This is a genomic window from Shewanella saliphila (assembly GCF_014648295.1).
In the GTDB taxonomy this organism is placed as follows: domain Bacteria; phylum Pseudomonadota; class Gammaproteobacteria; order Enterobacterales; family Shewanellaceae; genus Shewanella; species Shewanella saliphila.
Window position 1 is genome coordinate 57,672 of sequence record NZ_BMQV01000010.1, and the last position, 45,674, is coordinate 103,345.

The 45,674-nt window shown below is 43.5% G+C and carries 33 protein-coding genes and 1 riboswitch (1 of these 34 only partly in view); of the genes, 20 read left to right on the forward strand and 13 right to left on the reverse strand.

Going from position 1 to position 45,674, the window contains the following annotated elements:
* From IEY48_RS07170 to IEY48_RS07190, 5 genes are all read left to right on the forward strand, one after another.
* Positions 1–473, forward strand: the final stretch of a protein-coding gene (locus IEY48_RS07170; RefSeq protein WP_188918722.1) for a lipocalin-like domain-containing protein. The gene continues 667 nt to the left of window position 1, outside the view; only the last 473 of its 1,140 coding nucleotides appear in the window; its start codon lies beyond the left edge, outside the window; its stop codon occupies positions 471–473.
* A 335-nt stretch (positions 474–808) separates the two neighbouring features.
* Positions 809–3,292: a nitrate reductase catalytic subunit NapA gene (napA, locus tag IEY48_RS07175; protein ID WP_188918724.1), complete on the forward strand. Its 2,484-nt coding sequence runs from the start codon at positions 809–811 to the stop codon at positions 3,290–3,292.
* A gap of 34 nt (positions 3,293–3,326) precedes the next feature.
* Positions 3,327–4,061 (forward strand): ferredoxin-type protein NapG, encoded by a 735-nt coding sequence (napG, locus tag IEY48_RS07180; protein WP_188918726.1) that lies wholly within the window; start codon positions 3,327–3,329, stop codon positions 4,059–4,061.
* The gene (napH, locus tag IEY48_RS07185; protein ID WP_188918728.1) at positions 4,058–4,972 is read left to right on the forward strand and encodes a quinol dehydrogenase ferredoxin subunit NapH; all 915 of its coding nucleotides are present in this window, start codon (positions 4,058–4,060) and stop codon (positions 4,970–4,972) included. The genes napG and napH overlap by 4 nt, the downstream gene beginning before the upstream one ends.
* Positions 4,969–5,394 carry a nitrate reductase cytochrome c-type subunit gene (locus IEY48_RS07190; RefSeq protein ID WP_188918747.1) on the forward strand — a complete coding sequence of 142 codons (426 nt, stop codon included), beginning with the start codon at positions 4,969–4,971 and terminating at the stop codon, positions 5,392–5,394. Before napH ends, IEY48_RS07190 begins: the two co-directional genes overlap by 4 nt.
* 96 nt (positions 5,395–5,490) lie before the next feature.
* Here the strand turns inward: IEY48_RS07190 and IEY48_RS07195 are convergent, their stop codons facing one another.
* Positions 5,491–5,643, reverse strand: a complete 153-nt coding sequence (locus tag IEY48_RS07195; protein WP_188918749.1) for a hypothetical protein — start codon at positions 5,641–5,643, stop codon at positions 5,491–5,493.
* A 94-nt stretch (positions 5,644–5,737) separates the two neighbouring features.
* On the opposite strand from IEY48_RS07195, the gene IEY48_RS07200 reads away from it, so the two are divergent.
* Positions 5,738–6,628 carry a LysR family transcriptional regulator gene (locus IEY48_RS07200; RefSeq protein ID WP_188918751.1) on the forward strand — a complete coding sequence of 297 codons (891 nt, stop codon included), beginning with the start codon at positions 5,738–5,740 and terminating at the stop codon, positions 6,626–6,628.
* A gap of 177 nt (positions 6,629–6,805) precedes the next feature.
* Here the strand turns inward: IEY48_RS07200 and fusA are convergent, their stop codons facing one another.
* The 3 genes from fusA to IEY48_RS07215 all read right to left on the reverse strand — a co-directional run bounded on the left by fusA (position 6,806) and on the right by IEY48_RS07215 (position 15,377).
* A complete protein-coding gene (gene fusA, locus IEY48_RS07205; RefSeq protein WP_188918753.1) occupies positions 6,806–8,899 on the reverse strand; it encodes an elongation factor G in 2,094 nt (697 codons plus the stop codon).
* 344 nt (positions 8,900–9,243) lie between these two features.
* Positions 9,244–10,695 (reverse strand): diguanylate cyclase domain-containing protein, encoded by a 1,452-nt coding sequence (locus IEY48_RS07210; RefSeq protein ID WP_229786353.1) that lies wholly within the window; start codon positions 10,693–10,695, stop codon positions 9,244–9,246.
* Positions 10,696–10,823: 128 nt separating this feature from the next.
* Entirely contained in the window at positions 10,824–15,377 is a 4,554-nt protein-coding gene (locus IEY48_RS07215) for an ATP-binding protein (protein WP_188918755.1), read from the reverse strand.
* Between the two features lie 128 nt (positions 15,378–15,505).
* Here IEY48_RS07215 and IEY48_RS07220 point away from each other — a divergent pair, with 128 nt between their 5' ends.
* The 11 genes from IEY48_RS07220 to IEY48_RS07270 all read left to right on the forward strand — a co-directional run bounded on the left by IEY48_RS07220 (position 15,506) and on the right by IEY48_RS07270 (position 27,165).
* The gene (locus IEY48_RS07220; RefSeq protein WP_188918757.1) at positions 15,506–16,426 is read left to right on the forward strand and encodes a LysR family transcriptional regulator; all 921 of its coding nucleotides are present in this window, start codon (positions 15,506–15,508) and stop codon (positions 16,424–16,426) included.
* 240 nt (positions 16,427–16,666) lie between these two features.
* The gene (locus IEY48_RS07225) at positions 16,667–17,851 is read left to right on the forward strand and encodes a PA0049 C-terminal domain-containing protein (protein ID WP_188918759.1); all 1,185 of its coding nucleotides are present in this window, start codon (positions 16,667–16,669) and stop codon (positions 17,849–17,851) included.
* A gap of 70 nt (positions 17,852–17,921) precedes the next feature.
* Positions 17,922–18,500, forward strand: coding sequence for a SprT family zinc-dependent metalloprotease (locus tag IEY48_RS07230; RefSeq protein ID WP_188918761.1), 579 nt, complete (start codon positions 17,922–17,924; stop codon positions 18,498–18,500).
* A gap of 208 nt (positions 18,501–18,708) precedes the next feature.
* Positions 18,709–19,410, forward strand: a complete 702-nt coding sequence (locus tag IEY48_RS07235) for an endonuclease (protein ID WP_188918764.1) — start codon at positions 18,709–18,711, stop codon at positions 19,408–19,410.
* A gap of 50 nt (positions 19,411–19,460) precedes the next feature.
* Complete coding sequence (rsmE, locus tag IEY48_RS07240; RefSeq protein ID WP_188918766.1) at positions 19,461–20,201, forward strand: 16S rRNA (uracil(1498)-N(3))-methyltransferase; 741 nt, start codon at positions 19,461–19,463, stop codon at positions 20,199–20,201.
* Positions 20,202–20,239: 38 nt separating this feature from the next.
* Positions 20,240–21,187: a glutathione synthase gene (gene gshB / locus IEY48_RS07245; RefSeq protein WP_188918768.1), complete on the forward strand. Its 948-nt coding sequence runs from the start codon at positions 20,240–20,242 to the stop codon at positions 21,185–21,187.
* Positions 21,188–21,293: 106 nt separating this feature from the next.
* A complete protein-coding gene (locus IEY48_RS07250; RefSeq protein ID WP_229786355.1) occupies positions 21,294–22,571 on the forward strand; it encodes an alkaline phosphatase in 1,278 nt (425 codons plus the stop codon).
* A gap of 70 nt (positions 22,572–22,641) precedes the next feature.
* The gene (locus IEY48_RS07255) at positions 22,642–23,679 is read left to right on the forward strand and encodes a methyltransferase (protein WP_188918772.1); all 1,038 of its coding nucleotides are present in this window, start codon (positions 22,642–22,644) and stop codon (positions 23,677–23,679) included.
* A gap of 138 nt (positions 23,680–23,817) precedes the next feature.
* Positions 23,818–25,485: a flagellar assembly protein A gene (locus tag IEY48_RS07260; protein WP_188918774.1), complete on the forward strand. Its 1,668-nt coding sequence runs from the start codon at positions 23,818–23,820 to the stop codon at positions 25,483–25,485.
* Positions 25,486–25,532: 47 nt separating this feature from the next.
* Positions 25,533–25,907 (forward strand): DUF4144 family protein, encoded by a 375-nt coding sequence (locus IEY48_RS07265; RefSeq protein ID WP_188918776.1) that lies wholly within the window; start codon positions 25,533–25,535, stop codon positions 25,905–25,907.
* A gap of 109 nt (positions 25,908–26,016) precedes the next feature.
* Complete coding sequence (locus IEY48_RS07270; protein ID WP_188918778.1) at positions 26,017–27,165, forward strand: site-2 protease family protein; 1,149 nt, start codon at positions 26,017–26,019, stop codon at positions 27,163–27,165.
* A gap of 70 nt (positions 27,166–27,235) precedes the next feature.
* Here the strand turns inward: IEY48_RS07270 and IEY48_RS07275 are convergent, their stop codons facing one another.
* The 3 genes from IEY48_RS07275 to IEY48_RS07285 all read right to left on the reverse strand — a co-directional run bounded on the left by IEY48_RS07275 (position 27,236) and on the right by IEY48_RS07285 (position 30,766).
* Positions 27,236–28,345 carry a succinylglutamate desuccinylase/aspartoacylase family protein gene (locus IEY48_RS07275; protein WP_188918781.1) on the reverse strand — a complete coding sequence of 370 codons (1,110 nt, stop codon included), beginning with the start codon at positions 28,343–28,345 and terminating at the stop codon, positions 27,236–27,238.
* A 3-nt stretch (positions 28,346–28,348) separates the two neighbouring features.
* Positions 28,349–29,728, reverse strand: coding sequence for a lysine-sensitive aspartokinase 3 (lysC, locus tag IEY48_RS07280; protein WP_188918783.1), 1,380 nt, complete (start codon positions 29,726–29,728; stop codon positions 28,349–28,351).
* Between the two features lie 134 nt (positions 29,729–29,862).
* A riboswitch (Lysine riboswitch) is annotated at positions 29,863–30,038 on the reverse strand.
* Between the two features lie 287 nt (positions 30,039–30,325).
* Positions 30,326–30,766: a DUF3293 domain-containing protein gene (locus tag IEY48_RS07285; RefSeq protein WP_188918785.1), complete on the reverse strand. Its 441-nt coding sequence runs from the start codon at positions 30,764–30,766 to the stop codon at positions 30,326–30,328.
* Between the two features lie 688 nt (positions 30,767–31,454).
* Here IEY48_RS07285 and arcA point away from each other — a divergent pair.
* Positions 31,455–32,171: a two-component system response regulator ArcA gene (gene arcA, locus IEY48_RS07290; RefSeq protein WP_188918787.1), complete on the forward strand. Its 717-nt coding sequence runs from the start codon at positions 31,455–31,457 to the stop codon at positions 32,169–32,171.
* A 76-nt stretch (positions 32,172–32,247) separates the two neighbouring features.
* Here arcA and IEY48_RS07295 read toward each other — a convergent pair whose 3' ends face one another.
* Positions 32,248–34,542, reverse strand: a complete 2,295-nt coding sequence (locus tag IEY48_RS07295; RefSeq protein WP_188918789.1) for a S9 family peptidase — start codon at positions 34,540–34,542, stop codon at positions 32,248–32,250.
* A gap of 166 nt (positions 34,543–34,708) precedes the next feature.
* On the opposite strand from IEY48_RS07295, the gene IEY48_RS07300 reads away from it, so the two are divergent.
* Positions 34,709–35,701 (forward strand): class 1 fructose-bisphosphatase, encoded by a 993-nt coding sequence (locus IEY48_RS07300; RefSeq protein ID WP_188918791.1) that lies wholly within the window; start codon positions 34,709–34,711, stop codon positions 35,699–35,701.
* 295 nt (positions 35,702–35,996) lie between these two features.
* On the forward strand, positions 35,997–37,184 hold the full coding sequence (locus IEY48_RS07305) for a tetratricopeptide repeat protein (RefSeq protein WP_188918793.1): 1,188 nt from the start codon (positions 35,997–35,999) through the stop codon (positions 37,182–37,184).
* Positions 37,185–37,246: 62 nt separating this feature from the next.
* Here IEY48_RS07305 and IEY48_RS07310 read toward each other — a convergent pair whose 3' ends face one another.
* The 5 genes from IEY48_RS07310 to IEY48_RS07330 all read right to left on the reverse strand — a co-directional run bounded on the left by IEY48_RS07310 (position 37,247) and on the right by IEY48_RS07330 (position 45,290).
* Positions 37,247–38,506 (reverse strand): dicarboxylate/amino acid:cation symporter, encoded by a 1,260-nt coding sequence (locus IEY48_RS07310; RefSeq protein ID WP_188918795.1) that lies wholly within the window; start codon positions 38,504–38,506, stop codon positions 37,247–37,249.
* A gap of 286 nt (positions 38,507–38,792) precedes the next feature.
* A complete protein-coding gene (locus IEY48_RS07315; RefSeq protein ID WP_188918797.1) occupies positions 38,793–39,749 on the reverse strand; it encodes a DUF7281 domain-containing protein in 957 nt (318 codons plus the stop codon).
* On the reverse strand, positions 39,737–40,957 hold the full coding sequence (locus IEY48_RS07320; protein ID WP_188918799.1) for a phosphoenolpyruvate carboxylase: 1,221 nt from the start codon (positions 40,955–40,957) through the stop codon (positions 39,737–39,739). Before IEY48_RS07320 ends, IEY48_RS07315 begins: the two co-directional genes overlap by 13 nt.
* Complete coding sequence (locus IEY48_RS07325; RefSeq protein WP_160054951.1) at positions 40,954–41,607, reverse strand: condensin complex protein MksE; 654 nt, start codon at positions 41,605–41,607, stop codon at positions 40,954–40,956. The genes IEY48_RS07320 and IEY48_RS07325 overlap by 4 nt, the downstream gene beginning before the upstream one ends.
* Entirely contained in the window at positions 41,607–45,290 is a 3,684-nt protein-coding gene (locus IEY48_RS07330) for an ATP-binding protein (RefSeq protein WP_188918801.1), read from the reverse strand. The genes IEY48_RS07325 and IEY48_RS07330 overlap by 1 nt, the downstream gene beginning before the upstream one ends.
* Positions 45,291–45,674: the final 384 nt, after the last annotated feature.

Here is a 45,674-nt window from a genome sequence, read left to right on the forward strand (position 1 = left end):
TGACAGGAGAGATAACTCGCCATGGCGTCACCGAAAAAGTCAGCGGTAAAGCCTGGTTAGATAGGGAGTGGAGCTCGCAATTTCTCACTAAAGCGCAACAAGGATGGGACTGGTTTTCACTTAGGTTAAATGACGGATCAACCTTAATGGCCTTTAGGTTGCGTGGCGACACAGAGCAAGATCATTTCTACAGTGCTAGACGTATGTATGCCGACGGTAGCGGCCGTAATATCAACAGTCGTGATAATCCAGGCGATATAGATATGCAGCCTACACAGTGGCAACAAACCGCGCTTGGTAAGCATCCCATTGCTTGGCGTATTAGTATAAACAGCGAAGCCATTGACCTGACAACCCAAGCCGTTAACCCCAATAGCGACATGCTAGTGTCCACCTCGTACTGGGAAGGCCCCATTAATATTCAAGGTAGCCATCAGGGCCAAGGCTATATGGAGTTAACGGGGTATCGTTAATTGTAAGGGCTACCTATAAAGAGATTTATATTTACGATTAAAATAAATCGGACAGCCAGATAACCTCAACTGCAACCTGCTGCAATTCTTCAATCGTCGATAAAACCCACACCCCATACGCACTAAGCTTTACAAGCCATGTCTAAAACAGGATTGCCCTAATTGTTAAAGTGAGATTTACATCACGCGAAAAAATGTGACCTTGAACAACTATTAACCACTATACCCATTCAGAGGTATACCCATAAAAATAGTAAGGTCTAGACTTATTTTCATCACGTCACCTCCAATGACTATCACGCACCAAGAACAACATTCTAAGAGTGAGGAACACCATGAGCATAAGCCGTCGCGAGTTTTTAAAAGCCAACGCCGCTGCCGCAGCAGCATCGGCTGTGGGTATCGCTATTCCAATTAATATGGTTCACGCCGCAGAAGGCAAAACAGACATTAAATGGGATAAAGCCCCATGTCGTTTTTGTGGTGTCGGCTGTAGCGTATTAGTTGGTACCAAAAATGGCAAAGTTGTTGCCACTAAAGGCGACCCAGAAAGCCCAGTCAATAAAGGCCTAAATTGTATTAAAGGGTACTTCTTATCAAAAATCATGTACGGCAAAGACCGTCTAACAACGCCATTGCTTAGAATGAAAGATGGTAAATACGACAAAGAAGGTGACTTTACTCCTGTCAGCTGGGATGTCGCATTCGACACCATGGCTGATAAATGGAAAGCCAGTATTGCCAAAAAAGGCCCAACTTCAGTAGGTATGTTCGGTTCAGGTCAATGGACAGTTTGGGAAGGTTACGCAGCATCAAAATTACATAAAGCAGGCTTTTTAACCAATAACATCGACCCTAACGCACGTCACTGTATGGCATCTGCGGTAGGTGGATTTATGCGTACCTTTGGTATTGATGAACCAATGGGTTGTTACGACGATATTGAAGCCGGTGACAACTTTGTGCTTTGGGGCGCTAACATGGCAGAAATGCACCCAATTTTATGGGCTCGCTTAACTGACCGTCGTTTAAGCCATAAAGACGCCAAAGTACATGTGTTATCAACCTATGAAAACCGCAGCTTCGACCTTGCTGATAACCCAATGATTTTTAAACCACAAACTGACCTTGTGATTTTAAACTTTATTGCTAACTACATTATTCAAAACAATGCGGTAAACAAAGACTTTGTTAGCAAACATACTAACTTTGCCCTTGGTGTAACAGATATTGGTTATGGTTTACGTCCGGAGCACCCATTAGAGAAGAAAGCGAAAAACTCTGGTAACGGTGGCTCTAAACCCATTAGTTTTGAAGAATATACCAAGTTTGTGAGCACTTATACGGCTGAATACGCCTCAGAAATGAGTGGTGTTCCGGTTGAAAACCTCATTACGCTAGCCAAAGTTTATGCCGACCCTAAGCAGAAAGTCATGAGCTTATGGACCATGGGTATTAACCAGCATACTCGTGGTGTGTGGGCAAACAACATGCTTTACAACATCCACCTATTAACCGGTAAAATTGCCACCCCAGGTAATAGTCCATTCTCGTTAACAGGTCAGCCATCAGCTTGTGGTACTGCACGTGAAGTCGGTACATTTGCTCACCGCTTACCTGCTGACATGGTCGTTAAAAATCCTAAGCACCGTGAACTTACCGAAAAACTTTGGCAATTGCCTGCAGGCACAATTCCACCTAAGCCGGGTTATCACGCCGTGCTGCAAAGCCGTATGTTAAAAGATGGCAAATTAAATTGTTACTGGACCATGTGTACCAACAACATGCAAGCCGGCCCAAATATTAACGATGAGATTTACCCTGGTTTCCGTAACCCAGAAAACTTTATTGTTGTGTCAGATCCATACCCAACCGTCAGTGCTATGGCTGCCGACCTAATTTTACCAACCGCAATGTGGGTTGAAAAAGAAGGGGCATACGGTAACGCTGAGCGTCGTACTCATATGTGGCATCAACAAGTTAAACCACCAGAAGGCGCTAAATCTGATTTATGGCAGCTAGTTGAGTTTTCAAAACGCTTTAAAGTGTCAGAAGTATGGCCAGCTGAGTTAATCGCCAAGCAACCAGATGTTGCTGATAAAACCTTATACGACGTGTTGTTTGCTAACGGTGAAGTCAACAAGTATCCGGCTGAACAATGTAAAGGCGCATACAACGACGAAAGCGAACACTTCGGTTTCTATCTGCAAAAAGGTTTATTCGAAGAATATGCCAAATTTGGTCGCGGCCACGCTCATGATTTAGATGCCTTCGACAATTACCATGAAAACCGTGGTAAACGCTGGCCTGTCATTAACGGTAAAGAAACCTTACGCCGCTTTGTTGAAGGTAGCGATCCTTATGTTAAAGCTGGCGAAGGCTTTAACTTCTACGGTAAACCTGATGGTCGAGCAGTTATTTTTGCCCTGCCTTACGAGCCAGCCGCAGAAGAACCAAACAAAGAATTCGACCTATGGATGTCAACAGGCCGTGTACTAGAACATTGGCACACTGGTTCAATGACTGCCCGCGTACCTGAGCTGCAACGCGCTTATTCTGATGCTCAAATCTTTATGCACCCAGAAGATGCAAAATCACGTGGCTTAAAACGTGGTGACGAAGTTGTTGTTGCCTCTCCACGTGGTGAAGTTAAAACACGTGTTGAAACTAAAGGCCGTAACAAGCCACCTCAAGGCGTAGTATTTATGCCGTTCTTTGATGCGCGCCAATTAGTCAACAAACTGATACTCGATGCAACTGACCCGCTGTCAAAAGAGACAGACTTCAAGAAGTGTCCAGTAAAAGTCATGAAGGCTTAATTAATAGTTAAGTGCATAAACGGAAAGTCATGTTATGAGCAAAGCCAATAGCAAATTAGGAAGTGTTAACGGTGTAAACCGTAGGCAGTTTCTGGCCACCACGGCAAAAGCCAGTTGTGTGATGGGTATGGCCGGATTGGGGTTAACAACTGTTGCCACTCAATCTAGCCAACTTGACCCATTTGCTATTCGCCCGCCTGGTGCATTGGCAGAAGACGATTTTCTCTCAGCGTGTGTTCGCTGCGGTTTGTGCGTAGAGGCTTGCCCCTACGACACCCTTAAACTGGCTCGCTGGTTTGACGGGGCGGCAACCGGCACACCTTATTTTACTGCGCGTAGCATTCCATGTGAAATGTGCGATGACATCCCTTGTGTCAAAGCTTGCCCTAGCGGTTCGCTTGAACACAAGTTAGACAACATCGACGACGCAAAAATGGGGATTGCGGTTCTCATTGATGAGAAAAATTGCCTTAATTATCGAGGTTTACGCTGTGATGTTTGTTATCGGGTTTGCCCATTAATAGATAAAGCCATCACATTAGAGCTGCAACGTAATGAAAAAAGCGGTCACCATGCAATGTTTTTACCCACTATCAACCCAGATGTATGTACGGGATGTGGCAAATGTGAGCATGCCTGCGTGACAGAACAAGCAGTGATAAAAGTATTACCAAGCCACATAGCACTGGGTAAGTCGGCCGCTCATGATACTTACCAACACACCGAAGAAACCACACTTGAGATGTTAAATAGGGGGCTGTCTTTATGAGCAATCAACATCGTTCAGCCTCTAAATCAACCACACGCTTTGGCCATGCCGCTGTGACAGAATTAGGATGGTGGCGTGCTCATCGTTTTCTTCTTCTGCGCAGATTGTCGCAACTTAGCGTGCTGAGCTTATTTGCCATTGGCCCTTTTTTAGGTTTATGGCTTTTTAAAGGCAATCTCTCAAGCAGTTTATTACTGGACACTATTCCATTAAGTGACCCATTAGCCACATTACAAGTGCTGATGAGCGGCCACTGGCCAGATCTAAGCTTATTACTCGGCGCCGTTATCGTAGTAGGGATCTATGCTCTACTGGGTGGCAGAGTATTTTGCAGCTGGGTATGTCCAGTTAATATCATCACAGATTTAGCCAGCTGGACGAGGCGTAGATTATCTCTACCTCGTACTAGTGAAATACCGCAAAATCTGCGCTACTACATGCTAGCATTTGTGTTGATATTACCTATCCTGACAGGTTTTACGGTTTGGGAATGGTTGAACCCAGTACCCATCGTCTATCGTGCACTATTATTTGGTGCAGGGAGTGGATTATGGATATTGGCAGTGATTTTTTTGCTCGACACCTTTGTGGTTGAACGAGCATGGTGTAGCCATTTATGCCCGACAGGTGCGTTATTTTCGCTGATAGGTAAAGTTAGCCCAGTAAAAATAGCTGCCGTAAGGGCTGATGCATGCGACAACTGTATGGACTGTTTTACTGTTTGCCCTGAGCGCCAGGTACTAAAACCTGTGCTTAAAAAAGGCAGTACTCAACCCTTTATATTAAACAGTGACTGCACGCTTTGTGGCCGTTGTATTGATGTTTGTGCACCGCGCGTATTCCAATATAAAAACCGATTTAATTCAAAATACTCGAACAGAATTCCTCTTAAGGTGGAGAACAAGTTATGAAAAAATTAATCACTTTAGCAGCCGTAATGCTAGCGATTAGCGCTTACTCAGGTCAACAAGCACATGCCAATCCAGATCCGGTAAAATTATCGTCTCTTGCAGGTGACTCGCAAGTAACAGATGTACGCCCTGCAGACGAAATGCCAGTTTACCCAAAACGTGGCACAGCGGTAGAACGTACTTTTGTACATCAACCACCGATTATTCCGCATAAAGCGACCTACTCAATCAGTACTGATAAAAATGGTTGTTTAAGCTGCCACAGTTGGGACAAGGCCAAGCGCATGAAAGCGACACCAGTTGATACATCGCACGTGATGGACGACAAGGGTACTGTAAAAGGTATGTATTACTTCTGCGATCAGTGCCATGTACCTCAAGCTGAAAATAAACAGCAACTGGTAGAAAACACCTTTAATTAGTCTGCTTCCCCCCCCCGATTAAGACCTTACCGCTTGCTTGCAAGCGGTTTTTTTATCTTTACGGTTTATTAAATAATACCCAATAAAAAACCCAGCTTATGCTGGGTTTATTGTTTGTTGCGCTTGTTGAGTTACCGGTGAACTCGATTCAGCAACACTTGCTGTGTTATTCGGTGCTTGGTTTTCTTGTTCCATTGGCATCGCTGCTTGCCACAATGCGCCTACCCATAAACTTGATGTTGTTTTCATGATGATTACTCCGTTTCTGTTAACAAGTTCAAAGTAATAGATTGTGGTTTATCAGTAAAATGAATAATTAGCCTTTACTCGATTCCAAAAACGCATGAACATACCAATCAAGAGCTTACGCTGTTTTCTCACTGTTGTAGAAACAGAAAACTTTACCAGAGCCGCGCAAAAGTGCTTTATGACTCAACCCACATTGAGCAAAATTATTCAGCGTATAGAAGACAATATTGGCGAGCAATTGCTGATCCGCAATAATCAAAGTGTCGAACTGACTCAAGCCGGTCGTATTTTTGCCCAAAGTGCGCAAGAGATATTAGGCCACTGGCATCGTCTACAAGAAGACATGAGTAATTTACGTGGGCTAAAGTCAGGTGAGCTGCGCCTCGGTGTATGCCCAATGATGAGCAGTCTTATTATTGGCCTACTGACACAATTTAGGCAAAAATACCCTGGTATCTCAGTACAAATGTACGAATACGGAGGTTTTGGCTGCGAAAAGGCGTTAATCAATAATAGCCTTGATATCGCGTTCACCGCACTGCCAACAACCCATAAGCATGAGTTAGCGAATCAACCATTAACTAAGTATCCATTACTGGCCTGCTTACCTGAAGGGCACCCATTGACGCATAAAACTCATATCACCTGGCAAGACTTTAAGGCATACCCATTTATTTTATATAACGAGGACTTCTCGTTAGCCAAATTGATTAATCGACTTAGCCGCAAAGCAGGGGTTCAGCTCAATATTGCCTTTCGAAGTGGTCAATGGGATTTCTTAGCGGCGATGGTTGAGGCCAATATGGGGGTAGCCATATTACCAGAGCCGATATGCCAGCGCTTAACCACCAGTAAACTGGTTTTCAAACCAATGAAGCCCGCCATGACATGGGATCTTGCACTAATATGGCGTCAAAACCTACCGCTAACGCCACCTGCTCAAGCATTGTTAACCCTCAGTAGCGCTGATAGTAATCGGCTGTAATACCAATGCATGACACCAATACGCATGATACTAATCCGCATTAGCATTGCGCCTTTTGCGAAAATGCCAGGATTTGGTACTAGCTTAGCAAACACTATCAGCGTAGCTTCAAACCGCTTATTTCAGGCATAAAAAAACCGCTGCCTAGGCAACGGTTTTTATTAGTGCAGTTAAGAATTACTTCTTAGCTTCTTCTGCTTTACGCTCTTTAACTTGAGCAATAACTTTTTCAGAAACACTATTAGGACATGGAGAGTAGTGAGCAAATTCCATAGAGAATTGGCCACGACCTGAAGTCATAGTACGTAGTGAACCGATGTAACCGAACATTTCTGATAACGGTACGTCAGCTTTAATACGAACACCAGTCACACCAGCCATTTGGTCTTTGATCATACCACGACGACGGTTTAAGTCACCGATAACATCACCAACGTTGTCATCTGGGCTGAATACGTCAACGTTCATGATAGGCTCAAGAAGTTGCGCACCGGCTTTAGGCATAGACTGACGGAATGCACCTTTAGCAGCAATTTCGAACGCGATAGCTGACGAGTCAACTGCGTGGAAAGCACCGTCAGTTAGTTCTAGCTCAACGTCTAACACAGGGAAACCAGCAACAGTACCGGTGTTCATCATGCTAGCGAAACCTTTCTCAACTGCAGGCCAGAATTCTTTAGGTACGTTACCACCAACAACTGATGATTTGAACGTGAAGCCAGTGTTTTGCTCACCAGGGCGGATAATATAGTCAATCTTACCAAACTGACCAGAACCACCAGACTGCTTCTTATGCGTGTAGCTATCTTCAGTAACTTTAGTGATAGTTTCACGGTAAGCAACTTGAGGTTCACCAACAATTAAGTCTACACCGTAAGTACGCTTAAGGATGTCTACTTTAATGTCTAAGTGAAGCTCACCCATACCCTTAAGGATGGTTTCGCCTGAATCTTCGTCAGTTTCTACACGGAAAGATGGATCTTCTGCAATCATTTTACCGATAGCGATACCCATTTTCTCACTGCCGCCTTTATCTTTTGGCGCTACAGCGATAGAGATTACTGGCTCTGGGAATACCATTGCTTCAAGAGTACAAGGATGTTTAACATCACATAAAGTGTGACCAGTTTGAACATTCTTCATACCAACGATAGCGATAATGTCACCAGCTTGTGCTGAATCTAATTCGTTACGCTCATCTGCTTGCATCTCAACCATACGGCCAACACGCTCAGTTTTACCAGTAGCAGAGTTAAGGATGGTGTCACCCTTCTTGATACGGCCTGAGTAGATACGTACGAATGTTAATGCACCAAAACGGTCATCCATAATCTTGAATGCTAATGCTTTTAATGGCGCATCAGGATCAACGATTGCGAATTCACCTGTTTCGTTACCTTCTTCGTCAGTTAATGGTTGTGGATCAACCTCAACTGGATCTGGTAGGTAATCAACAACTGCGTCTAATAATAACTGCATACCTTTGTTTTTGAATGCGCTACCACAGTATGTTGGGAAGAATGCCATTGTACGAGTACCGGCGCGGATACAACGCTTGATGTCTTCCATTGATGGCTCTGTACCATCCATGTAAGCTTCCATAATGTCATCGTCTTGCTCTACAGCAGTTTCGATTAACATTTCACGGTATTCTTCAACTAAGTCAACCATGTCCGCAGGAACATCTTCGATTTTGTAGTTTTCAGCTTGTCCAGTTTCGTCCCATACCCACGCTTTGCGAGTTAATAGATCAACAACACCTGTAAATTGGTCTTCGATACCAATTGGTAGAACCATAACCAGTGGGTTAGCCGCTAAAACGTCTTTAGTTTGCTTAACAACACGTAAGAAGTCAGCACCCATACGGTCTAACTTGTTTACGAAGATGATACGCGAAACTTCAGAATCGTTAGCATAACGCCAGTTAGTTTCAGACTGTGGCTCTACGCCGCCTGAACCACAGAATACACCGATACCGCCATCAAGTACTTTAAGAGAACGATAAACTTCAACTGTGAAGTCAACGTGGCCTGGGGTGTCGATAACGTTGAAACGGTGATCGTTCCAGAAACAGCTTACCGCTGCTGACTGGATGGTAATACCGCGCTCAGCTTCCTGTTCCATGAAGTCAGTGGTTGATTCACCATCATGTACTTCACCGATCTTATGGATCTTACCGGTTAGCTTAAGGATACGCTCGGTGGTCGTGGTTTTACCCGCGTCAACGTGAGCGAAGATACCAATGTTTCTGTATTTGGATAATTCGGTCATGATTCAACTTTAATGATTAGTTTAAGAAGTAGACGGAGCATGCGAAAAAAACCGACACACCGCACATCAGGTTATTAAGGCGCATATTGTAAATTGGAACCTTGCTGGGCGCAAATGGCAGTTGCAATATTTATTTGTTTTTATCATAAAAAACACAAAAAAAGTGCAGTTATTTTCTATAAAACAATAGATTAAAAAATAATAGTTTATTTTTTAATCTATTGAATTTTTATGCTTTAAAACAATAAAAATGACCATTTAGGCTAAAATCAGCTTAATTATCGCTAATCCCACTAAAATAATACTGTGATTTTGATAAAACTTCGTTGCGGTTAGTGCGCAAGTTAGGCACAACAATATCGATTACGACCTGTTTTTTTAGCTTGTAATAACGCCATGTCGGCACGTTCAAAACAAAGTTGAATTGCTTCGTTTTCTCCGAGCATGGCAATCCCGAAACTGCAAGTGACCTTAATATTGTTATCAAATGAAAAATCTCTAAGCTCTTGGGTTATTCGCTGACACAATTCTTTAGCTCCCTGAATCCCAACATGCTGGCAAACAATAACAAACTCTTCACCGCCCCAGCGCGCAACCACGTCACCGTCACGAACTGATGATTGCAAAATATCTGCAAACTGCACCAGTACTTGGTCACCTGCCGCATGGCCATAACGATCGTTAATGGCTTTAAAAAAATCGATATCGATCATCACCAAACAAATATTATTACAATCATGTTGCCTAGCATCAGCTAAAAAGGTTTGGTTAAAAAAATGACGGTTGTAAAGCTTGGTGAGTGGGTCATGCTGGGTTAAAAAATCCAGGTCAGTATTTTTTCTTTCTAATTCGAGCTGGAGTTGTTGCAGTGCTTTATTATGATCCGTGAGCTTTCTGTTGTACTTAGTCACATCAATAGTTCGGTAGAGTAAAAAGAAAATACATAAACTGAGTAACGCTAAAATTTGCAGCGCTAAACTGTAATCTATGTCTTCAACCACGGTAATGTTGTGCCATTTTTTATAAATCGCGATATGATCAGCATGAGTGATTTTTGCAAGTCCGGCATTAATTTGCTGGAGCAAGTCTTTTTTTGCATGGATGACCCCTACTCTGAGCTCATCTTCTGGCCCACCCCACCCGGCAATTTTTAGTGATGTCAGCCCATGCTGCTGAATATAGGCATTCACTGAAAACATAGACCCTACAAACACGTCAACGTCGCCATTAGCAACCTTTTCCAGTCCATCTCTTTCTGTCTTAGTTAGCACAGTATTGATATGAGGGTAAAACTGTTGAATGTATTCAACTAATCGATAATCCTTCGGGATGGCGAGCGTTCGCTGACCAATATGTTCAAATCCTTGTAAAAAAGGCTGAGTTTTAAGAGAGACTAATACATTAGGCGATTTAAAGAAGATATCACTAAATGACAGGTATTCGTCGCGTTTAGGGGTTTGATTTAATATAGGCGTCAGTTCACACTCACCTTGTTGTAGTAGCTCTAAACTCTGCCGCCAAGATGAAGTGGGCACCAACTCAAAACGTAAATTGGTATAGTCGGCTAGGAGATTGAGATAATCGGATGAAATGCCAATATGACGTCCGTCGATAATCGCCTCGTAAGGCAGCCAATCAGGGTCAACGCAATAACGGATCATCGGGTTACTTTGTGAGGTAGCCGAAATAGCGGCTTCTGCAAAAGCAAAAGCGGATGGCGTCACGCCAAGACCAATGCACATACATACGAATACGCGAAGTGTGCTGAGTAATATCATTCTCTTACGATTAAACAATGCTTACACCCAATTGTATTTGGACGAAAAGTGTACCTCGTAAAAAAGTGTAGTATATACCAACAAAAGTATGACAAAAAAATACCCGCCAATTGGCGGGTATTTTATTCAACAATCACGAGTGCGAGTTAAGCCTCAACAGGCGATATCACAAACAGTAAGTCACCTTGAGAGACTTGTTGACCATTGCTATTAAGAATTCGCTCAATGCGATACTTTTGGTCTTCAGGGTATAGCACACCGCTTTGACGGTTAAAGCCGGCTAGTGTGACCTGAGAAAACATCTTCATCGCTTCCATCAGCGCAAGCGTTTGCTCAACCGTTACGATGTCACCTTCTTTAACAAAGTCGGCTTCACCCGGTGCTGGAGAGGTATAGAAAATACCTGCGCCTTGCGCCAAGACTTTAAGCTCGTTACTTTCGCCAACACGTAAAGATTCAGTATCAACTGGCATAGCTTCTGCAGCAGCTTCCATTTCAGCAATCAATGCTGGAATGTCTAACTCAGCCATTAAACGTGGTAAGTAGTTAGTGTCATACACACCTTCGTTGAAAGTCGGATCTTTAAGGATCAACTTCAACAACGGTATGTTAGTCGCAATACCTTTAATCACTACGCTGTCTAAGTAAGCGTACATTTTAGCCACGACATCGGCACGGTCTTTACCACGAATGATGATTTGCGCGATTAAGCTGTCGTAATATGGCGATACTTCTTTACCAGCTTCAGCAATCGAGATAATTTCGACATCGTCACGTTGTGGTAAAACGCATTCTGTAATCTTACCTGGGTTAGGAATTAACTGAAGAATACCCTGGCTATCAAGAGCAGCTTTTTCGGCAGTAACACGCACTTCCATTGCATAACCTTGCTCAACCGGTTCGAGTTTCTCAATTGAACGGCCAGCGGCAATATCAAACTGTGCACTCACAATATCAATACCAGAAGTCGCTTCGGTTACAGGATGCTCAACCTGCAGACGTGTGTTCATTTCCATGAAGTACACTTCATTTGCGTCAAGGTTATAAATAAACTCAACGGTACCCGCGCCCATGTAATCAGTTGCATCACCTAAGGCACGGGTATATTCCATCACGCGTTGCTTCAGCTCTTCAGGTAACATTGTCGAACCAGACTCTTCAATCACTTTCTGGTTGTTACGCTGCACTGAACAATCACGAATACCTAGCACTTTGGTATTACCAAACTTATCACGCAATAACTGCACTTCAATGTGGCGTAAAGAGGTAACGTATTTCTCTAAATACAAGTCACCATTACCAAAAGCTGCCGCAGCTTCGGTTGCGGTTTTTTGGAATAAACCAATCATGTCTTCAGAGCGCTTAACAACCTGAATACCTTTACCGCCACCACCTTGTACCGCTTTAAGCAGTACTGGATAACCGATTTCAGAGGCCACGTTTACCGCTTGCTCTGCGTTGGTCAAAATACCGTGACTACCAGGCACTACTGGCACGTTGTGCGCCTGTGATGTGTGGATAGCGTTAGACTTGTTACCCATGGTTGTCATTGAGTGCACACTTGGGCCAACAAAGTTAACGCCGTTGTTCACACATAATGCAGCAAACTGCGGGCTTTCAGATAAGAAGCCAATACCTGGGTGTAATGCGTCTACATCTTCATACTCTGCCACTTTTAATACTGAGTAAGCATTAAGGTAACTTTCATCTGATGTGTTACCACCAATACAAACCAGTTTATCGTTTTCTTTCAGCATATCGGCTGGTACTGAGGTCATATCAGGATCTGACGCCACTAATACCACATTGATATTGTTATCGTGTGCTTTACGGATCAATTTAACTGCAGTACAACCACGCGCATGCACTAATACCTTGTCGATTGGCTTCATCAAAGCACGTGGATCGTCTTGCACAATCTCTTCTTCTACTTCTACCATTTCTGGCACAAGTGAAGATAATGCTTTGCTGATCACCTCTTCAATATTAACAGTAGGTAATGGCATTAACGGATCAATTCCAGATAGCTGTGTATCTAGTGTTTCGCAGAATGGGTTATGCACCAATGCCGTCATCGCACCCGGTACTTTAGATAAGTAGTTAGATAACGTTGCTGTTGACGGTAAATAAGCCGGTACTACCATTTGGCCTGCAAACGGCATGTTAGTACCAGACAAGTAATAGGTTTGCACTAATGGGTGAGTCACAAAACTCGCCTGCGCACCACCGGTACAATCACCAAAACCAAACATCAGTACGGGTAATTCGTTATCACGAATAAAACGCGTAATACGGTCGTTAACGACAGCCATTGAGAATAGCGCCGCAGCGCCTTCTTTAGTCTGCATACCACCCGAGCTGATAAAGCAAATAACCGGTAACTTGCGCTTAGCACATTCAATTAATAACGCGCTGAATTTCTCAGCACTGGCCATATCAAACGCACCCGCTTGGAATGCCGTATTTGAAACCGCCACACCTACGCGCAGCTTAGTGCCATTGTTATCAAAATCAGCTAAGCCGGTAATCAAACCACAAGGACGGATCTTTTTATCAATGGCATCTTCAATCGATAAACGGAACCCTGGGAAGTTAAGCAAGTTAGCAGACATTTTGTCGGCATCAACTTCATCAAACTTAGTAAAGAACTGTTTGATGACATTTTCCCACCCCATCTTGCCTTGCTTTTTCTCTTCGCGAAGCACTTTTTGGATCAGTAAGTCTTGGTAACCCATGGTCAAGCGGTTCCAGAAATCCTTACGACGACCAATACGCACAGGGTTAATTGTGCCGGTGTATTTGTCGTGATCTTCTTCACTGTCAAAATACTCAGGCAACAAACGCTCAAAGAAGTAAGTCAAAATAACGAATAATGAATCATTTAGCTGTGGGAAACCCACGCTCTTCCATTGCTCTACCCGTGTTAATAACTCAGCACGGTTAGATTGATCCATAAAGTATTTAAGCCACTTATAGAACTTGTTCTTGTCGTTGGCTTTGTCGTTAGTTGATAACGCATGGTCGATAGACTTATGTAATAGCTTATCAACAGATTCGCGAGACAAGCTTTTAGACATCATCGCTTCTTTCGAAATCGACGCTAAGCTACCCACTACGTTGTCATATAACGCGTTAAAAATCAGCACATTATGACATTGCCAAATAAAGTCTTCACGCAGTTCGTCATTGACCACAACATCAAGTACTGTCAGTTGGTTTAGCTCAGGCCATGGCGCTTGAGTTGTCGACTTTGGTAAAGACTCTAAATACTTAATTAAACCATTAAAGTTGTTTGCTGCGTTACTCTTCCAACGGTGATACAAAGACCAACCGATGTTAAATAACAACGCTTTACGTGCTTTTTTGTAGTTCTCTTTTGGTTCACCCAAAATAAAGCGCGTAATCATGTTACGTTCAGTTGAGATTTCACCACGCTTGGCACTAAAAGTGGTCCAAAGCTTGTTAAGCTCTTCGTCGTAAACCAGTTTGTCAGGGTTAGTTAACCATGCCTGGAATACACGCTCTTGCTCTTGCTTAATACGCTCTAGCAAGTCACCTTCAGGCACGCTCACTTTCGATAAACGACCATATTGCTCTAGCGAAATCGATTGAATACGACTACGCAGCGTTAGGTAACGCAAATAACGATATGCACTACCAAAAATATTGTGGTACATGGTCGGGTCGCTGGCGACCGATAAACGAGTATTATTTTCTAGCGTTAGCAGGTTTTTAGACGGCGTTAAGAAACGCTGTAAGCTGCGGTCGTAATGCTCTTTTAAATCACTAGAGTCGCGCACGAAGTTGATTGCTGCACGCTCTACCGCTTCAATAGAACTAATAATGGCGCGGCGCAAATTATGCTGACGCTCGTCTTTATCCGACGGAGAAAAGTCGACAATGCCGTCAATACAACCAGAGGTATATAACTCTTCTGGCGATACACCTACAGACTTAGCACATTCTTGCCACGACAAGTTGTACTTGCGGGCAATGCTTTGTAGACCTTGCGGCTGAATCGTGTTGAAAATACCATCACGAACCGACAATAAAATGTTAGCTGCAGCTAATGGAATCGCACCACCAGAATAACCTGCACCAATCACAATACCGACAGTAGGAACATCAACATTGGCACTTTCTGCAATCGCTTTTGAAATGGTGTGCGCTTGGTTTTGGCTGTTCGCGACTTCACCCGCATCTGCACCTGGTGTATCAATTAAGTACACAATAGGCATCGACAGCTGAGCAAAGTGACGGATCGCTTTACACGCAGCGAGGTGATGCTCAGGCATCCACGCGCCATTGGCGGTTGTACGCTCTTGAGCAATAAACCCGATACGACGAGTACGCGTACCAAAATCAAGCTCAACTTCTGCACGATAAAACGGGCCCGCATGACTTTCGGCAATAATTTTGCCTTTCAAGTCTGCGATCATACGCTTCGCACCTGGGCGGTTTTTATCCAGTGTGGGTTGAATGACTTTAGTCACATAACCGTCAACATCTAAAGACGCTAAGCTTTTTAAATTAGCTTGTATTGCGTCTTCATTTAATAGTCCTTTCACTTCTTCAGATAAACTCTGCTTGTTATGAGCAGGAAATAACGAAAAGTCTTTAGCCAAGTGTTCAGCTTGTAAGAAAAGTGGGTCAGCCGATAGTGCTTGAGTCTTGTTAGCGGGCTGCTTTTTGCTGGTCATCCTTAGATCCTCTGCTTATATAGCCTCTGAAATTTTTTATAGCTCGTAAATATAACTTTGTTAGTAGGCAAATTACCATATAAACTACCTTGGACGCTTTGTTCCATAAATGAGACAGTGAGACTAAAATGCCCGATTTGAACGGTATGATGCTGTTTGCAGCGGTTGTAAGAGCCAAAGGATTCTCCCAAGCTGCACGAGACATCGGACAACCTAAATCAACAATAAGTCGTAAAGTTGCCCAGTTAGAGGAGCAACTTGGGGTGCGTTTATTGCAACGCGACACCCGAAATTTAAGCCTAACGCAAGTTGGCGCACTGTTTTATCAACATTGCGATTCTATTAGTCACGAGATTGAAGCCGCCAAGGCGATTATTGAGAATACCCATACCGATATTTCAGGGTCATTACGCATTGCCATCCCAGTATCATTTTCACAAGATGTGATTGGTCATTTATGCTCAAGCTTTATGCGACTTTACCCTAACATTGAACTCGACATTCAGTTTACCGATAACGATGTTGGCTTAGTGGGTGAGGGTTACGACATCGCCATTAAATATGGTCCATTACAATCATCGGATTTAGTCGCCAGATTATTGTTTGAACGCCAACCCATTTTAGTAGCAAGCCCGGGTTACATCAAAAAATATAATAGCCCAGCAACGCCCCAAGAACTGGCCCAACATAATGGCATATTATTAGGTACCACGTTATCAGCCCCAATTTGGCCATTAGGTAAAGGTAACCGAAAAATGATGGCCACATTTAAACGTAAAGTACGGGTAAACAGTGCCAGTATGGTAAAGCGATTAGCACTCGATGATTATGGCATTGCGATGTTATCGAACACCAGCTGCAAGCAAGAATTAGCATCAGGCAGCCTAGTGCCTATTTTACAAGAATGGCCAATGGAATCGTTTAAAGTGTACGGGGTGTATTCAAGTAGGCGCCAGCTCGCCAGCAACATCAGTGCCTTTTTAGACTTTTTCACTAAACGTTACACTAGCCAAGAATCTTTGCATTCGATGATGGGGCAATCAAATTGATTGTTTGCCCTACTGGCATATTGATTATAAAAAACCAACGCTGAAATCGCATACAATATAACGATTCAATCACGATAAAACGTTAGGTTTAACGCCGCTACAAAATGAACTACGCGATAACATTTATCCACTAATGAACAGTTAAGTCGCTGCTATAACTGTGATATAACTGTCACTTATACCCTTAAAGATTGTAAACATAACCATAATAAGGTCACCTGAGGACCTTAAGGAACCGTGATGATTAAGTGCAACACTTTAGTTGTGTTAAGTTCATTGGCATTGCTCACTTTTTCTAATTCTGTCATTTCTGGACAACTGCCGAAAAATATCGAAGAGATGCGCGTATCAAAAGCAGGCCAAACTCTGCCGCAAGTGGTTAATCGCTACCAAGCAATTAACGACACACTAGAAGTAAAACTTCAACGTGCAACGGATGAATTGTCGGTAACCGAAATGGCTGCTCAACAAGGCCACCGTTTATGGCAACAAGCAGTAAGAGATGTGCAATCTGGTTATCATGACGACCGCTCGCTGTATTGGAGCCGCTTAAGTATGCGCAATACACTTAAGCAAGATAAAGTAGGATTTAATATTGCCGATTGGCAACGCGAAATATTAGTCAAAACCGTTGAAAAATCATCACGTGGTTTTAGTGACATCGAGTTTGATCCAAACACTCAAATTAATATTCTACTTACCGGTTTTGATCCGTTCTTTTTAGACCGCAATATTGGCCAGAGCAATCCTTCTGGATTAGCCGCATTGGCCCTAGATGGTTACCGCTTTACTGTAAATGGTAAAACAGCCCAAATTGAAACCGTGATGATCCCCGTTCGTTTTAGCGATTTCGACAACGGAATCATTGAATCATTACTGACACCGTTTTATCGCGAAAACAGCTTAGACATGGTATTTACCGTCAGTATGGGGCGTGAGAACTTTGATATTGAACGCTTTCCAGCTCGCAACCGTAGTGCCGATGCTCCCGATAATTTAAACGTATTAACAGGTGCCAATTTTAGTCACCCTAAAGCGCCACTATTTACCAGTGGGACTTCAAGCGACGGTAAATTAAATGGCCCTGAATTTGTTGAGTTCTCATTGCCGGTTGAATTAATGCAAGCTGTAAAAGGCCACTGGACAGTGAATGACAACCACCAGGTTAGAACCCTTTCACGCGGGCAATTTTTAGCATCGTCATTAGCCGAGTTGCAAAATGAAATCTCTGTTGAAGGCTCTGGCGGCGGTTACTTGTCGAATGAAATCTCCTATCGCAGCATATTATTGCGCGACCAATTTAATTTAACTTTGCCAGTAGGGCACATTCATACTCCGCGAATAAAAGGGTATGATGCGCAAGTTGAATCAGACATAGTTGAGCAAATTAAGGCCATGATTGCTGCTGCCGCGACGAGCTTGTAACGCCATAACCTCAATAGCTAAACACCCAAGCGCTTGAGTAGCAAACGCTACTCAAGCCAAGAATGAAGCCATGATAAAGAATCTATTTAATTTTACGTCAGCCAAACAAGCCGCGTTGGGCAAACCCAAAGTAAGCGCCAAAGCAGCATTAGTATCCTGCTCGGCCAAATCAGCTTTGCAACAGCAAATACTCGATAAAGTAGAAAGCGATTACCAACATGCTGAACGTCATTTTAACCGCCCGTTTCCACGCCCTGTAGTGCAATTTAGTTTACGCGGAAAAAGTGCCGGCACCGCCCATTTGCAAACTAACCGCTTACGCTTTAACCCAGTATTATTAGCCGAAAACCCACACGTGTTTTTGGCTGAAGTGGTGCCACACGAAATAAGCCACTTACTTTGTTACCAGCTGTTTGGCCGAGTAAAACCCCATGGCAAAGAATGGCAAAGCATTATGGTGTCTACTTTTAACGTGGCGCCCAAAACCACCCATCAACTGAATATTCAATCGGTAAGCGGACAACAATTTGACTATTTTTGTGGCTGTGGCAACACCACGCTTTCTATTAGACGACATAATCGAGTGGTGCGTGGTCAAACTCAATATCGCTGTCGTCGCTGCCAACAAACACTCCAATCAGTGCAATAAAACTCAGCGCCATCAACGCATAACATTTTATCAATTGCGTCATCGCACCCTATGCCTTAACATCAGCGCAAAATGACGGATTAACTCCGCAATAAGGGGCAGCTATTGTTTCTAATTAGATACAAAAGAACACCAGTCCTGACGATTTTTAGTTTATTTTTTAGGGTTTATTTTGCGCTTATCTTACTATCACTCATGGCTTTTTTGGGTGTCGCTTTCGTGCGGCATTTTTTATACTACCGTTCAGGCTGCAGAGCACCCAAGCAGTTTTCGCAAAGCAAAAACCATTGCCAAGAAAATCTACCAGCAAAATCTTCCTTTAAGCACCTTTTATTGTGGTTGTGATATCGCCATTAGTGGCAAGCTTTGGCAAGCCGACCATCCAACATGTGGCTATAGCGTTCGCAAACAGATCATCCGCGCGAATCGTATTGAATGGGAACACGTGGTACCCGCATGGGAATTTGGCCATCAACTTCAATGCTGGCAAGACGGTGGCCGTAAAAATTGTGGTAAAAACAATGACGAGTTTAAAAAGATGGAAGCTGATTTACACAATTTAGTGCCTGCCATCGGTGAAGTGAACGGCGATCGCAGTAATTATCGTTTTAGTGATTGGAATGGTACAGCTAACCAATATGGTCAGTGCGACATGATTGTCGACTTTAAAGGCCGTAAAGTACAACCGCCCGCGCGTGCTCGCGGCCAAATCGCCCGCACATATCTTTATATGCAACAAACATATGGATTACAAATCAGTAGCAGTCAGCAAAAACTATTTAACGCCTGGGACAAAATGTTCCCAGTAAAGGTAACAGAATGCCAACGTGATAGTTTAATCGCTTCTCGCCAAGGTAATCATAATGATTTTGTACTCAAACAATGCCAAAATAACGGCTTGCTCCATTAATTGAATAACCCATACTGACTTGAGCCATAAACGATAAAAGGTCACCACTGATGAGAGTTCCACGCATTTACCAGCCCATAGACAACCTACAGCAAGGGCAAACCGTTGCGTTAAATGATGACGGCGTCGCGCACATTGGCCGAGTATTGCGTATGGGCAATGGCGACCACATCAGCTTATTTAACGGCGACGGCAATGATTATTTAGCCGAAATTATCGATGCCGGTAAGAAATCCATCACTGTCACGGTCTTAAACTGTGAAGCCAACAACAGTGAGTCACCGCTTGATTTACACCTAGGTCAGGTGATTTCGCGTGGCGATCGCATGGAGTTTACAGTGCAAAAATCAGTAGAGCTTGGTGTGACCACAATTACCCCGCTTTTTTCTGACCGCTGTGGCGTTAAACTGAACGGTGAACGCCTAGAGAAAAAACTGCAGCAATGGCAAAAGATTGTTATAAGCGCCTGTGAGCAGTCAGGTCGCAGCATAGTCCCTGTTGTGCGCCCAGCCATGACGCTCGCGCAATGGTGTGAAGAACAAACCAATGCAGTTAAGCTCAATTTACATCCGCGCGCATCACACGGTATAAATGGCTTGCAATTAGATGCAGGGAATCACAAAGTGAGACTGTTAATTGGCCCTGAAGGTGGTTTGTCAGATGAAGAAATCGCCATGACTGAAACCCACCATTTCACCGATATATTACTTGGCCCTCGCGTACTGCGCACCGAAACGGCATCGCTAACCGCGATTACCGCACTACAAGTTAAATTTGGCGATATCGGTTAACTCAACCGCTATCCCCCCCTAATATAAAGGAAATATCCATGATTAAGCTCGGCATTGTAATGGACCCAATCAGAGACATTAACATCAAAAAAGATTCAAGCTTTGCGATGTTATTAGCGGCACAGGCCCGTGGTTATCAATTGTTCTATATGGAAATGCACGATCTGGCAATGGTCAATGGTAAAGCCATGGCAAACATGCGTCCGTTAACCGTTAAGCAAGATGCTAATGAGTGGTTTACCCTAGGTGAAGCCGAAGACACGCCATTAGCCGACCTTGATGTCATATTAATGCGTAAAGACCCACCATTTGATACAGAGTTTATTTACGCAACTTATATGCTGGAGCGCGCCGAAGAAGAAGGTGTATTAATCGTTAACAAACCACAAAGTTTACGTGATGCTAACGAAAAGCTATTCACGGCATGGTTTTCTGAATTCACCCCAGAAACCATTGTGACTCGTGATGCTAAACGTATTCGTGCATTTCACCAATTAAAGCAAGATATCATCCTTAAGCCATTAGACGGCATGGGTGGCACCTCTATTTTTAGAGTGAAAAAAGACGATCCAAACCTGGGTGTTATTATTGAAACATTAACCAGCTATGGTCAGCAATATGCCATGGCACAAGCGTTTATTCCTGAGATCACTCAAGGCGACAAACGTATTCTTGTGGTTGATGGCGAACCCGTCCCTTACGCTTTGGCACGTATTCCAATGAAAGGCGAAACTCGTGGCAACTTGGCTGCTGGCGGCAGTGGTGTAGCCCAACCTCTTTCAGAAAGCGATTGGAAAATAGCCCGCACAATTGGTCCAGAGCTCAAAAAACGCGGCTTAATTTTTGTCGGTTTAGACGTCATTGGTGACAAGCTGACAGAAATCAACGTCACAAGCCCAACATGCATTAAAGAAATTGAAGCTGCATTTGATGTCAACATCACAGGTATGTTGATGGATGCCATTGAAGCGCGTATTAACGCTTAACCAGTTAGGGTTCATTATGAATTTTTTAGCGACATGTAAACGCTCATTAAGCTGTTTATTGCTAGTACCTTGCCTTAGCGTGGCAAGTGTAACAGCAAATGATGTCATGATTACTCCGGCAGTCACTGGATCGGCTAATAGCAACGTACCCACTGCGGCGCCCGCCAGACCTAAAAACATCATTATTATGATTGGTGATGGCATGGGGCCTGCTTACACTACGGCGTATCGTTATTACAAAGATAACCCTGAAACCGAAGAAATAGAACAAACCGTGTTTGATCGCTTACTGGTTGGTATGTCTAGCACTTATCCGGCATCAGTCAGTGGCTATGTAACCGACTCAGCTGCGTCAGCTACCGCGCTCGCTACCGGGTTCAAAAGTTACAATGGTGCCATTTCTGTCGATACTGAAAAACGTTCGCTGCCAACGTTAATGGAAAAGGCCAAAACATTAGGGTTAGCAACCGGAGTCGCAGTAACCTCACAGGTTAACCATGCTACCCCTGCGGCATTTTTGGCCCATAACGAAAGCCGTAGAAACTACATCGACATTGCAGAGTCTTATTTAGACTCTGACGCCGATGTGATTTTAGGTGGCGGACAACAATATTTCTCAGATTCATTATTGGCTCAATTTACAGCCAAAGGTTATCAACACATCAACGAGTTTTCACAACTTGAGGCAATAACCACACCCAAAGTATTAGGGTTATTTGCAGATGTACAATTGCCTTGGGCCATTAACGACAATCAAAGCCATAAACTCAGCAAAATGACACAAAAAGCCATCGACCTGTTGTCGCAAAATCAACAAGGCTTTGTATTATTGGTGGAAGGAAGCTTAATTGACTGGGCCGGCCACAGTAACGACATCGCTACCGCAATGGGTGAAATGGACGAGTTTGCTGCAGCCATTGAAGTGGTTGAACAATTTGTACGCCAAAGTAAAGACACTTTGGTCGTAATCACAGCCGATCATAATACTGGCGGCTTGTCTGTTGGGGCGAACGACAAATATGAGTGGAACCCCGCTGTGCTGCATAAAGTCAAAGCCAGCCCAGATGAAATTGCCACGCGTGCTGTTGCCGACAACAATTGGCAAGACGTTATTGCCACACACATCGGTTTTACGCCAACAGAAGCTGAATACACATTATTAGACAATGCGCGTATGCAGGGAAATGAGCCATTAACTATTGCGCTGCGTAAATTAATTGATGTGCATTCTAACACCGGCTGGACCAGCGGCGGTCATACTGCGGTAGACGTTCAGGTGTTTTCATCGGGCCCGGGTGCAAGGTTATTTAGCGGTCACCAAGACAACATCGATATAGCCAACAAAGTAATGAGTTTATTGCCGTTATCAGCAGTAAAACAGTAACTGCTCGAAACAGCCTTTTGTGATATTGCAACGGGCTGTTATTCATTTATTTTTACCGTGAGTAATCCCTGTGCTAACAAATCCTTCTCAAGCATTAATTAGAAATAGCGAACTTTTTCAACAACAAAAAGTGCTAATCCTCAATTATGAAGCCGATACATTTGCTAGCCAATGCTTAGAAACAGCAAGCCATGTTACTGCATTAGCCTTTGATTTTAACCATCATCAAACCTTGTCACCTTATGCCGGCACCACACTAGAATGTTACTTTGGCCATCAATTACCTGATAACTTAGCCAACGAAAAATACGACAGTGTGATTATCTATTTTCCTAAAGCTAAGCCTTTAATGGGTTACTTGTTGCAATTAGCGGCTCAACATATGGCAATCGATGGGTTACTCGTTGTCGTAGGCGAAAACAAAGGTGGGGTTAAGTCTATTGCTAAACTCATGCCAGCGTATTTTTCTGCGCCAATTAAACAAGATAACGCACGCCATTGCTTGCTCTATACAAGCTACTTAACACAAGCTGCACCAGCGTTATTACTGAGCGATTGGCTAAGCCAATACACGCTAGACACCCCACAAGGGCAACTGCACATATGTAATTTGGTCGGTGTATTTAGTGAAAAAAGGCTCGATCAAGGCACCGAACTATTGTTGTCACATTTACCCGATAACCTCCAGGGTCGCGTGCTCGATTTTGGCTGCGGTGCCGGTGTCATAAGCGCTGCACTACTTAAAGCAAATCCACAACTCAATATTGAATGCATTGATATTAATGCAATGGCCCTCGCCTCTTGCCAGCTGACTCTTGCCGCCAACAATATGCAAGCTAAAGTATATCCATCAGATGGCTTTAACCAAATCACTGGTCAATTTAACGCTATCATTTCTAACCCGCCATTCCACGATGGGTTAACGAGCACCACAGACATCGCGACGCAGTTTGTTAAACACAGTGCGTCGAGTTTAGCCGCTAAAGGCATATGGCAAATTGTCGCTAACAGACACTTACCTTACTCTGACACCATTGCAGCTCATTTTGGCAAAGTGAATGTGCAAGCTGAAAATAACAGATATAAGTTGTATTTACATCAAGCCTAATAAGTGTTTATAGCTGGAAATGGATTTCGATATCAGCTAAATTGATCAAAGCTAAGTGACTCACATTTTTTCTTTATTACGATTGTTACTCTATGCTTTCTAAATTGAGCTGAATAAAAACAAAAAACAAAGGATGTTATGTTAGAGCCATCAGTAGTCTCATTAAGTGCAGATAAAGCCAAAGCAGAATTACGTGTGATCCCCAATACACACGGGCCGGTAACAGTCGAAGATATTACTCAGATACTGAGCCAGCCCGACTTTGTCATGTTATTTCCTACCTCCCCTGCGATTAATAAAGCCGTTAACGAAATCAATACTTTGTGTGGCCAAAAGCCTGGTGATCATGAGCTTTTTTTTGTCATTGCCGAACGTAAGGATGGCTCGGTCAGTATCGACGTCAGTGAAGATAAAATGCATGCAAGCATGACAATCACTTCGGCTTGGGGCGGTAAAGACATCAGTCTGCCAGATATCCTGACGACACTGAAAAGCAAAAAAATAAAAATGGGCCTAAGCAAGCCAAGGATCATGGCTCTTATGCAGCGCTTATCTATATTGCCTCCAGGTGAAAGCTGCGAAGGGGTTATTGCTAATGGTAAACCTGCGGTTAATGGCGACCATGCCGTGTTAAACCGTAAAGTCGCCTTAGCCCGTGAGCGCTTACTGCAACCTCAAGAACGTGAAGACGGCTCGGTAGATATGCGTAATTTAGGCGCTCTCATCACTGTAAAGCCCAATGACGTATTAATGGTAAAAACCCCTGCTACCATTGGCACTCCAGGTTTTAATGTTCATGGTGATGTGCTGCAGCAAATGCCCGGCAAAGATAAGCCTATGGAGCCAGGCACAGGTACTAGCATACACCCTAAAGATCCTAACAAGCTGATTGCCACCTTATCAGGACAACCAGTAGAAAACCGCAAAGGCATGCAAGTTGATGACATGCTGCAAATTAAAGATGTTGATGTGCGCTATGGCCACGTCAATTTTAAAGGCAGTATTTTAATTACCGGTGACGTACACGAAGGCATGGAAGTGAAAGCCAGTGGCGATGTTACCGTGATGGGCTTTGTCGAGTCAGCCAGTATTGAAGCGCAAGGTGATGTCATTGTCAGTAAAGGTGTCATTGGCCGTTTGATTAAAGAGCAAGATCTGAGCACCAAAATTAAAGCGGGTGGTCAAATATGTGCTCAATTTGTCCAATACTCGCATTTAGAAGCGCAAGGCGATATTTTAGTCACCAAGCAGTTACTGCACAGTAATTCAACTTCATGTGGCAGCATTACTGTTAGTGACGCTCAATGTCGGCGTGGCGACATTGTTGGCGGTGTCGCTACCGCCAACAAAGGGATAAGAGCGATTGCCTTTGGTGCCACCGCAAGCACTAAAACAGTACTCTATTGCGCTATGCAACAGGATGAATTAAAACAACAATTAAAAGAGTTAGATGGCAGCATAAAAGCCATGGTTGTGGCAGGCCTAGAGCTCGAAGCAAGATTACGTAAACTACCGCCAAAAACTGAATGGCAAAACGATGCAGGCATGATTGAACAAGTCAAAATGATGTTAGATCAAAAGCATCAAATGACCGCTGAACAAGGTAAAGAAGAAGTTGAATACAATCAACAACTCTGTGAAGTTGAGAACTATTATGACAATTACTTTATCAAAGCTGAAAAGCATATTTTCACCAACGTTGAAATCCACATTGGCAATGCCTTTAATCGAACCCAGCGAGAACACGGGCCTTGTATAGTGAAGAACATCAATCATGAGATATCATACGATTACAGTAACCGATAATTCACTGTACAACTAATAGACCCAATCAACTGAGATTATTGTTCACTATGCAGCAAATACATTGGCCAGCTATTTTGAAGTTTGATCAAGATGATGAGCTTATGTATTTGGCCAACCATCAAGATTGGTTAAGCTTTATTTGTGCCAATCAATATACTGTTTGTTTTCAAGATCAGTTGATAGACAGCAGTGGTGATATCTACCTCATAGCAAAGCCACTTGCAGAAAACACCGCCACAGAAAAGAGCGTTGCACAACTGCCGCACCTCGTGAAACAACCTCAATCAATAAACGTATTGCAAATGTTGCCTTTAGTACGCCAATACGGTCAATTTCAAGGCCATTGTTGTAGCGCAAAAATTGTTTTCACCACAATAGAGCAAGGTATTGCCACTGTTGCAGAGTTAGAACAGCTTTATTAACCTGAGCTCAGGTTTATTAGACAATAAACGTCTCAGCCCCATTGAGCATCAAACAGCGCTCTGGCAAAATGCCCGCATACTCACCGTCTATAAGCTCTGAGAATCCTTAATGGAATTACTAAATATTGAATGTCTTGGTAAACGTTTGCGACTAGAAGGCTCAATTGCCGGTTGGCAGCAACTTTATTGGGACAACCAACTGGTGTCACAAAAGTCAGCCAGTGCCAGCGATCAAGCTTTTCATATTCACTCGTTTGAACTCACTCAACAATTTGCGCCACCGGTTAACCCCGTTGATGCACCTAATGACCATTTCGATGAGAATATTGCCACCCACACCAAAGCAATTTCTGTGCGCTTAGAAATAGACGTCAACTGGCAACCTTTTCAACTCGACTACTGTTTACTCGTGGATGATGAACAGATCACGCAAGGGCAACGTACTGTAGCGGACATTGAAAAACAAACACCTGAAGTGCCAGTCGCTAAAACGCAAAAACTCAGTGTTGTCGGCTTAGCTTCACTGGGGTTTAAGCTTCTTAAAAGCGCTAAAGTGGTTAAAGTATTATTTGCAGGTGCCAGTGTTGCCGCATACTCATGGCTATTTTCGTTAGAGTTTGCGTTAGCGCTCATTGGTTGTTTAGTGTTTCATGAGTACGGTCATATTAGGGCAATGAAACACTTTGGCATGAAAACCAAAGGCATTTATCTAATCCCGTTTGTAGGCGGATTAGCCTTAAGCGATGAGCGAATTAACACCCGTTGGCAAGATGTCTATATCTCGATTATGGGTCCGACCTTTGGACTGATTTTATCTGTTATCAGCTTAGGTCTGTACTGGATCACCGGCAATATCTTTTTTGCCGGACTCGCTAGCTTTAATGCGCTACTCAATCTGTTTAATTTATTACCGATTTTACCACTCGATGGTGGTCATATTTTAAAAAGCATCAGCTTTTCAATGAACAGCATGGTCGGATTAATCGCCTGTATTTTAGGTGCTGCTGCAGGTGTGTTTATCAGTTATAGTTTAGGCCTTGCTCTATTAGGCTTTTTACTGCTGATTGGTAGTGTAGAAATTGTCTTTGAATGGCGTGGTCGTCATCAAAGCCATTTATTACCGCTTGACCGATATGGACAAATATTCTCAACCGTGTGGTATTTATTAACGGTTGCTGGCTTAGTGGGGATTATTTGGTACTTTGCGAGTTCAGGTGATGACATGTTAGCAATCCCACTGCAAATCCTTGGCAGTTAAGGTTTCTCGCGCAACGTCATTCAGTCAAAGCAAAAACGCCTGCAAAATGCAGGCGTTTTTATTATTTTTTTTACAGCGTAAACACATTGGTCATCACTTTATACAGCTCAGTACCTTGATGTACCGATGCCGATGCAAAGTGCAAAATGGGCACACAATCCATTGGCAAACTTATCACTTGATGCGCCTCATCACTGCCATATAAGTCCATACGCAATATATTCACTAATGGCTGACCGGCATTAAGTGGCTGGCCAACCGCTGCGCAATATTCAATTAAACCCGCTTTAGGGGCATGAAACTTTTTATAGTCTTTTAAGTAGCAACCAAAGCGCGCCATATTAGCCGGCTCTACTTTTTCGCAGATCACCCCTCGATGACTTAAATACGCCAAAATACCTTTTGCATCTTCCAATGCATCAGCTAAATCAATCCGCTCCTGACTCGCCAGCTCTAGGGTAAATGCCGACACAGGTACAGTAAATTCACGCCCATGTTGTGCGGCAAAATCGGTGAGTTGCCACCACGGACAAAATGCCGCTTCATCCATTGCACCACCAAAGCTATTAGGTATAACCAAGGTGTAAGGAATAGAGAAAAAACGTGCAGCATCAATGTCATACTCAGGGCAATACAAATGCTTACATGACTTAGGCCCGGTATGTAAATCCAGTACGATATCAACCTTGTGTGCCATTGTTTGCAAGCTTACGGCTAGCCTATGGCCTGTTGTGATACCAAAAGGCTGATTGAGCCTTGCTTGGCACGACTCAACTAACGTTGCACGGTAGGCATCAAATAATCCATCATTGGTTAAATGTTGATGCTCTGCATACCAGGTCGTTAAATCAATATTGTGGTCAAAGTATTCACGGTTCCAATTCACCCCAGTGATCGGATCAAACCGCCCTAAGGTAAACTCGCCACTTTTTTGATTTATCCCCAAGGGGTTAGCCAAAGGAGCAAAACGAATATCACCGAGTACATCGTAGCCTTCGAGCAAGGTCATCAGTTGATAAATAACCGCATTACCTTGAACTTCAGCACCATGCACATTGGCCTGAATATATACGCTTGGTGCCGCGCTATCAGAGCCTTGAATATCATAAAGCGGTATGTTGAGAGCTTGCCCTGTGGCAAGCTCGCCAACTTGAATACTTGACGGTATAACCTTAGTCATCAATTACGACTCAAATAAGTTCTGATGTAATGCATTTACCACTTGTGGAGCTTCTGACTCAGACACTAAAACACATAAATTATGTGGACTAGCACCCTGACAAATCATGCGCACATTGTGGTTTTCAAGCACCTGGAACACGCGGCTACAAATCCCCGCGGTTGACGCAATGCGATTACCAATAATCGCAATTAGCGCTAAATTATCTTCAACACGTACACGACAGTGCTGAGACAGCTCTTGCAGCAATGACTCGCTCAGTAAACCCTGACCACTTGAGTCTGAACCGGTCTTATCTAAGGTCAACGATACGTTAACTTCAGAGGTGGTAATTAAATCTACTGAAATTTTATGGCGTGCAAGTGTAGCAAAGGTTTCAGCTAAAAAGCCCTGTGCATGAAGCATTTGTAAACTATGCAAATTCAATAAAGTTTGATCGCGGCGTAATGCAACAGCACGAAAAACAGGTGTGTCTTCAACTTGATGACGGATCCATGTACCGCCCATTTCAGGTGCTTTACTGGAACCCACAAACACCTGAATTTTTTGTCGTACCGCAGGTAAAATGGTTGCTGGATGCAATACTTTAGCGCCAAAGGTCGCCATTTCGGCCGCTTCGTTAAAACTAATTTCTGCAATTGGGCGAGCATTAGGTGCCAGTCTTGGGTCGGTAGTATAAATCCCGGCAACGTCGGTCCAAATTTCAACGGCGGTTGCGCAAAGTGCTTCAGCTAATAACGCTGCAGAATAATCACTGCCACCACGACCAAGCGTTGTTGTACGACCGTCTTGGTCTGCGCCAATAAACCCTTGGGTCACGATGACATAATGAGCAAGTAGCGGTTCTAATAAATCGCCTGCTAATGTTGCTATCGCTTCAATATGCGGTTCCGCACGGCCAAAATGACTGTCAGTGCGAAGGACCTGGCGCACATCAAAATGATCAGATGCTGTACCCTTTTCACGGATAACAGCGGAAAACAAAATCGATGAACATTGCTCTCCAGTGGATAGCAACTCGTCCATGATAGCTTTGCTGCGATCAAGCTCTAACGACTCACTTAACACTGACATGCGGCTCAGAATTTTATCAATATTCGCCGCAACATCTTGCGGACGACCTAACTCATCTAAAATCGCATATTGAATTTGAGCAATTTGCTTTAACAGCGCTAAACGGCGCTCATCATTCACATTCGCTTGAGTCAATTCAACGAGTAAATTAGTTACACCACTCGAGGCACTCACAACCACTAAACGCGTGGTGGGGTTAGCTAACACAATGTCAGCACAACGGCTCATTGATGCATAATCGGCAACCGACGTACCGCCAAATTTAGCGACCACTAACTCAGGGCGAGATTCTTGAGATACTAAGCTCATAGCGATGCCTCCGCAAAATGCGCAAGGCTAAAAGATAAGATTTGATTAACTAACATGATATACGCTCCGAACACACTACGTTCGAAGAGCCTGGTGCTAAGATAACGCACCCTTAAAGAAGGGAAACAGCAATCATCACCAGAAGCTCTCCACCAATAAAAACAGGTGACAATCGTTAGGATTCAGCCTATACGACCGGTACCAATGTGTGCCACACAATTTGATACCTCGGCGCTAATCTCCATCATAAGTTGTCATCGGACTGGCATCCTCAAACTTACTACCTAGTTAACGCTCCTCTTCTGTGCCTCCCGAAGGAGGGACCTGAAAAATAGCAACAAACCTACTGGCAAGTCAATCAACAATCGTAGTAAAAATACACTATTTTACTTATATTCATCTTAATTCGAACAATACCGTCTATTTACCAAAATATAGCTGTCCACAACAGGATTGTTCTTTATAGCGAAAAAACCGATAAAATCTCAAGAAAAAGCCAAACCAATCGACACAAGTGAGACAATTTGAGTTTATTGACTTAAAAAATAGAACAATAAGTAGTTAGCGCTTAAAGAGGACATTAACGCTGAGCAAAGATTAAATATGAGCACCAATATCAGGCAACTCACTCACTAAGCGTAATCTATGATTAAAAATGCCCATTTCAACTTCGGGCATCGCCGAGTCAGCACAAGCGACCAAAGATAACAGCCCCTGATTAACGTAGTAAATGGCATGTTGATTAAACTCACGCCCTAACTCAAGCGCCTGTTCTTTATCAATAAAAACTGCCCAGCTCTTTTCCATGTGAGACAAATCTGGTGCCGCACCGATTAATGAACGGTATGGGCTTTTGTATTGTTGGATTTTGGATTGAAGCTGGCGATCGAGTAAACGGTTTTGCGAAGGATTGAGCAATAAACCGCTGGGATTATGAGCGGTAACAATAGCAAATGGATAATCATGTGAAAGGCGTTGAGTCAGCAAAAAGTGCGTGCTTTGGTACTCATGCCACAATGTATCGATAACATTTTCCATAATATTAATTCGTCAATTAAGCCAAACTCAGTTTAACAGAGGCTTTTGGATTCTTAAAGGTTGTGACATCAGTCACAAGTATAATATTTAAAATAGCTTTAAAATTATAACGTTATAGGGTCGAATCTTTCATATAATTGACAGTGAATTAATTTTTTAACATTTAATTTGTTAACAAATGCCTAAAACGAGTACAATAGTACTTACCAGCTGTTAAATCGCCTAAATAAGCCAGTTACAAAGCTTTAGCCACCTTTGACTTTACGGTGTTTAAAACGAATTTACTGGAAATTAACTACGTTGATGTGCTTAGTTTACACATGAACGATTTATGTTCTACATTTAATAAACTAATGACTAGAACAGCAATACGATTAAATTAAGTTTGCAACAAATGGAACTATCTTCTTAAATCGTATTCATAGTAGTAAGCCAGTTGGCAAAAAATTTAACTCATTAGGCACTATCACTAACATGCATTTTGCATTGGCGTAATGAGATTGATTATACGCGAGACAACTCAGTAACCATAAGCGTTACTTCATACGAGTTAATAAGAGTGTTTTATTCAGGGCAGACATAGATAAACACCATAAAAATACTGGAGTATCAGCGTTCATTAATACGCGATAACAACTTACTAGCAGCGAAACGCTAGAGTCGAATTTTATAAAATTAGGTAAATATCATGCAAAACCCGCACATTCTGATTGTTGAAGACGAAGCAGTAACCCGTAATACATTACGCAGTATTTTTGAAGCCGAAGGCTATGTCGTTACAGAAGCTAACGACGGCGCAGAAATGCACAAAGCCATGCAAGATAATAAAATTAACCTAGTGGTTATGGATATTAACTTGCCAGGCAAAAACGGGTTATTACTTGCTCGCGAATTACGTGAAATAAATAACATTGGTCTTATCTTCTTAACGGGCCGTGATAACGAAGTAGATAAAATCCTTGGTCTTGAAATTGGCGCAGATGACTACATCACCAAGCCTTTCAACCCACGTGAATTAACGATTCGTGCTCGCAACCTATTAACTCGCGTAAACAGTGCTGCTGCAGAAACCGAAGAGAAAGGTTCTGTTGAATATTACCGTTTCAATGGCTGGAGCTTAGAAATTAACAGCCGTTCTTTAGTGAATCCACAAGGTGAGTCTTATAAGCTTCCACGCAGCGAATTCCGTGCGATGCTTCACTTTGTTGAAAACCCAGGTAAGATTTTAACTCGTGCTGATTTATTATTAAAAATGACTGGCCGTGAGTTAAAGCCGCATGACCGCACTGTTGACGTGACAATCCGTCGCATTCGTAAGCATTTTGAAAGTTTAGCTGATACGCCAGAAATCATCGCGACTATCCACGGTGAAGGCTATCGTTTTTGTGGTGACCTAGAAGACTAATCTTGTACGTTATCCAATAAAAAACCAGGTGATTAACCTGGTTTTTTTATGTCCGCTTTTAGCGATTAGTTTATGATTATTTCAACTGCTGGTCTAAAAATGCAGCCAACGATTTGTATAAGTGATTACGCACTTTCTCGCCGCGCATTGAATGCTTAGACCCTGGGTAATCCATCATCTGGAATAATTTACCTTCATCTTGCAATGCTTTATAAACGCGCGTGCTGTTTTCAAACAACACATTATCATCCGCCATGCCGTGGTACATCAACAGGCCAGACTGGTAATTGCTAACATAAGGCAAAATACTGCTGGCATCATAGCCTTGTTTATTGGTTTCAGGATCCCCCATATAACGCTCGGTATAATGGGTATCGTATAAACGCCAATCGGTAACTGGCGCACCTGAAATAGCCGTTTTAAAATAATCTGGCGCCTTAAATTGGCTCATTAATGCCATATAGCCGCCGTAACTGTGACCATAAATTGCCACGTTGTCGCCATCAATAAATGGCAGGCTGCGTAAGTAGTCCACACCCACTTTTTGATCGTTTACCTCAGCATCGCCCATATTTTGATAAATCACATACTCAAACTCCGTGCCTCGATGGGCCGAACCACGGTTATCTAATTGAAATACAGCATAACCTTGTTGCAATAAGTACTGAGTAAAATAATCCGCCTCGCTCCAACTGTTCACCACTAACTGGGCATGCGGGCCACCATAAACACGCACCACAACTGGATATTTTTTATTGGCATCAAACGGCACAGGCTTAAATAAACGGTACATTAATGGCTGACCATCTTCCGCTTTTAATTGGCCAAACTCAGGCATTTGCCATAGCCCAGCCACATCATATAACGGGTGTTTGCTATTGATTTCGTTTTGTTCAACCCAAGCTAACCGATTACCACTGTCGTTGTGCAAGCTGATCTGTGGCGGCTGCTGTAGACTACTAAAATAATCTAAATACACTGGGCTTTTGTCAGCAAAAACGGCAGCATGCATACCCGCACGTTGGCTAATTCGCTCGATTGAATCGGCGCCCTTTTTTAAATTAACCCGATATAAATGACGTTCTACCACACTGTCTTTACGGCCACTAAAATACACCCAACCGCGGGCTTCATCGACAAATTCGAGTGCATCAACCGCCCACTCACCCTGGGTTAATTGTTTGAGCTGCTTTCCTTGTAAATCAAATAAATATAAATGATTAAACCCGTCACGCTCAGAGCCCCAAATAAAGGCAGACTGCTGCTTTAAAAAATGCAGGTCATCGTTGAGGTTTATCCAGGCTTGGCTGCGCTCTTCAATCACAGTGTTAGCTTGATCTGGTTGACTTACAGCTGCAATGCGTAGGTCTAATGCTTGTTGATTACGACTTTGCCACTGAAAAGACACATGCTTGCTGTCGGGTAGCCATTCAACACGCGGTAAATACATGTCTTTTTGGTTGCCCAAATCAATCCAGTTGACACTCTTATCTTGCAAACTCACGACACCAAGGGCGATTTCAACATTGGCTCTACCGGCATAAGGATAACGTTGCTCGGTTAATTTAATGCCTTCTGCATAAATCTCATTTCGTGTCACCAGCTCAACACCTGATTCATCAATGCGAGTAAAAGCAATAGCTGACTCATCCGGCGCCCACCAATAGCCCGTCATGCGATCCATTTCTTCCTGGGCGACAAACTCAGCCATGGCATTTTTGATCGGCCCTTTACCGTCGGTTGTCAACGCGATTACTTGTTGTGACGCTAACGACAACACATAAAGGTTTTGATCGCGCACAAACGACACATAGCGGCCTTTAGGCGACAAACGCGCGTCCGTTGCAAAGCCTTCACCCGTGTTAAGCTCAGTGACTTTATTGCTAGCCACATCATATAAATACAATTGCCCGGCGGCAGGAATTAAAATACTTTGGCTGTTTTCGGACCAAAAGTATTCCATGATCCCTTCGCCGTAAATCCGCTGACGTTCACGGCGCGCTTTTTCTTCATCAGACAACTCACCACTGGCGAGCAGGTCAGCATTAATCAATACACTGCGCTCACCCGTGGCGATGTTCATTTGCCACAAATCATAAAAGTGTTGGTTATCGGCGCGGCTCGATAAATAGGTCACTCGTTTGCCGTCTGGTGATAATGCCAACCCGCGCGGGCTTGAGCCTGCTAATGCGGGAGAAGCATGAATACGCTCAATAGTGAGTGGCGTTTTATTGCCATTTATTGCACTTAACGGTGCGGTAGTAAGTGAAGTCATAGCACTGCCTTGGTTTGCTGCAGAAATCTGGCTAGTAAAGAGAAACGGTACGGCAGTCATTGCCGCTAAAGCATGCTGCTTCCATGTTGTTGTCATTATTATTAATCCTAGGGGCAATCAATCAGTCAACATTTTGCCTTAATTTGCAGTAAAACCAAAACCTCAGATAACAATCGCTGAAATTAGCCTCATTGTGGGGTATGATTTGCCTATAAAATGAATAACATCGACCTTAACCTCGCAAAATCTCATAGGAAAAATCATGCAGACTTTGGCCCAAACTCTTAGCGCACAAGCGGTAAATTCGTCACTCACGCAATTGCTGTTCACTTTAGCAGAAACCTCAATCGCCATTAGTGGTGCCGTTCGTCACGGCGCATTAGCAGGTGTATTAGGGGCAACAGAGCAAGAAAACGTTCAAGGTGAAACCCAGAAGAAACTGGATGTGATCACCAATGACATGCTTAAAGACGCTTTAAAGGCTGACGCAACAGTGCGCGGTATCGCCTCTGAAGAAGAAGATTATGTTGTAGAAGCCAATGCACAAGGTGAGTACCTAGTGAGTTTTGATCCTTTAGATGGCTCATCTAATATCGACATTAACTCGTTAGTGGGAACCATTTTCTCAGTATTACCTGCACCCGCTGGCGAATTTAACGAACAAAGCTTTTTACAAGCTGGGCGTAAGCAAGTTGCTGCAGGTTACGTGCTTTATGGCCCATCAACTATGATGGCATTAACCACCGGCCAGGGTACACAATTTTATACCCTAGACCCAGACAGCCAAACCTTTTTGCAGACCAACGACAATGTGCAAATCACCCCAGACACGGCTGAATTTGCCATTAACATGTCTAACCAGCGCTTTTGGGAAGCGCCAATGCAAACCTATATTGCCGACTTGCTACTGGGTAAAATTGGCCCGCGTGAGCAGTCTTTTAACATGCGTTGGATTGCCGCTATGGTGGGTGATGTGCATCGTGTTTTGTGTCGCGGCGGTATTTTTACCTACCCAACAGACAATAAAAACCCGGCTAAACCTTTTAAATTGCGCCTAATGTATGAAGCCAATCCAATGGCATTGCTTGTCGAGCAAGCAGGCGGTAAAGCCTCAACAGGTTACGAAACTATTTTGGATATTCAACCGACTGAAATCCACCAGCGCGTAGCCGTGATTTTAGGCAGCGCGAATGAAGTTGATACCTGCTTAAGCTATCACGATATTGATTACAGCGAAGAGCCATCGATTGACTAAACTTAATCAGTTCTCTAAAAACCGCCTTTTGGCGGTTTTTTTATGTTTACGCTGGAGTTAATACCATTCCGCATTAATGAATACGTCCAGCGTTTTTTGATTAAGGCGTCGCTATGTAGAGTAATGGTTGTTCCCTTTCAAATAGCGAGAACGCAGAGCAAAAGCGGCTGGGGCATTCCCTTCAACACAAAAACTACTAAGCCATAGCAACACAAAAGATAAAAACAGGTTTTCTTTACAATAACTTAATTAACCACTAAGTTAATTCATTCGATATTGATAAAGGACTATCGCAATGCCACAGGCACCGAGCTCACATACTTATAAATACCTTACAGGCGTAGTTATTTTGCTGCTGATTGGTATTGGTGCGTATGTTTACTTGTCCAATATAAAACCCAAACCTCTGGCATCTGGCGCGGTATTGGTTCTTCCGGTCAAAATTGTCACTCCAAAATCAACCACAGATATCGATACTCAATGGAACGCCTATGCCGCGATGGATGTGCTTATTCACCAGCTAACTCTTGGCGTGAGCTACCCTTTATTGCAAACTGAGGATGTCATTAATATCACTTCTCGGCTCACTCAAACCGATAACGTTAGCCCTTCAGACATTAACAAAATTATGGCGATATCGGGTGCGGTATTAGTCATAGAGTCCAGTGTGAGTTTTATCAACAACCAGTATCAACTCAGTTATACGTTACACAGCCAAAGTCAAAGTGACACATCAAGTGTTAACGCAGCCAATATCAATCAAGTATTGTCATCAACTGCGGCAGCAATCAGCCAAACATTTAATCCTAAACATAATAAGCCAGTAACTGACTATCAATCCCGCTTACATTCTTCACCGTTAGTTCAAGCAATAACACTCAGCCAACAAGGCGATTTACTGGGTGCTGAACAGCACTTATTAACCGTTATTGGTCATTCGCCAACCAACCTACTTGCCAGTCGTCTGTTAGGTAATATTCAATTACAACAACGACAATTTGAACGCCTTAGCCTTACATTGACGAATGCTATTGATGAAGCACTACGTCAAAATGATCAACGTGAACTAGCTCGCCTAAGAATACTATTAGCTCAAAGCTATATCGAAACCGACAACATTGAACAAGCTTTAGGTGTACTTAATATCGCAAAAGGCAATGCAGCCAAAGTGAAAGATTGGCTAACATTAGGCTATGCATCTCAACTTTCGGGAGTGATAAATCAACGGATTGGACGTAATAACGATGCTAGAGAGCAGTTCAAAAAAGCCATTGAATATCATCAAATGATGGGATACCCCATTGGTCAAAATCAGGCGTTAAATGATTTAGCCGAACTTGAGGTCGTCGAATTTAACTACCCGCAGGCTTACCGATTAATTAATCGATCATATGAATTAGTCGCCCATCGTGGCTTAGATGATTTAGAAAATACTACATTTAACATTATGTCTAATATTGAAAACAAAATGCAGCACAGATAATGCTTCTAAGTCATAACAAAAACGGCCTGCAAGGCAGGCCGTTTATGTATCACTCACTAAACTTATTCTTTCGCTGCCACTAAACTGTCTTGACTCACTTGATGCTTTTTCTCTGTTTGGTCGACAATAGTCAGTACCGCAGTGTCACCCACCACGTTACAAGATGTCAAAATCATATCAATAATCCGGTCAAGCGCTGCCACAATCACAAACGCTTCTACCGGTAAGCCCAGTTGATAAATCAATACTCCAATCATTACCATGCCACCACCCGGTACACCACCCGCGCCAACTGAAAGCAAAAACACGCTAAATAATAGCGACGGGATTTGGTCGTTACTAATTGGCATACCGAACGCGTTGGCGACAAAGAAAATGGCGATAGTAATATAAATCGATACACCGCCCATGTTCATGGTAGCGCCTAATGGTACCCCAAAACCGGCGACGGCTTTGCTTACACCGAGTTTATCAGTCAAGGTACGCATGGTGACCGGAATAGTGGCATTAGAGCTTGCCGTTGAAAGCGAAAACAAGATTTGCTCTTGGGTTTTGTCGCGGAAGGTTTTGGCCGACACTGGGGTAAACACACCCACAGCAATAGGATAAACAATAAAAATCCACATCAGTAATAGCGCTAAAATCAACACTAGGTATTCAACCACACTGACAAAAATTTCAGGTTCTAAGGTAGCGCCTAGTTTAAACATCAAGGCGAATACACCGTATGGTGCAAGGCTCATTACCAATGAGATTAAGCGCATCATGATTTTATTGGCTGTTTGAAAGCCTTTTACTGCGCCTTCTACCGAGGTACCCATCGATTTCATTACACCACCCAATAGCAGCGCCATAAAAATCACTTGCAACATGTTGCCAGAGGTAAACGCTGAAAACGGATTGTTCGGCACAATGCTCACAATGAGTGACATTAAGTCAGGCAGCTCTGTTGCGGTAATATCGACCGAGCCAGAGCTCGACATATCAACGCCTTTACCTGGTTCAAATACCATTGCCACTGTAAATGCCGCAAGAATGGCAACTAAAGTGTTAATAATGTAAAAACCAAAGGTTTTTCCACCTAAACGGCCAAAGCTTTTTAAATCTTGTAACTCACACACGCCACAAACAATACTGACAAACACTAAAGGTACAACTAACATCATGATCATATTAACGAACATGGTACCGATACCACTTGCTAAAGTGACGAGAGTGCCACCAAAAAAGGCGTTGTCGGCAAGTGAAAATTGGACAATACTGCCGAGTAGCACACCTAAAAAAAGACCGATAAAGATCCGTGCTGAAAGTGATTTTGTCATCTGTTATTTCCCATTCGAAATGGCAACTTCTGTTGCTGATTATTGTTATACCAATCCTGGTGTTCATTATTTTCGAGCGCTGAAATACTGAGACATCGCGCACAATATTTCAATCACCTTGATGAACAAAAGCGCACACAAAAACACCACACATAACAAACGATACAAAAAAGCAATAAATAACAATGCATTATGAAATTTAAAAATATTATTATGATGGTATAACCAGTCAGAAAAACGGCTTGGGAAAGGTTGTATCAGCGAGAACTACAGCAACATTTCGCTATTAATAGTCAATATTAATGCGATCGAGTCGCAATGCATTCGCTAACATATGTTGTTGCTTAATACTGACATGATTACGTCCAACCCACTGAGTTAATGTGTGCCATTGGGAAGTATGGGTCACTGTGTTGTGAGTTGATTGCGACATAATATTGTTAAGATAAGTTAATTGCTTATGTTGTTTATTAAAGTCGCTAACCGAATTAACTTGTTTGAGGGCCAGTAACTCATTTGGCGCATCGAGCACCAATTTCGGCACTATCATGCTGTGACAATTTTCAAGTGTATTGGCAATCATCAACCCTGCGGGATCAAGGTCGGTAAAGGCGATCACATCCAAGTTAAGTGCGGCGATTAAATGTAAAAAACGTTTGCGCCCTGCTGGTGAATAATCGTGACTGCCACGATACAACACCATGCAATTGTCGATGATTGGCTGTAGCTCGGGCGTGAATGAATAAGCAAATAGATTGTCAAAACTGTCGAGGTTTTCGACTACGATGAGTTGGGTAATATTGAGTCGCTGACAAAGTGTAACGGCAGTGTCGACCTTTAATCGCAAAGCATTATCCAATGCGGTCAGCACATCGAGTACAATATCTGCCACAGATTTAGACACGAGAGATTGGGTGATATTAGGCGCGAGCTTAATTAACACATAGTCGGCATCTGGGTTGATGTTGGCGTACTTTTCATTGGCACTTTGCTGCGCCATTTGTTGGCGAGGTACATCAAAATCGAGTGCGAGAATATCTAAGCCCGAGTCAACCTGCGCCATTTTGCGCAGTAAAGCATAATCTTTATGAGTTAAATACAGGTATTTATGAGCACCATCCGGCTCGCCGATTTGCCATAGCTGATAGAGTTTTTTCCAGCTTGCATTTAAAGGTACGCGCGGCAAAAGTTGTTTTGCCGCGCGGGCCAATAGCTGTAATTGGCTCTGAGTTAGGCTAGCCATAACTCAACATCATGAATGATAAAATTACCGTTATATACAGGGTCGGGTTTGCCAATCGGTTCTAACTCAAAGTAACTTTTATGCTCGTCTGCCAAGCCTTCATACCCCCCAATCACCTGGTAAAGCCAACTTTCTGCATCCCACTGTAATTGCTTGTCGGTTAAATAACTCAATGCAGATTGGCGTAACCCCGAATCGATCACCTCACAGAAATATTCATCCACGGCAATTTTGAGTGGGTTTTCTGGAATATCAAAGTCTTCACTGTCGCCCATTTCAAAGGTGACATTATGCTCACGAGCCACATGCGGTAAAGCATCACGGCTAATGGCTTTTACCTGGGCGACAACGTTCATTAACTCCAGCTCATGATGCGGGTTGCTCACATCAACACTGGCTGGTGCGAGTAACGCTTCAGCGCAATTAAATAAGTTTGGAACATTTTTATGACCCACATGGTTATCAACTTGATAATCTGGGTGCATATCGGTGTGCAGTAACCAGCCTTTGAGTAACCGAGTACGGCCTTGGATTTGTCTAAAGCGGCCGAGCAACTCATATAACCTGCTCTGTACAATACTCAACTCTTGGGTGCACTGGCTTAAGGTTTCTTGCAAGCTGGTCATTAATAAACGGCGTAGCTCGCGGATGTCGCCGGCAATTTCACCGAGCTCACTAAACTGAAACATCTCAAGGCCATTGAGCAAGTCTGACACCTGGCTTTGCGCCAATTCGTTTTCACGAATTTTGGCATTAATCGTCCCGACATAACCAAACTCGTTGTTAATCCGTCCCCACAACACCCTAATCGAATAGCGTAAGCTGTCGGTAAAGCTGTAAACGTGTTCGTTTAAGTCGGCTAAATAGGCTTCTGCTGCACTGTAATCAACATTATGACGCGCTTCTTTATAATGATCGGCCAGGGTTTTAATGGTGGCTAAAGACGAGCCAACATTTGAGTCAATTTGGCGGTTACGCTCATCGCTTAAGGCTTCTTCAAGCAATGCCCGCACAGAACGCTTTAAACGCAATTCTTGATCAGGCTCAGGGCGCCACAAAATGCCACTTTTTTTAAGTTTTTCAATCACGCCAGCATCATGGGCTGTGTCGTTTATTGACCCCGCTAAATATGCATCCATGATCACATCGGCATGCCGCCCGAGTTGTTTCAGCAGCTTTACCCCAGCTTGGTGTAAGTTGCTGCTCATATTAACTCCCTTTGAGTCGCGGTTTCGGCTTGCGCCTCAAGGCTTAGACCTTCGGTTTCGTCAATAAAGCGGATCACTTCGTACAAGTAATCAAGCTTGCCGGTGGCGATGTAAATTTGTTTCTCGCTGTTAGGTTTAGTTAAATAACCCAGCTCGACCAAGCGCTTAAACACCAACTTAATTTGGCCGTCGACATTGCTGCTGCTTGAGCCAAATAGGCGATACTGGCTAAGTTTGGTTAGCTGCTCTCTAAAGGCAGGCGTGTCTTCTATACGTGCTTGTAAGTCAGTTAAACGTATTGGTGCCCCTTCGCTTAGTGGCGCATCCTGGCCGCTAGCTTCTTGCACTAATACTAACCATTCCACCAGCGGGATCAACGCTGAGCAAATGTCTTTAAACTGCGATGAAATCACTTTGCGCTCAGCATCGCCGAGCTGTAAATAACCACAAAAGAACACTTCACCTTCGCCTGCGCTGGCCAGGGTGCGGTTAATTTGATTTAAGTACGTTTCTATCCGCTCGCGGGTGCTGTTGTTTTTTAGTGCACGCCAGCCGTCTTCGTTAGTCACTCGGCAAATAAACTCGCCACGCAATAACTGTTCGATTAACGCACTGGTTCCCACTAAGGTTGTTTCATTTGAGTCAGACATTAACTGTGCTCCTTAGCAGTTTCAGTATTTCGTTGTGATAATCGCTCTGCTAGCGGATTAGTTTTTGGTTTAACCACCTGCAGTTTTTTGGTTTGTTTGTTAATAATGTAGCGGTTAGCAAATAAGTTAAGCACTTCAGATTCTGGGTTTGGAAACGCCCCTAACACGCTAATGTTATTGTTTTCACAAGCGTCAAAAATCTTCTTCACGTTGGTGTGATGTAAGGTGCCAAGCTCATCAATAGGCCAATGAATGGTCACATGGGCTTTACCGCGCAATAAACGAGTAAATGCCAGCAAGAACTTACATAAAATCAGATATGCCATACCGTGGCTAGACGATTCGTTTAACTGGCGGTCGGTGCGGATAATCAAATCGCTGTTGCCCTCTTTTAAGCGCAATTCAATTTCCAGCAACTTGGCAATGCCACCGGTTAATGCGGCGCGGCCAATAATGTCTAACGCGCGGCGCATTGAGTTAGTGTAGTGCTCGTCTGGGAGCTGACTAAAGCCGTCGGCTTTCCAGGCTTTAAAGGCTTTTACAAACACTTCAAGCTCAGGCCAAAACTCGAGCTCACTGATGCGTGAGCGAATGCGTACAGCTGATTCAGAAACGCCATCGAGGAATAACTCTTCACCCACTTCTCGAGTAATACGCGCACTTTGGCTGGCAATGCGGCGGTCAATATCAGTTAATACGTCGTAAAATGCGGTTAAGTCGATACCAAAAATACGCCCTTGTTCGCGAATCGCCATTAACGATTGCGGCACCATTACATTAAGTAACTGCTCAAGCTGTGGCACTAATTTACGGTAGTCGAGTAGGCGGATACCTTTGTCATTAACAAAGCTAGACTCGTCACGCGCGCGCTCCCAGAACTCGGCCAAACTTGAGCCCGATTTACTGGCAATAACAGAGTCGAAGTGTTCAACATATTGCTTCACCGAACCCATTAAATAGTCACGCTTTAGCAATAAATCTTCACCCTGGCGCAGGCGCTCGCCGATACTGCCGATGGCTTCGTCGCTATTGGGCGGTAATTTAAGCTCGGCCAATTTACGCATCACCGAACGCAGTTTAGTGAGGTTTTCAGACGCTTCAACTTGTGCAGCATCGCAGGCTTTACGTTCAGTTTCTAAGCTGGTGCGACGTTGTTTAATTTCAGCAGTTTTGGCTTTTAATTGCTGCTCAAACTCAAGTGCGGCCCGTTTAACGTCTGCCAGCTGTGCTTGCAATTTAGGTTTACGCGCTAACCAGGTATGCTGATACCAATCGTCATAACGTAACACGTCGCTACGGCGTTGTTCTGCCTGGCTTATTTGCGCTTCAAGTTCACGAATTTGCTTTTTAAGCGCTAAGATTGTGCCTTCATCGACACCGCGAGATTTCAGCTCATTTTTGTACCAGGTTTCACAGGCTTTTTGCTCTGCTTTAGCATTAGTGCGGCGCTGTTCAATATTGGCTTTAATTTGCCCTAACTGATTGTCGATAGCACCCACGACTTCTTGCCAGTAAGCATTTTTCTCCATACGTGCTTCAAGCGCCTGATCTTTTTGTTCGGCTAGCCATTCAAGATGCTGGTTATGCAGCTGCTTTAATTCATTATCAAGTTGTACCAAACGCTTGCCCGATTCGGTTTTGCGATCGGCGACGGCTTGATTAATCTTTTCCTGCTCGCTGCGCTTTTCATCAAACAAGCGGCGTAAATCTTCACGACTATTTTTATAGGCTGTGCGGGCGAAGGTTAATTCACGGGTAATGGCATCCAGTGCGCTGTTCATCACCACCAGCTGATCTTCTGCTTCGGCATGCATTTCTTGCGCGCTTTGCAGTGCTTCTTCAGCTTTAGCAAAACGGATACGCAGATCTTGCTCTGTTGCGGCGTATTCAGGCACATCAATGGCATTAAGATCTAAATGAACACCAAATAAACTGTCGCTACTGTCTTTGGTTAAGCTTGGGTGTAGATCGCTGCGATGCAGCAGCTCTGGGGCGATCACTTTACCAAATGATTGCTCCCAACCTTGGGCTTCTTTGCGCAAAAACTCCAACAGCGTATGCGACTGTGGGAACAGCATATGATGCAATTCTTCTTTGGCATTTTCGCGCTCGCTCACCCGAATACTGGCAATGCGCAGCGCTTCGTTGGCCTGATCTCGTTTGGCTCGCTGTTTACGCTCTTCAGTGGTTAAACGCTCAACTTTGGCATTACAGGTTTCTTGTTCTTCGTCGGCGAGGCTGATGCGCTCATCAAAAATCGCCAAACGCATTTTTTCATCTTCGGTGTATGTTACGCCATCAACTTGATGCTTAAGCTCTGCGGCCTGCAATTTAAGTTGGTATTCTTGTTCAGTAAATTTGGCTTTACCCGCGTCAGTTTGCTCGCGCCATTGCTGCTCAAGTTTGGCTAAATCGTCATTGGCTAGCTCACGCTGTTTATCACGCGCTTCACGTTGAGAGTCTTGTTCGGTGTGTAACGACTCAAGCTCACGGTGAAGCTGCTCGGCAATTTTACTGCGGCGCGCATTAAAAGCCGCTTCAATGTCTTGGTGCTTTTCAGTTTGCAGTTTGTGGCGTTGTTGCAGGTTCTCTAAATCGCTGCGCCAATTAGACAGGTTATCTAAATCGGCTTTGGCCTGCTCAATATCGGCATCTAAAAAGGCGGCGTGTTGGTCTTCAATGGCATCCAGCTCATCTTCAAATTTACCGACATCTCCTTTTGCAGCAGACAACTCCTGGTTGAGCTCATCACGGACATCTTTCCACTCATCGTCGAGCAAACGCAGTTTAAGATTAAGTTCTTTGCCTAAGGTTTGATTACGGTCTTGGCGCTCGGCTTCGAGCGTTTCATCGTCACGGTAGCCACGCGATAAACTGGCTAAACGTAATTCGGCACTTAATAGCTGATTAAACTCTTGCTCAAGCTTGTCGTATTCTGGGCGAATTTGCTCAAAACCTTGTACTAGCTGGCTTTCACGGATCCAGGTTTCCACCCGCTGTGGATTAAGGCGTGAAGTGGGCGGGTTTACCCCATCTTCTTCTAATATGGCGGCGATCATTGATTTGACCGTTTCCATTTTGCCTTCTTTTGAATGCACGGCTTTGGCGAGCTTTTCAATATGACGTAGGCTGTGTTCGCCATCGCATAAGGAGAATTGGCGCGCATAAGTGCGTAACTCGTTTCGGTTACTGCCCGTATTAAGTAAACTGCGATCGTTTTGAATAATGGCGCGAAACTCACGAGTATTAAGCAAGTTAGTGTGCGCGATGCCTTCACGTTTCACTTCACGACCAAGCTCGGCCATCGAATGACAAATGATGGTATCGCCATTGCGAGATTTGATGTAATCCTCAAGCTCAAAACCACGTGCAATAAAGCGGTAATTCACCCCTTTACCGTCGCCAGCTGACGCTAATACTGCTTGATATTGTAAGCCATCATCTTTTTGGTATTCATAAATAATATAGCTAGAATCGTGCGGTAAGTACCAACGCTCAAAACTGTCACGAGTTGATGGCACCACACGGCTAGGGTATTCACCATAAAATACTGGCACAAGGCGCTGTAAGGTTGTTTTACCTGAGGCATTGGTACCACAAATGTTGGTATGGCCATTTAATTTTAATTCGACCACACCTGGCAGGTGAGTATTAATTAATACGATTCTAATCAAGCTTGGCATGATAATCCTTTTCCAAACAACTCACATTACAGTGAAAATAAGCAAAATAGCGCTGAATAGCTAACATCAAATTTTTGAATCTGATTAAAGTAAATCAAACATCGTCTTGAGGCAATTTTCAGCAAAAAAATTGTCTTGATAATACGCTATTTCATTAAAAAGTGACGCTTAAGATGACAACAATTAAGTGCAATTGCTGTGATAGTGCTCAATTAGCGCGAGAGAAAACAAAGATTAACTAGAGAGGATGGTATAAATATACATCGAGTAGGGTGAGGCGTCACCGCCCCATCCCTCTCACAGAACCGTACGTACGGACCTCGTATACGGCTCATGCATACTTCCATTCAGCATAGTTGCTGAACACATACCCTGTCCTATCAT

What these genes read in the sequence shown, in the direction of transcription:
- napA (WP_188918724.1), top strand. Translation starts at nt 809, where the DNA reads ATGAGCATAAGCCGTCGCGAGTTTTTAAAAGCCAACGCCGCTGCCGCA.
- napG (WP_188918726.1), top strand. Translation starts at nt 3,327, where the DNA reads ATGAGCAAAGCCAATAGCAAATTAGGAAGTGTTAACGGTGTAAACCGT.
- napH (WP_188918728.1), top strand. Translation starts at nt 4,058, where the DNA reads ATGAGCAATCAACATCGTTCAGCCTCTAAATCAACCACACGCTTTGGC.
- IEY48_RS07190 (WP_188918747.1), top strand. Translation starts at nt 4,969, where the DNA reads ATGAAAAAATTAATCACTTTAGCAGCCGTAATGCTAGCGATTAGCGCT.
- IEY48_RS07195 (WP_188918749.1), bottom strand. Translation starts at nt 5,643, where the DNA reads ATGAAAACAACATCAAGTTTATGGGTAGGCGCATTGTGGCAAGCAGCG.
- IEY48_RS07200 (WP_188918751.1), top strand. Translation starts at nt 5,738, where the DNA reads ATGAACATACCAATCAAGAGCTTACGCTGTTTTCTCACTGTTGTAGAA.
- fusA (WP_188918753.1), bottom strand. Translation starts at nt 8,899, where the DNA reads ATGACCGAATTATCCAAATACAGAAACATTGGTATCTTCGCTCACGTT.
- IEY48_RS07215 (WP_188918755.1), bottom strand. Translation starts at nt 15,377, where the DNA reads ATGACCAGCAAAAAGCAGCCCGCTAACAAGACTCAAGCACTATCGGCT.
- IEY48_RS07220 (WP_188918757.1), top strand. Translation starts at nt 15,506, where the DNA reads ATGCCCGATTTGAACGGTATGATGCTGTTTGCAGCGGTTGTAAGAGCC.
- IEY48_RS07225 (WP_188918759.1), top strand. Translation starts at nt 16,667, where the DNA reads ATGATTAAGTGCAACACTTTAGTTGTGTTAAGTTCATTGGCATTGCTC.
- IEY48_RS07230 (WP_188918761.1), top strand. Translation starts at nt 17,922, where the DNA reads ATGATAAAGAATCTATTTAATTTTACGTCAGCCAAACAAGCCGCGTTG.
- rsmE (WP_188918766.1), top strand. Translation starts at nt 19,461, where the DNA reads ATGAGAGTTCCACGCATTTACCAGCCCATAGACAACCTACAGCAAGGG.
- gshB (WP_188918768.1), top strand. Translation starts at nt 20,240, where the DNA reads ATGATTAAGCTCGGCATTGTAATGGACCCAATCAGAGACATTAACATC.
- IEY48_RS07250 (WP_229786355.1), top strand. Translation starts at nt 21,294, where the DNA reads ATGATTACTCCGGCAGTCACTGGATCGGCTAATAGCAACGTACCCACT.
- IEY48_RS07260 (WP_188918774.1), top strand. Translation starts at nt 23,818, where the DNA reads ATGTTAGAGCCATCAGTAGTCTCATTAAGTGCAGATAAAGCCAAAGCA.
- IEY48_RS07265 (WP_188918776.1), top strand. Translation starts at nt 25,533, where the DNA reads ATGCAGCAAATACATTGGCCAGCTATTTTGAAGTTTGATCAAGATGAT.
- IEY48_RS07270 (WP_188918778.1), top strand. Translation starts at nt 26,017, where the DNA reads ATGGAATTACTAAATATTGAATGTCTTGGTAAACGTTTGCGACTAGAA.
- IEY48_RS07275 (WP_188918781.1), bottom strand. Translation starts at nt 28,345, where the DNA reads ATGACTAAGGTTATACCGTCAAGTATTCAAGTTGGCGAGCTTGCCACA.
- lysC (WP_188918783.1), bottom strand. Translation starts at nt 29,728, where the DNA reads ATGAGCTTAGTATCTCAAGAATCTCGCCCTGAGTTAGTGGTCGCTAAA.
- IEY48_RS07285 (WP_188918785.1), bottom strand. Translation starts at nt 30,766, where the DNA reads ATGGAAAATGTTATCGATACATTGTGGCATGAGTACCAAAGCACGCAC.
- arcA (WP_188918787.1), top strand. Translation starts at nt 31,455, where the DNA reads ATGCAAAACCCGCACATTCTGATTGTTGAAGACGAAGCAGTAACCCGT.
- IEY48_RS07295 (WP_188918789.1), bottom strand. Translation starts at nt 34,542, where the DNA reads ATGACAACAACATGGAAGCAGCATGCTTTAGCGGCAATGACTGCCGTA.
- IEY48_RS07300 (WP_188918791.1), top strand. Translation starts at nt 34,709, where the DNA reads ATGCAGACTTTGGCCCAAACTCTTAGCGCACAAGCGGTAAATTCGTCA.
- IEY48_RS07305 (WP_188918793.1), top strand. Translation starts at nt 35,997, where the DNA reads ATGCCACAGGCACCGAGCTCACATACTTATAAATACCTTACAGGCGTA.
- IEY48_RS07310 (WP_188918795.1), bottom strand. Translation starts at nt 38,506, where the DNA reads ATGACAAAATCACTTTCAGCACGGATCTTTATCGGTCTTTTTTTAGGT.
- IEY48_RS07315 (WP_188918797.1), bottom strand. Translation starts at nt 39,749, where the DNA reads ATGGCTAGCCTAACTCAGAGCCAATTACAGCTATTGGCCCGCGCGGCA.
- IEY48_RS07320 (WP_188918799.1), bottom strand. Translation starts at nt 40,957, where the DNA reads ATGAGCAGCAACTTACACCAAGCTGGGGTAAAGCTGCTGAAACAACTC.
- IEY48_RS07325 (WP_160054951.1), bottom strand. Translation starts at nt 41,607, where the DNA reads ATGTCTGACTCAAATGAAACAACCTTAGTGGGAACCAGTGCGTTAATC.
- IEY48_RS07330 (WP_188918801.1), bottom strand. Translation starts at nt 45,290, where the DNA reads ATGCCAAGCTTGATTAGAATCGTATTAATTAATACTCACCTGCCAGGT.